Below are 57,010 nucleotides of genomic sequence, written 5' to 3' on the forward strand. Positions count from 1 at the left end.
GTCCGGGTGTTCGCCGACTGCCACGCCCGGAAGCGTATCGAGCCCGGTTCGGGCCTGGTATCGAGCCGTTCGGTCCCTCGCGCCGGGACCGATCGCTCCCGGTACGGGCCGGCGAGAGCGGATTCGCGGACCGGCGGGCACGGGCGGGCCGCTCCGGTGTCGCGTGAGTCAGGTCACTGGGCGACGCCCCGCCTTTGCCCGGGGGCCGGAAATAAGACACACTTGTGTTGTGAAAAAGAACGGGACGGTCGGCGAGGGGCGCGGCGAGCAGCCGCGCGCCGCGGCTGTCGGCGTTCCCGTGCAGGTCAGCGCCGCGAACGTGGCCGAGGGCCGCACCCGGCACGAGGTCGCCCGGCTGCTGCTGGAGCAGGGCCCGATGACCGCAGCGGTGGTCGCCGAGCAGCTCGGCATCAGCCCGACGGCGATCCGCCGGCACCTCGACGCGCTGCAGGCCGACGGCGAGGCCGAGACCCGCGACGCCCCGCGCAAGGGCCCGCGCGGCCGCGGCCGCCCGGCCAAGCTGTTCCTGCTCACCGAGGCGGGCCGGGCCCGGTTCGGGCACGCCTACGACGACCTCGCGGTGTCGGCCATCCGCTTCCTCGCCGAGCACGCCGGCCCGGACGCGGTGCGCGCGTTCGCCGAGCGCCGGGTCGAGGGACTGGTCGGGCCGCACCGGCAGGCGATCACCGGATCGGCTGATCCGGTCGTACGCGCCGAGGCCCTCGCGACCGCGCTGAGCAGGGAGGGCTACGCTGCCTCGACCCGCCAGGTCGGCGCGGGAACCCCGGTCGCCCACGCAGGCGCGCAGCTCTGCCAGCACCACTGCCCGGTCGCGCACGTCGCCGCGGAATTCCCGCAGCTGTGCGAGGCCGAGACGGAAGCGTTCGCGAAGCTGCTGGGCACCCACGTCCAGCGGCTGGCGACCATCGCGCGCGGAGACAACGCGTGCACCACACACGTACCCGCCGGACCGGCGGGTATCCCGGCCCATCCCGAGCCGGACCGCACGACGCCCGGAAAAGCGGCTCCTCCGCCGGAAGGGCACGCACCACGGATCCCGAATGGAGGGAAACCCGCATGACTGCCGCTGCCGAGCAGCGCACTCCCACCACCGAGCCGTTGAGCCAGGAAGAGACCATCGCGTCCCTTGGCAAATACGCCTTCGGCTGGGCGGACTCCGACGAGGCGGGCGCCAGCGCGCGCCGCGGCCTGAACGAGGATGTCGTCCGCGACATCTCCGCCAAGAAGTCCGAGCCCGAGTGGATGCGCGACGCCCGATTGAAGGCGCTCAAGCTGTTCGACCTCAAGCCGATGCCGAACTGGGGCGCCGACCTGTCGGGGATCGACTTCGACAACATCAAGTACTTCGTGCGGTCCACCGAGAAGCAGGCGGCCAGCTGGGAAGACCTGCCCGAGGACATCAAGAACACCTACGACAAGCTGGGCATCCCCGAGGCGGAGAAGCAGCGCCTCGTGGCCGGCGTCGCCGCGCAGTACGAGTCCGAGGTCGTCTACCACCAGATCCGCGAGGACCTGGAGGAGCAGGGCGTGCTGTTCCTGGACACCGACACCGCGCTCAAGGAGCACCCGGAGATCTTCCAGGAGTACTTCGGCTCCGTGATCCCGGCCGGCGACAACAAGTTCTCCGCGCTGAACACGGCGGTGTGGTCCGGCGGCTCGTTCATCTACGTGCCGAAGGGCGTGCACGTCGAGATCCCGCTGCAGGCCTACTTCCGGATCAACACCGAGAACATGGGCCAGTTCGAGCGGACGCTGATCATCGTCGACGAGGACGCCTACGTCCACTACGTCGAGGGCTGCACCGCGCCGATCTACCAGTCGGACTCGCTGCACTCCGCGGTCGTCGAGATCATCGTGAAGAAGGGCGCCCGCTGCCGCTACACGACGATCCAGAACTGGTCGAACAACGTCTACAACCTGGTCACCAAGCGCGCCAAGTGCGAAGAGGGCGCGACCATGGAGTGGGTCGACGGCAACATCGGCTCCAAGGTGACCATGAAGTACCCGTCGGTCTTCCTGATGGGCGAGCACGCCAAGGGCGAGGTCCTCTCGGTCGCGTTCGCGGGCGAGGGCCAGCACCAGGACGCCGGGGCGAAGATGGAGCACCTCGCGCCGCACACGTCCTCGACCATCGTGTCGAAGTCGGTCGCGCGCGGCGGCGGCCGCACGTCCTACCGCGGCCTGGTCAAGGTCGCCAAGCGGGCGCACCACTCGCGCTCCAGCGTGGTCTGCGACGCCCTGCTGGTGGACACCATCTCGCGGTCGGACACGTACCCGTACGTGGACATCCGCAACGACGAGGTGTCCATGGGCCACGAGGCCACCGTGTCCAAGGTCAGCGAAGAGCAGCTGTTCTACCTGATGTCCCGCGGCCTGGCCGAGGACGAGGCCATGGCGATGATCGTGCGCGGGTTCGTCGAGCCGATCGCGCGCGAGCTGCCGATGGAGTACGCGCTCGAGCTGAACCGCCTGATCGAGCTGCAGATGGAAGGGTCCGTCGGCTAAATGTCCGTGGCAGAGAACAACGTTTCCGAAGCCATCCGCGAGGGGGCCGTCGTCCCGGCGGCCTCCCGCGCGGAGCGGTTCACTTCTTACGACGTCGAGGCCTTCGAGGTCCCCGGCGGCCGTGAGGAGAACTGGCGCTTCACGCCGATGAAGCGCCTGCGCGGCCTGCACGACGGGTCCGCCGTCGCTTCCGGCGAGATCACGCTGGAGACCGAGGCCGCGCCGGAGCTGAAGATCGAGACCGTCGGCCGCGACGACGCCCGCCTCGGCGAGGCGGGCGTGCCCAGCGACCGCATCGCGGCGCAGGCGTACTCGTCCTTCGCCAAGGCCACGATCGTCACCGTGCCGAAGGAGACCGAGGCGTCGAAGCCGTCGGTGCTGCGGGTGCACGGCCCGGGCGAGGGCAAGGTCGCCTACGGCCACCTGCAGGTGCGCGCCGAGGCGTTCGCCAGCGCGGTGATCGTGCTCGACCACGTCGGCTCCGGCACCTACGCGGACAACGTCGAGTTCGTCATCGGCGACTCGGCCAAGATCACCGTCGTCAGCGTCCAGGACTGGGCCGACGACGCGGTGCACGTGTCCGAGCAGCACCTGCGGCTGGGCCGCGACGCGACGCTCAAGCACACCGTGGTCACCCTCGGCGGCGACCTGGTGCGCGTGTCGCCCACGGCGACCTTCGCCGACCGCGGCGGCGACGTCGAGATGCTCGGCCTGTACTTCGCCGACGCCGGCCAGCACCAGGAACACCGGCTGTTCGTGGACCACGCGGTGCCGAACTGCAAGTCCAACGTGATGTACAAGGGCGCCCTGCAGGGCGACGACGCGCACACGGTGTGGATCGGCGACGTGCTGATCCGGGCGGCCGCCGAGGCCACCGACACCTACGAGCTGAACCGCAACCTCGTGCTCACCCCCGGCGCGCGCGCCGACTCGGTGCCGAACCTCGAGATCGAGACCGGCGAGATCGAGGGCGCGGGCCACGCGAGCGCCACGGGAAGGTTTGACGACGAGCAGTTGTTCTACCTCCAGTCGCGCGGGATCGGCGAGGAGGCCGCGCGGCGGCTGGTCGTGCGCGGGTTCTTCCACGAGATCCTGGCCCGCATCGGCGTGCCGGAGGTGCGCGAGCGCCTCGAGGCCGCGATCGAGGCCGAGCTCGAAGCCGTGGGCGCCTGAGCCCGTCGTCCGTCCACTTCAGACTCTTTAGGAACAGCAGAATGGCTACCCTGGAAATCAAGGACCTGCACGCTTCGGTGACCACCGAAGACGGAGCCAAGGAGATCCTCAAGGGCGTCAACCTGACCATCCGGTCCGGCGAGACGCACGCGATCATGGGCCCGAACGGCTCCGGCAAGTCCACCCTGTCCTACGCGATCGCCGGCCACCCGAAGTACACGGTGACCTCCGGCGAGGTGCTGCTGGACGGCGAGAACGTGCTCGAGATGAGCGTCGACGAGCGCGCCCGCGCCGGCCTCTTCCTCGCCATGCAGTACCCGGTCGAGGTGCCCGGCGTCTCGATGTCGAACTTCCTGCGCACCGCTGCCACCGCGGTCCGGGGCGAGGCTCCCAAGCTGCGCCACTGGGTCAAGGAGGTCAAGGAGGAGATGGGCAAGCTCGGCATCTCCCAGGAATTCGCCGAGCGCTCGGTGAACGAGGGCTTCTCCGGCGGCGAGAAGAAGCGCCACGAGATCCTGCAGCTGGCGCTGCTCAAGCCGAAGTTCGCCATCCTCGACGAGACCGACTCCGGCCTCGACGTCGACGCGCTGCGCGTCGTGTCCGAGGGCGTCAACGAGTACAAGGCGGGCAACGAGGTCGGCGTCATGCTGATCACGCACTACACCCGCATCCTGCGGCACATCACGCCGGACTTCGTGCACGTCTTCGCCGACGGCAAGATCGTCGAGTCCGGCGGCCGCGAGCTGGCCGACGAGCTGGAGGAGAACGGCTACGTCAAGTACGTCGGCTCTCCCGAGCCGGCCAAGGCCTGACGCTTCCCGCGCCCCGTTCCCGACGACACCGCGAGAGAGGAGTTGGCTCGATGACCACCACGGCTTCGAACAGCCCGACCAACTCTGTTCCCCTTGACGTGGCGGCACTGCGTGCCGACTTCCCGATCCTGACGCGCACCGTGCGCGACGGGAAACCCTTGGTGTACCTCGACTCCGGAGCGACTTCGCAACGGCCGGTGCAGGTGCTCGACGCGGAACGGCGGTACGTGTTCACGTCGAACTCGGCCGTGCACCGCGGCGCGCACCAGCTGTCCGAAGAGGCCACCGACGCCTACGAATCCGCGCGCGCCAAGGTCGCGGAGTTCGTCGGCACGGACCCGGAGGAGCTGGTGTTCACCAAGAACGCCACCGAGGGCATCAACCTCGTGGCGTACGCGATGAGCAACGCGGCCACCGCCGGTCCGGAGGCGGAGCGGTTCCGGATCGGCGAGGGCGACGAGATCGTCATCACCGAGATGGAGCACCACGCGAACCTGGTGCCGTGGCAGCAGCTGTGCCAGCGCACCGGGGCGACGCTGAAGTGGTTCAAGGTGACGCCCGAGGGCAGGCTCGACCTGTCCGAGCTGGACGGCGTGATCACGCCGCGCACGAAGGTGGTCGCGTTCGCGCACCAGTCCAACGTGCTCGGCACGGTCAACCCGGTGGCCGAGCTGGTGGCCAAGGCCAAGGAGGTCGGCGCGCTGACCGTGCTGGACGCCTGCCAGTCGGTGCCGCACTTCGCGGTCGATTTCCACGCGCTGGACGTCGACTTCGCGGTGTTCTCCGGGCACAAGATGCTGGGCCCGTCCGGGATCGGCGTGCTGTACGGCCGGACCGAACTGCTGTCGGCGATGCCGCCGTTCCTGACCGGCGGGTCGATGATCGAGCTGGTCACGATGGAGCGCACCACGTTCGCCGCGCCGCCGCAGCGGTTCGAGGCCGGGGTGCCGATGACGTCGCAGGCGATCGGACTCGGCGCGGCGGTGGACTACCTGTCCGCCGTCGGGATGGACCGCGTCGCGGCGCACGAGCACGAGCTGGCCGCGGCGGCGATCGCGGGCATCAGCGAGATCCCGGGCGTGCGCATCGTCGGGCCGACCGGCCTGGAGGACCGCGGCGCGACCGTCGCGTTCGTGATCGACGGCGTGCACCCGCACGACGCCGGCCAGGTGCTCGACAGCCTCGGCATCGCGGTGCGGGTGGGGCACCACTGCGCGTGGCCGCTGCACCGGGCCTGTTCGGTGCCGGCGACCGTGCGGGCGAGCTTCTACCTGTACAACACGCTGTCCGAAGTGGACGCGCTGGTCGCCGGGATCCGCGAGGCGCAGAAGTTCTTCGGGGTGGACCAGTGAACCTGGAGAGCATGTACCAGGAGATCATCCTGGACCACTACAAGAACCCGCACGGCCGCGGTCTGCGCGATCCGTTCGACGCGGAGTCGTTCCAGGTCAACCCGACCTGCGGCGACGAGATCACCTTGCGGGTGAAGGTCAGCGACGGCAAGGTCGAGGACGTGTCGTACGACGGGCAGGGCTGCTCGATCAGCCAGGCGTCCGCGTCGGTGCTGACCGACCTGGTCGTCGGGCACACGGTCGACGAGGCGTTCGCGACCATGGACGCCTTCGTGGAGCTGATGCAGGGCAAGGGCAAGGTCGAACCGGACGAGGACGTACTGGAGGACGGCGTCGCGTTCGCCGGCGTCGCGAAGTACCCGGCGCGCGTGAAGTGCGCCCTGCTCGGCTGGATGGCGTTCAAGGACGCGGTGTCCAGCACCACCACAGGAGCTGAGAAGGCATGAGCGAAGAGACGGCCACCGACCCGCGCGAGGGGCGCACCGCCGCGGACCTGCCCGAGCAGGCCGCCGCCGTCCCCGCGGACATCGCCAAGATCGAGGACGTCGAGGAAGCGATGCGCGACGTCGTCGACCCGGAACTCGGCATCAACGTCGTGGACCTCGGCCTGGTCTACGACATCCGGGTGGAACCCGACAACACCGCGACGCTGGACATGACGCTCACGTCCGCGGCCTGCCCGCTCACCGACGTGATCGAGGACCAGACGTCGGCGGCGCTGACGTCCGGCGGCCTGGTGAACGACTTCCGGATCAACTGGGTCTGGATGCCGCCGTGGGGCCCGGAAAAGATCACCGACGACGGCCGCGAGCAGTTGCGGGCGCTCGGTTTCACGGTCTGAGGTTCGTGGTTCGAGGAGGCCGCTCCCGGTTCGCCGGGGGCGGCCTTCGGCGTATCCGGGATTGGTGCGTTCGGGCGCATGCGGGCGGAACGCCCGGATTCTGTCGGGGCCGGGTGCTATCACTGGTCAATGACCGAATCCGTCTCCGAATCCGTGCTCGAAGCCGAAGAAAGACCCAGCCGCGGCCTGGCGGTGGGAGCGGTGTCGGTGGCCGCGGTGAGTTTCGCGCTCGCGGTGCTGACCTGGCTGGCCTGGCTGCTCGTCCGGCCCCGGCTGCTGGTCAGCGGGGTGTATCCGATCGTGGCTGAGGTGTTCGTCCTGGTGCTCGGCGCGCTGTGGTTCGCCGCGCTGCTGGCCGGAGTGCTGGCGATGGTGCTGGGGCTGCTCGGGGGAGGACGCCGCCGAACCGGCGGCGAGCTGGCCCGCACCGGCGCGCTGCTGGGCGGGCTGACCGTGGTGGTGGCGCTGGCCGGGACGGTCGCGTTCACGGTGAGCCCCGGCCCCTCTCCGATGTATCCCGCCGGGCGGCCGCTCAATTCGATCATCCGCGAGTGAGGTCTGTATAACGACCTATACAGACTCCACGTCGGCGGCGTGCTCGGCGAGCCCGGCCTCGAAGGCGGGCCGGTAGTGCTCGTCGGAAATGCGGTCGAACGGCGGCAGCTCGTAAGGCAGGTCGCTGGGGACGGCGAACGGGTTGTCCGGGGACTCGGCGGAGGCGCCGCGCGAGTCGGCGGGCGTTCCGGTGCGGTTACGCGAGGTTTCGCAGGTCCATAGTGGACAGAACGGCACAATCGCCCCGGGCGATCGCGGACCGCGTAACGGATCCGCGCTTCCCGCCGATCCTCGCGAGGTGATCGACGGTTTCCCGGCTCCGCCGCCGGTTTCCCGCGAGCCGCGCCGGTTTTCGGTGGTGCTGGCGCTGTTCGTCGTGGTCGCGCTGACTGGCGTGGCCGCATGCGGGTACGGGCTGCTCACGGTGTTCGGCTACCGCTGGGTGAAGGTGCCGGACAATGTGATGGCTCCCGCCGTGCCCGCCGGGACGACGATCGTCTTCGGCAAGCGGGACGGGCAGGTCTACCACCGCGGCGATGTCGTGCTGGCGCGCATGCCCGCACACCAGGGGGACCGAGCTTTCATCCTGCTGGGCCGGGTGATCGGCGTCGGCGGCGACGACGTGCGCTGCTGCGACGAGAAGCGCCGGATCGTCGTGGACGGCAAGTCCGTCGACGAGCCCTACGAGAGCGGTGACGGACCCCAGTTCCGCGCGGTCGTCCCGAAGGACGCGGTCTTCCTGGCCGGTGATCGGCGCGACCTCGGCTGGGATTCCCGGAACGTGGAGGCGAGCGGGCTGGACGGCTCGGTGCCGGTGTCCCAGGTGTACGGGGTGGTCGCCGCCTCCGGGCCGAACCGGTGGTGGGTGCGCACGCTGCCTCCGACGACGGCGTTCACCGCCGCGGGACTGCCGGGTGCGCCGGAGGTGGATCAGGGACCGTTCCTGGGCCGGGTGCTGGCCGGAGCCGGGGCGGGAGTGTTCCTCGTCGGGTTCCTGGGCGCAGTCGGGACGGGAGTTCGCCGGGGCCGGAAGCGACGCCGGGCTGCCGGAGACCCATGGCTGTCCGCCGGGTAACGAGTGTCCGGTCCGTCCCGATGATCGCTGAGTGACGGAAGGCTTCCCTGCCGCGCCACCGCGGGCCGTGCGTGCGCCGCGTCGGTTTTCCTGGGTGCTCGCCGTTTTCGTCGTGGTCGCGCTCGCGGGCTCGGCCGTGACGGTGACCGGTCTCTTCAAGGTGTTCAACGGACGGCGCGGGGTGTTCCTGCAACGGGTGATCGCGGTCGGCGGCGACGAGGTCGAGTGCTGCGACCTGCGGCACCGGATCAAGCTGAACGGCAAGCCGGTCGACGAGCCGTACGCGGCCGGCGAGCAGACGCCGTTCTACGCGAAAGTGCCGCCAGGCAAGGTTTTCCTGGCCGGGGACCAGCGCGACCTGGCCGACGACTCGCGGTGGCGCGTCAACGAATCCGGCGGGGGAGCGGTGCCGTTGTCCGCGGTGCGCGGAGTGGTCGTGGCGACCGGGGACCTGTTCTGGGTCAAGCAGATCCCGGTGACCACCGCGTTCACTGCCGCCGGTTTTCGGGACGACAGAGCCGGATTCCGGACCCGTCACCGGCCGGATCACCGCCGGGACCGGCGCGGGAGTGTTCTTCATCGGGTTCGCCGGGCTGCTCGTGACCGCCGTCCGGATCGCCGGAAGACGACGAAAAGCAGCCGCAGCCCCGCCAGCGCGCTGATCATCAGCAGGTTGTAGCCGAAAACGTGGTTCAGCGTCAGCCCGGGCACCAGCCGCGGGCCGCTCGAACTGGCCAGCAGCAGCACGGCCATCAGCCCGGTGGCGATGCCGACCAGGGCCAGCAGCACCTCGTGCACCAGGCCGGTCACCAGGTCGCGGTCGCGTTCGTCGGAGAACAGCCGCAGGTTCACTGACAGCCGGCCTTCTTCCAGCGCCGCGCCGATCCGGTCGACCCGACGGGGCAGCCGCCGCAGCACTGGCAGCAGGGCGGTGAATTCGTCGGCGACGGTGCGGCGCAGGATTTCCGGACGCGGGCCGAGGCGTTCGGTTGCGAACGCGCGGGATTCGGCGACCAGATCGAAGTCCGGGGCCAGCGTCGCGAGGGTGCCTTCCATGGTCGCCAGCGCCCGGAACACCGCGGCGATCGGCGGCGGAACGGCCAGCCGGAAGTCGGCGATCACGCGGAACAGGCCGGTGAACAGGTCGAGGCCGGGCGTCCGGCCAGGGCCGAAGTGCCGGGCGAGCAAGGTGCCCAGTGCGCGTTCCAGGCGTGGTTCGTCGAGGTCGTCGGGGCGGTGGACGATTTCCAGCAGTCCGTCGCGGACGCCGGCCGGGTCGCCGCGGTCGACGGCGGGCAGCAGGGCCTGCAGACCGGCGCGCAAGCCGGTGTCGAGGCGGCCGACGGAGCCGAAGTCGAGCAGGCCGAGCGTGCCGTCTTCGAGCAGCAAGACGTTGCCCGGGTGCGGATCCGCGTGGAACACCCCGCCCAGCAGCACCTGGTCGAGCAGTCCGCGCAGGAAGGTGCGGGCAAGGTCTTCGCGGGAGTGTGCGGAACTGGTGGAGAGCGGTTTTCCCTCGAGCCTGCGCAGCACCAGAACGCGCTCTGTGGACAGTGCTTTGTGGACGGTCGGCAGGGTGATGCCGGGGGTCGGATGCGCGGCGATCGCTTCGATGTTCGCCGCTTCGGTGCGGAAATCGAGTTCGTCCTCCAGGGATTCGGCGAATCCGTCGGCCAGCTCTCGCACGCCGAGCGAGCGGGCCCAGGCCGCGCGTTCGTACAGCACGGCGGCGAGGCGGCGGACGATGTCGATGTCGCGTCGCACCTGCTCGCGGATCCCGGGTCGCTGCACCTTCACGACGACCTCGGCACCGGACCGCAGCCGCACGCCGTAAACCTGCGCGATCGACGCGGCGGCAAGGGGTTCGTCGTCGAGGTGCGCGAACGCGGTGACGTCGATTTCCTCGCGGAGCAACGCGCGCACCTCGTCCTCGGGCGCGGGCGGAACCTGATCGTGCAGGCGGCTGAGTTCGCGGATGTACACCGGCGGCAGGAGATCCGCGCGCGTCGAGAGCACCTGGCCGAGTTTCACGAACGTCACGCCCGCTTCTTCGAGCGCCAGCCGCAGCGACCGGGCGAGCTTCGCCGAACCGTCGGGGTCCGCGGTGCGCCGGCCGGCGAGGAACGACCCGAGACCGTGCCGGATCGCGATGCGCATGATCCGCGAGTAACGGCGGGCGCGCGCCGCGCGGGACCGCAGCGACCGGATCCGGGCGAACAGTCCGGGGCCGCCGGACGGAATCGCGAGTTCGGCGACGAACAGGACCAGCAGCGTCACCGCGAGCGCGCTGCCCGCCAGCGGGATCAGCAGTCCGATCGCGACCCCGGCGTTCGTGAGCACGGCGAGCGGGAACAGCCGGACCACGGTGCCCGCGTCGAGCCAGCCCGCCAGCGCGGCGCCGAGCGCCCGGACGAGCCCGACGCGCACCCCGAGCACCTTGCGGGCGGCGGCGATGAGCGGCCACAGCACGACGACGTAGGCCAGCAGGCCGAGCAGCAGCGTTCGCATAACGACGAGCACACCAGCGCGGCGGCGCGCACGGATCCAGCCGCGGCGGGACGGGCCTCCCTCTCGGGAGGGAGCGTCCTACTTTCGGACGTAGCCGCGCTGGTGGTGAACTTCTAACCTCATCGAGCGGACAACGGGTTGCTTGCTTTCTCGATGAGCTACGGAGGACACGATGCACGCACGAGGGTTCCGGCGGATCGCCGCACTGGCCATGGGCGCCGCCGCTCCGCTCGGCTTGGGCCTGGCGACCGCACCCGCCGCGTCCGCCGCCGCGGCGACCACCGTCTACTACAGCTCGGCCGGCGCGCCGGACTATGTCGCGCAGATCGACCAGGGCGCGGCGAACTGGAACGCCGCGGTCAGCGACGTGCGGCTGGTGAAGGACGAGGGCAAGGCGACGGTCGTGATCCACGAGGTGCACAGCGGCGGCTCGTACACGCAAACCGACGGACACGGCAACGGCGACGTCTATCTGGACACGAGCCAGGTCGCCGAGGGCTACGACCCGACCCGCATCGCCGCGCACGAACTCGGCCACAACCTCGGCCTGCCGGACCACTATTCGGGCCCGTGTTCGGAGCTGATGTCGGGCCACGGGCCGGGCACGTCGTGCACCAACGCGAAGCCGGACGCGCAGGAATCGGCGAAGGTGCAGCAGTTGTGGGCCAACGGATTCCGCGCCGAGGGCACGCGGGTGACCCAGACTGTCTACTGAGGACGGTGCGGGCCGGAGAGGTTCCGGCCCGCGCGTTCACTCCGCCTGGAGCAGGAAGAACAGGAAACTCGGGCTGACGCACAGCATCCGGTAGTCCTCGGGGAACAGCTTTTCCGCCTCCGGAACTGGTTTCGGCTCGCTGAGCACCGAAATCCGGAACCCGGCCGCGGTGAACGCGTCGGTCATCACGTGCAGCGGGCGGTTCCAGAAACGCATCGGTGTGGTGCGGCCGCCGGCTTCCCAGTCTTCGGTCCACTCGTAAGTGGCCGAGTAGTCGGTCTTCTGCCCGGTCTGCCGCTGCAGCAGATGGATCGCGAATGGATGGTCGACCACCACGATCAGGCGTCCGCCCGGCCGGAGGACGCGGTGGAACTCGGCGAGCGTCGGGCCCCAGTCTTCGAGATAGTGCAGCACGAGCGAGGCGACGACGTCGTCGAACGCGTTGTCCGCGTAGGGAAGAGGCTCGGCCACGTCGGCGACGCGCAGGTCCGCGTCCGGGCCAAGCCGCTGACGGGCGATTTCCAGCATGCCGCCGCTGAGGTCGAACCCGGACACGTCCGCACCGCGTTCGCGCAGCGCGGCGGTCAGCGGCCCGGCACCGCAGCCCGCGTCGAGAATCCGCCGCCCGGCTACGTCCCCGGCCAGCGCCAGCACGGCGGGCCGCTCGTAGTAAGCGTTCTGGATTTCGGTGTCCGACCATCGGGTATAGGTGTCGGCCAGCAGGTCGTAGTCGTTGACCACGGTGCTCTCGTCAGCAGGCATGCGGTCCACGGTGCCAGAAAACCGGCGGCCGGGTCCCGCGCTGGAGGGAGGCGTCCGCGCGGACCGCCTGTCAGGATTGGCGGGTGCGTTTCTTCCGTCCGCTGGTCAGCGGGGTCACCTATCGCCGATGGGTGTACTTGATCCTCGGCGCCGCGCTCAGCGTGCCGTACCTGCTGCTCGCCATGGTCGCGATGCCCGCGCTGATGCCGTTCGCCACGACGATGGGCTGGGCGAGCCTCGTCGGAGTCGTCGTGATGTTCGTCGTGCTGGCCGCGACCGCGTTCCTGCCCGCGGTGCGGGTGCTGGAGGCGGCCGCGGTGCGGGAGTTGCTCGCGCAGCCCGCGCCGGGACGCGGCCGGGTGCGGTGCGCGACGATGTTCGTGCTGCACGTCGTGGCCGGTCTGTGCACCGGGCTCGCGACGCTCGCGGTGCCGGCCGGATTCGGGTTCGCGATCAACGCGGTGTTCACCGGTCGGCTTGTCGACACTCCGGATTACCACCTGACGGTGCCGCGCGGCTGGGCTTCGGCCTGGCTGCCCGCGGCGTTCCTGGTGGCGTTCGCCGTGCTGATCTACTTCGTGTGGGGCGTCGGCGGGGTGCTGCGCCGCGCGGCGGCCCGGTTGCTCGGCTGGTCCGCCGCCGAACGCATCGCGCAGCTCGAACGCCGCACCGAGCAGCTCGCCGAACGCACCCGGCTCGCGCGCGAACTCCACGATTCCGTCGGGCACGCGCTTTCCGTGGTCACCCTGCAAGCCGGGGCCGCGCGGCGGACGTTGCACACCGATCCCGGCTTCGCCGAGGAAGCGCTCACCGCGATCGAGGAATCCGCCCGCACCGCGCTCGACGACCTCGACCACGTCCTCGGCCTGCTCCGCGACGAGGCCCGCGACCGGACGCCGCACGCGGGCCTCGCCAATCTGCCCGCGCTGATCACCGTGACGCAGCAGTCCGGGACGGATTGCCGGGTCGAAGTGGAAGGCGACCTCGCGAAAGTGCCCGCGGTGGTGTCGCGCGAGGTGTACCGGATCCTGCAGGAATGCTTGACCAATGCGGTGCGCTACGCGGGCAAAGTGCCGGTCACCGTCGCGTTGGCCGTGTCCGACGGACAGCTTCGGGCCGCAGTTGCGAACCCGCTCGGTTCGGCTCGTCCGTCGCGCGGCCGCGGCGGTCGCGGTCTGCGGGGCATGGCGGAGCGGGCGGAATTGGTGGGTGGCAAGCTGTCCGCGGGACCGGCCGGCGAAAACTGGGAGGTCGTGGTGACGGTGCCGTGGGGGAACCGGTGAGCGTGCGAGTCCTGCTGGTGGACGACGAACGGCTGATCCGGGCCGGGCTGCGCGCGATCGTGGACAGCGAACCGGACCTGACCGTGGTCGGCGAGGCGTCCGACGGCGCGGAGGTGCCCGGTCTGGTCGGGCAGCTGCGGCCGGACGTCGTGCTGATGGACGTGCGGATGCCCGCGGTGGACGGGATCCGCGCGACCCAGCACCTGCTGTCCACCATGGACGAACCGCCGAAGGTGATCGTGGTGACCACCTTCGAAAACGACGACTACGTCTACGACGCGCTGCTCGCCGGGGCAAGCGGATTCCTGCTGAAACGCGCGCGGCCGGAGGAGATCGTCGCCGGGATCCGCACGGTGCTGGCGGGGGATTCGCTGCTGTTCCCGGCGGCGATCCGGGGCATGGCCGCGCGCCGTCCGCCCGCGCCTTCCGCGGCGCCGCTGGACTTCCTGACCGAACGGGAACGCGACGTGCTGCGGCTGATGGCGGCCGGACTGTCCAACGGGGAGATCGCCGCGGAGCTGTTCCTGGGGCTGCAGACGGTGAAAACGCACGTCGGGAACGTGCTGGCGAAGCTGGGCGCGCGGGACCGGACGCAGGCGGTGATCCGGGCTTACGAATCGGGGTTCGTCAGGCCGAGCGGCTGACGGCGACGTCCCGGCCGATGCCGCGCAGCACCTCGACGCGGTCGCTGCCGGGCCGGCTGAGGACCCAGCTGGAACCGGGAACCGCCTTGGCGCGCTTCTTCAACGGCGCGAGCAGCCGGGAAGCGTCCCGATAGGACGGAATGCTGCCGCTGGCGCACACGAGCGTCGCCAGGGAGACCGTGACCGGCATTCCTTCGGCGGACCAGCGCGTGTCCAGCAAAGCCGCGGCGACCGTGCCGATTTCGTCCACGTCGCACACGATCAGGAAATCGTCGCCGCCGACGTGGCTCACGCGCATCCTCGGCAGCCGCCGGGAGAGGTCGGTGAGGGTTTCGCCCAGTGCGCGGATCAGGTCGTCGCCCGCGGCGAAACCGGCGTTGTCGTTGACCGACTTGAACGCGTCGACATCCAGCCACGCGGCGACGAACTGCTCGCCGCTCGCGATCCGGCGTTCGACGTCGCGCGCCGCCGCTTCGCTGCCCGGCAACCGGGTGAGCGGGCTGAGCGTGACCGCCTCTTCGACCTTCGCCTCGGCGACCCCGCGCACGACCTCGGTCACCAAAACCACGCCGAGGCAACGCCCGGCCGCGTCGACCACCACGACGTCGTCGCCGGTGCGGCCCCAGTCGGCGTCGGTGACCAGTTCGAGGAATTCCAGCGCGCTCGCGCCCGCCTCGATCAGGTGCGGTTTGTCGGCCAGTCGCGCGGCGGGCCGCTTCGCGTGCAGGGCGTGCCCGTACGGACCGGTGATGGTGACGAGAAAACGCGTCCGGTCGACCGACCATTGTGGACGGTTGTCCGCGTCGACGCCGACCACGCCGCTCGGCGCGTCCGCGGCGGCGAGCACCTCGCGGACGTCGTCGCAGGTGGCGTCGACCGGCAACGTCGTGGCCGGGCGCAGGAAATCGCCGACCCGCGGGGCCTGCGGCGGCGCGGGCGTGCGGCGGTCCTCCGGCAGGACCGCGCCGGAGGCGGGCGCGGACCGGTGCGGCGCGGGCGGCGCGAGCAGATTGCCCTGGGCGATCCGGACGCCGAGGCTCTGCGCCGCGTCGAGCTGCGCCTCGGTCTCGATCCCGGTCGCGACCAGCCGGATGTTCGTGCGCGAGGTGTAGTGCAGCAGCGCCTCGACCACCGCGGTCGACGCCGGGTCGCCGGGCAGGCCGCGCAGCACGCTGCGGTCGAGTTTCACCAGGTCCACCGGCGACTGCGCGAGCAGCGCCAGCGGCAGGTCGCCGCGGCCGAGCCCGTCGAGCGCGAGCCGGAAGCCCTGTTCGGTGAGTGCGCGCATGCCCTCGAGCAGGCGGCCGATGGGCAGGTGCGTGAACGGGGGCCCGACCTCAAGCACCACGTCGCGGGTGCGCCGTCCGGCCGCCCCGAGTTCGGCGATCAGCTCGGCGAAGGCCTCCAGCGGCGACGCGAGCGTGCGCGCGGAGAGGTTGAGGTGCAGCGGGAGCGCGCTGGGCCGCTCGGCCTCCTGGCGCACCGCGGCGGCGGCCAGCCCCAGGTCGACCTCGGTGAGCCGGCCCGCGCGGCGGGCCTCGGCGAGCAGCTCGTGCGCCGTGCCCCGGCCCGGCCGGGCCAGTGCTTCGTACGCGACGACTCCGCCGGTGTGCAAGCTGTACATCGGCTGGAAGGCGAATCGGACCGCACGCAGCGTCGTCACGGAGGCGATAGTCGCACCGCCGCGGCCGGCTGCGAAACCGTTGTCAGCTGATGTTCACCAGCGCGGCACTTTGGCCACCGGATCGGAGTAACAGAATGCTTTTCCCGTTCCCTCGATCGGGAGCGGGAAAATTCCCGGCGCCGCGTCAGCCGAGCAGTCGCCTGCGCAGGCCCGCGGGAGCGGTCCGGAACAAGTTTGCCATGGTCGCGGCGGTGCCGGGCAGGTCAGCGCGGCCCGAGGTGAACGCGCGCTGCGCCGGTGCCGGAAGTTCGAAGAACAGGTCGAAGAATTGCGCTGACTGGGCGGGTGACATTCGGCACAATGCACGGAGACCGTGGCGGCGCAAGGCATGCACCGCACGGGCTTCGGGCGGCCACAATGCCTTCCGGGCCGCACTGGCGGCGGCCGCTGGACCCGCGTCGAACGCGTCCGCGAGCGCCTCCGCGACGCGCGGCGCGAGCTGCAACGCGGTCGCGAGGCTGTAGCCGGTCGCCGGATGCACGAGCGCGCCCGCGACGCCGAACGGCACCGCCTGGCCGCGTTTCGGCAACGGGACGTCGAGCACGATCCGCACCTGTTCGACCCGGCCCGCCGGACGGATGCCCGCCGCTTTGAGGTGTGCGTGCAGCCGCCGGGCCAGTTCGGACACCGATAACCCGGGCCGCCGGGCCAGGGACGTCTCCTCGACCAGGACCGAGCCGTCGCCGAGGGGCAGCAGGTAGCGGAAGCTGTCGGTCCCGTCGCGCCAGTCCATGAACACCGCGGTGTCGGCCGGGAGCAGTCGCTCGGCCTGGTCCGCCGGCAGCACGAGCCCGTACGCGGTCTGTTCGGCGCGCGGGGCCCTTAGCTTGGGCGCGCCGGTCGCGTCGACGAACACTGCCGTCGCGATCTGTCGGCCGTCGGCGAGCAGGACCGTCGAACCGTGCGGGCCGTGTTCCGCGCCGGCCGCCTTGCCCGTGATGACCTCGACCTTCGGCTCGGTGAGCCACTCGCGCAGCCCGGCGTTGTCGAGCACCCGGTACTCCCGGCCGACGCGGTGCTCGCGGGTCCCGAAGGCCAGCGTCGTCGCCGGAGCCGCGGCGATCGCTTGGCCCGGCAGCTCCGGCACTTCGTCCGCCCACAATCCGTAAGTGTTCGGCCACTTCCGGTGCGGCTCCGGGTCGAGCACGGCCGTGTCCAGTCCTCGCCGGGCGCACGCGGCCGCCAGCGCCCTTCCGGCCGGGCCGCCGCCCGCCACCAGCACGTCGGTCATCCCGCAATCCTGCCGGACGGCCGGATACGGTGGGACGCATGGACGAGACCGATCCGAGGGCAGCGCGCCGGGACCCGGCGAACGGGACGGGCGGGTTCACCGATCTGGCGACCAGCCCGTTCCGCGTCGACCGCGACCGGATCACCGCGTCGCCGTTCTTCGCGCGGCTCGGCGGGGTCACCCAGGTGGTCAGCGCCGGCGGCGCCGGCCTGCTGCACAACCGGCTGACGCACAGCCTGAAGGTCGCCCAGGTCGCGCGCGGGATCGCGGAGCGGATCACCGGATCGAGCGAGTCGGCCGAACTGGCCGCGAAACTCGGCGGCTGCGACCCGGACGCGTGCGAGGCCGCCGCGCTGGCGCACGACCTCGGGCACCCGCCGTTCGGGCACCTGGGCGAGCAGACGCTGGACCGGATCGCACGGCACCGGTTCGGCCTCGCCGACGGGTTCGAGGGCAACGCGCAGTCGTTCCGCATCATCACCACGACGGACGTGCGCGGCCCGTCCGCCATCGGACTGGACCTGACGACCGCGGTCCGCGCGGCGGTCCTGAAGTACCCGTGGGCCCGCTTGCACTACCCGCAGCCGCATCCGACCGGGATGCCGGTGCCTCCTCGCGGCGCCGCCGAACCGGAGGACGCTCCCGGCACCGGCGCGAGCAAGTTTTCCGCCTATGTCACGGAATTGGACGACTTCGCACAGGCCCGCGCTCCCTTCCTCGGCCGGATCGAGCAGTGGCAGCAGACGGTGGAAGCGTCCGTGATGGACACTGCCGACGACATCGCGTACGCGATCCACGACCTGCAGGACTTCCACCGCATCGGCGTCCTGCAGCACGCCCCGGTCGCCGCCGAGCTGGGGGAGTGGCTGGCACACGCCGTCGAGCTGGCCTCGTTGGACGACGCGCGGCTGACCGCCGAAATCCGCCGTCCCGGCCGTTCCCTGGAGCGGATGCGGCGCCGGATGCACCTGAAAGACAGCTGGATCGTGGACGACGACGCCTTCGCCGCGGCCGTCGCGCGGGTGCAGCGAGAACTGGTCGACGGCCTGCTCGCGGACGGTTTCGACGGCTCGACCGAAGCGGAACAAGCGACCGCCGCCTTCTCGGCCAGCTGGATGGCGCGGCTGGTGGACGGGGTTTTCGTGCTGTCTTCGCCGCCGATCCGGTCCGGGCACGTCTCGCTGCGGCCCGCGCAGTGGCACGAGGTGCAGGTCCTGAAGTTCGTGCACCGGCGGTTCGTGTTGCTGCGCCCCGATCTCGCCCTGCACCAGCGCGGCCAGGCCAGCCTGGTCACGACGCTGGTCGACGCGCTGGACGCGTGGCTCCTGGACCGCGACGAGGCGTCCCGGCTGCCGCGCCGGCTGCACGACCTGATGGAACTGGCGCACAGCGAGTACTCGGCGCTCGCCCGCAGCGCGCCCGAGCTGCTGGTGGGTGCGACCGGCGAACGGATCGAGGGCGCGGACGCGGTGCGCGGGCTGGCCCGGGGACGCGCGGTCGTGGACTTCGTGGCTTCGCTGACGGACAAGCAGGCGGTGACGCTTCTGGACGCGTTGTCCGGGCGGTCGAGCCAGCCTTGGTCGGATTCCTTTGTGCTGTAAATAAGTTGCGCTGCCCGGTCTTGCTGAGCACGGTGGGCGGATGCCGTCGACGATCCGGGAAGCCGGCGCCGGCGATTGGCCGCGGATCTGGCCGATCGTCCAGGACGTGGTGACCGAGCAGCAGACGTTTCCCTACGACCCGGCCATGACCGAATCCGAAGCCCGGCAACAGTGGCTGGTCCCCGCTCCGGCGCGGGTGGCGGTCGCGGTCGACGGGGACCGCGTGCTGGGCACGGCGAACAGGTATCCCAACCGGCCGGGTCCGGGCAGTCATGTCGCGTCGGGGAGCTTGATGGTGGCCCGCGACGCGCGCGGATCGGGCGTGGGGCGGGCGTTCGAGGTCGACCTGGTCGGCTGGGCTCGCCGGACCGGATTCGCGGCGATTCAGTTCAACGCGGTGGTCGAGACCAATGCGCCCGCGATCCGGTTGTACGAGAGCCTCGGGTTCGTGACGCTGGGGGTCGCGCCGGAGGCGTTCCGGCATCCGGTCGAGGGGCGGGTCGGGTTGCGGATCATGTGGCTGGAGCTGTGACTGGGCGGCTTGCCCCGCAGGCCCCGCCCGGGACCGTCCCAGAGCAGAGCTGCTCGGCTGAACGGCCGACGACGTCCAGTGGGCAACGGATATTTCCCGACCACTGTCACCCCAACGGCCGTTTTTCCCCGGGCGGCAGTGGTACTTGGCTGGATCCAGCCGGTGATCACCGGCGTTGGCCGGCGTGAGTCGGGGCACGCGGTGCGAGATCGGAGGCGCACGTGCGTCGTACCCGTTCAGCAGGAGCCTCGACAAGAAGACGGACGGGCGTGGTCGCCGCGGCGGTGCTTGCCGCCGGGCTGGCGACACCGCCACTGGCCGGAGCGCAGGAGTCCACAGTGGACTCGATCGCGAACAGGCAGATCGCCGCGTTGCAGGCGGTCAAGGCCGGGCAGACCGCGACGGAGTCCAAAATAGACAGCAAACTGCTCGTCGGTTCTCGCCGCGACCCACGTGCGAGTCAGAGCCGAAACGGCACCACGGCCACCGTGACTGTCCCGTTCGGACCGTTGCGAACTGAAGGCGAATATCCCGGACTGGCCGTCGAACCCTTGCTCGACCACGTGCGGACACCGAGGCTGATCGCGCTGCTGCTGGTGCGGAAAGGCGGGCATTCGCTCGGACTCGCTTACGACGGACGGGTGGTCCTCTCCCGAACCGACCGCCATCACGGGCAAGGCCGGACCGCAGCGGGCGGATGGTCGCAGCAACGCTTCGCGCGCCGCCGCGAAGGCCAAACGCGGGCCGCGCTGCGGTCGGCCGCTCAGGACGCGTTCGAGGTTCTGCTGCCGCGACTGTCCGAAGTGGACGCTGTGGTGCTCGGCGGAGACCGCCGGGCGCTCGGCGAGCTGCGCGCTGACCGCCGGCTCGCGACGCTGTTCGACCGGGCCGAGCCGCGCGTGCTCGAGATCCCCGAACCCCGCCGCGAGGTGCTGGCCGAGGCGGCGCGGCGGGCACGCGCGGCGGAGCTGGTGGTGAGGGAGCCGACAGCAGGGCGCGAGTGAATCCGGACACGGCCGCGAAAACCGTTCGACCCCGACCCGTACACTGGATGCGTGGTCAACAGGGCATTGGTGCGGATTCAGAGAGAATAGCCGCCCGCCCCGCATCGCACGCGGTGCCGGGGCGCTCCAGCACGTCCATCAGACCGCCCCCGTATCCGGGAGTTCTCTTGATCACGGCCACTGGCCTTGAGCTGCGCGCCGGCTCGCGCATCCTGCTCAACGGCGCCACCCTCCGCATCCAGTCCGGCGACCGCATCGGCCTCGTCGGCCGCAACGGCGCGGGCAAGACCACCTCGCTGAAAGTCCTCGCGGGCGAGGGCGAGCCGCACGCCGGCGACGTCCGGCGCAGCGGCGAACTCGGCTATCTGCCGCAGGACCCGCGCGAGGGCGACCTGTCGGTCACCGCGAAGGACCGCGTGCTGTCCGCGCGCGGCCTCGACACCCTGCTGCGCGACATGGAAAAGGCGCAGACCGCGATGTCCGAGCTGGTCGACGACAAGCAGCGGGACAAGGCGATCAACCGCTACGCGCGGCTCGAGGAGCGGTTCTCCGCGCTCGGCGGGTACGCCGCGGAGAGCGAGGCCGCGCGGATCTGCTCGAACCTCGGCCTCGCCGACCGCATCCTGTCGCAGACGCTCAGCACGCTGTCCGGCGGGCAGCGCCGCCGCGTCGAGCTGGCGCGCATCCTGTTCGCCGCCGCCGAGGCGGGCGCGGGCGGCAAATCCGAGACGATCCTGCTGCTGGACGAGCCGACCAACCACCTCGACGCCGACTCGATCAACTGGCTGCGCGGCTTCCTCAAGCAGCACGACGGCGGGCTCGTGGTGATCAGCCACGACGTCGAACTGCTCGGCGACGTCGTGAACAAGGTGTGGTTCCTCGACGCCACGCGCGGCGAGATCGACATCTACAACATGAGCTGGCAGCGCTACCTCGACGCGCGCGCCACCGACGAGAAGCGCCGCCGCCGCGAGCGCGCGAACGCCGAGAAGAAGGCGTCCGCGCTGCAGGCGCAGGCGGCGAAGCTCGGCGCGAAGGCGACCAAGGCCGTCGCGGCCAAGAACATGGCCCGGCGCGCGGAGCAGATGCTGTCCTCGCTCGACGAGACGCGCCAGGCGGACAAGGTCGCCCGGATCAAGTTCCCGGACCCGGCCCCGTGCGGGCGCACGCCGCTGACCGCGGACGGATTGTCCAAGTCGTACGGTTCGCTCGAGATCTTCACCGGAGTCGATCTGGCGATCGACCGCGGCTCCAAGGTCGTGGTCCTCGGATTGAACGGCGCCGGAAAGACGACTTTGCTCCGGCTGCTCGGCGGAATGGAAACGCCGGACACCGGATCGGTCGAATCGGGTCACGGATTGCGTTTGGGCTATTACGCACAGGAACACGAAACGCTCGATCACGAAGCGTCGGTGTGGGAAAACATCCGCCACCTCGCCCCGGACACCGGCGCGCAGGAGCTGCGGAACCTGCTCGGCTCGTTCCTGTTCACCGGCGAACAGCTCGACCAGCCCGCCGGAACGCTGTCCGGCGGCGAGAAGACCCGGCTCGCGCTCGCTGGACTCGTGTCCAGCCAAGCCAATGTGCTGCTGCTGGACGAACCGACGAACAACCTGGACCCGGCCAGCCGCGCGCAGGTGCTCGACGCGCTGCGCAGCTTCGCCGGCGCGGTCGTGCTGGTGACGCACGACCCGGGCGCGGTCGAGGCGCTCGAGCCCGAGCGCGTGATCCTGCTTCCGGACGGCACCGAGGACCACTGGTCCGAGGACTATCTGGAACTTGTCCAGCTTGCCTGACCGAGTGCGTCCGTTCGGGTGCTGACCGTGTCGGGCAAAGCACTGGAATGGCCCAATGTGATCGCGGTTTCGATCGTTTTACGGCTGTCGTCTGGCAATCCGGCGCGTAGTGTTCGATCATTGCCCCGGCAGGGGCCGCTAATGGCCCGGAACCACCACTCGGCGGGAAGGCGATCGACGTGGCTGATCTCAAGAAAGGCGCGCGGATCACCGGCAACACGCGCGACAAGCTGGCCGCTGACCTGAAGAAGAAATACGAGAAGGGCTCGAGCATCCGGGCGCTGGCCGAATCCACCGGACGGTCCTACGGGTTCGTCCACCGGGTGCTGTCGGAGTCCGGGGTCCAGCTGCGGGGGCGCGGCGGGGCCACGCGAGTCAAGAAGAAGTAGCGTCAGCGCGGCCGCTGCGCGGGGGGCGCACGGTCGGTCCGGTCGTCCGGAAGGTCAGCGCGGCGCCGAGGAGTACCAGCGGGTACACGAGGTAGCCGTACCGGGTGGCCGGGGTAAGCAGGATCAACGCGCCGAGTCCGACGGCGGTTCGCGTCAGTGCAGCGGATCCCGTCGCGGGGGGCCGGCGCGCCAGCCAGAGCAGCATCGCCGCCGCCGCAACACCCACCAGCACCAGGGAAATCACGGTGCCGGCCGGTCCGGTCTGCGCGATCAGGTGCCCGGGCAGCGGGCTCGCCGCGGGGGAGCGGACCGCGCCCATGCCGAGCGGGAAGCGGATCACGTGCTCGGTGAACGCCGCCGGGTTCACCAGATACACCGGCAGATGCAGGGCGATCGTCGCCGCGGTCAGCGCGGCCGCGAAGCGACCCGTTGCCGCCCAAGGATTTTCGCCGCGAGCGCGCTGGTGAACGTAGACCGCGAGCACCGCGGCGGCCGGCGCGACGATCAGTTTCGCGCTGATCACCAGCGCCAGCACGAACCCGGTCCATCCTGGACGGCCGGTCGCGGCGAGCGCGAAAGTCAGCACCAGCAGGCCCACGATCGCGAGGTCCGGCCCGGCCACCGCCCAGGTCAGCGCGGTCAGCGGACAGGCGATCGCCAGCTGTGCGGCGAAAACCGGGATCCGGGGCCGGTTCAGCAGCCGCCAGGACGCGTACGCGCAGAGCACCGCGGCCAGCGCGAACATCCAGCGCGCGTCGGTCAGTGCATTGAGGACCGGGTTGCCGCCCAGCAACGCGCGCGGCAGCCCGAAGACGGTCATCACCGGGCCGTACGGCGTGTAGTCGTTCACCTCCGGTGCGCGGTCGAGCGCGGCGAGGTCGACGTACGGCGTTCCGTGGCGCAGCAACAGATCCGCGCTGCGTTCGATCACCCAGACCTCGGGCTGCGCGGCCCAGGAAAACGGAGTGATCAGCCAGTCCGTTCCGGTCAGCCGCCGGAGCACGAGCACCAGCAGCGGCGCGCACATCGCGAGCACGACAATCGCGCCGATTCCGATCCAGCGCGAACCGAATTTGCCGTTAGTTTGCATTCCGCGGCGCGTGGAAATCATCAGCCACGCACTGTGCGCCGCGGCCAATCCGTATCCGGCGACGGCGAAATTTCCCCAGATCCGGTAGCCGTAGAACTCGGAAGCGAGCGCGGTGCCGAGTGCGAAGGCGAAGCAGCCGAGATAAAAGACGAGATCCCACGCGGCGACCCGCACCGGATGGGCCGCTTCGGCGCGCGCAGGGGCCATCAGCAGTTGCACCCGCGTTTCCTCCCCGGCTCGCCGACCCCGAAACGCCAGGCTACCGAGCCGGGCCGCGCCGCTCGCGCCCCGGCCCGGTCCCGAGGTCCGGGCGGGTCCCGCCGGGGAGGGTCGGCATCCGGCGCGGGCGTCGGGAAGAATGCCGGACGTCCCGGTGTTGTGCAGGGCATCTCCGGAAAAAAGTTCAACTAAACTAGAGGTTTTTGACAAACTGGGGGACACTCCAATGGACAACACCTGGGCGCTGCTGAGCTCCGCGATGCGGGCGGGCGACGCGCCGAAAGCGCTGACCCGGGGCACGGTCCGCCGGGTCGCGCGGTTCGCCCGGCCGCACTGGGCGCGGCTGCTGGCCTTCCTGGTGCTCACCGTGATCTCGGCGGTGCTCGCCGTGACGACCCCGGTGCTCGCGGGCAAGGTGGTCGACGCGATCGTCGGCAGGCACGAGCTGACCGTGGTCGTCTGGCTGTCGGTGGTGATCGCGGTGCTGGCGATCCTTGACGCCGGGTTCGGCCTCGCCGAGCGCTGGCAGTCGGCCCGGATCGGCGAGGGCATCATCTACGACCTGCGCGTGGCGGTGTTCGAGCACGTGCAGAAGCTGCCCATCGCGTTCTTCACCCGCACCCGCACCGGCGCGCTGGTCAGCAGGCTCAACAACGACGTGATCGGCGCGCAGCGCACGTTCACCGCGACTTTGTCCGGTTTGGTCACCAATGTGATCCAGCTGGCGCTGTCGCTGGTGGTGATGATGTCGCTCTCCTGGCAGGTCACGCTCGTCGCCCTGGTGCTGTTGCCGATTTTCGTGCTGCCCGCCCGGCGGCTCGGCCGGCGCATGGCCGGGCTGCAGCGCGAGGCCGCGCAGCTCAACGCCGGGATGACCACCCAGATGACCGAACGGTTCTCCGCGCCGGGCGCGACGCTGGTGAAGCTCTTCGGCCGGCCGCGGCAGGAGGTGGCCGACTTCGGCCTCCGCGCCGGGCGGGTGCGCGACATCGGGGTCCGCACCGCGATGCTGACGCGCTGGTTCATGACGAGCCTGACCCTCGTGTCCGCGCTCGCGCAGGCGCTGGTCTACGGTCTCGGCGGCTACCTGGCGCTCACCGGCAAGCTCGAGCCCGGCACCGTCGTGGCGCTGGCGCTGCTGCTGACCCGGCTGTACACGCCGCTGACCGCGCTCGCGAACGTGCGCGTGGACGTGATGACCGCGCTGGTGTCGTTCGAGCGGGTCTTCGAGGTGCTGGACCTGGAGCCGATGATCAAGGAGCCGGCCGAGCCGAAGAAACTGCCCGAGGGCGGGGTTTCGGTGGAGTTCTCCGACGTGAAGTTCGGGTACCCGGCGGCGGACAAGTTCTCGCTCGCGTCGCTGGAGGACGTGGCCACTTTGGACACCCGAGGCGGCGAAGAAGTGCTGCACGGCATCAGCTTCCGCGCCGAAGCCGGGCAGATGGTCGCGCTGGTCGGTTCGTCCGGCGCCGGCAAGTCGACGATCGCTTCGCTGCTGCCGCGGCTGTACGACGTGGACGCCGGTTCGGTCCGGCTGTCCGATGTGGACGTCAAGGACCTGGGCTTCGCTTCGCTGCGGGAAACCGTCGGAGTGGTGACCCAGGACGGGCACCTCTTCCACGACACGATCCGGGCCAACCTGAGCTACGCGCGCCCGGGCGTCACGGACGACGAGATCTGGGCCGCGCTGGAGAAGGCCCGGCTGGGCGAGCTGGTGCGCTCCCTGCCGGACGGACTGGACACGACCGTCGGCGAACGCGGCTACCGGCTCTCCGGCGGCGAACGGCAGCGGCTCACCATCGCGCGCTTGCTGCTGGCGCAGCCGAAGGTCGTCGTGCTGGACGAGGCGACCGCGCACCTGGATTCGGAATCCGAGGCCGCGGTGGGCGAAGCGCTCACCGGCGCGCTGGAAGGCCGGACGTCGCTGGTGATCGCGCACCGGCTGTCGACCGTGCGGGCGGCGGATCTGATTCTGGTGGTGGAAAACGGGGACATCGTGGAGCGCGGCACGCACGACGAGCTGCTGACGCTGGAAGGTCGGTACGCGGAGCTGTACCACACGCAGTTCTCGGAGGAGCCTGCTGCGGCGTAAGGACTCGTGAGTGGCGGCGCCGGTTCTAACCGGCGCCGCCACTCACGACGCGATCAGCGCAGGGCGGGCACCCGAGGTTCGTACTTCGCCAGCAGCGCCGCGTTCGCCGCGTCGCCACCCTCCACATTGGAGCTGCGCCACAGCGGAACGTCGAGCCCTTCCGCGGCGCCCCGGTCGTACACCTCGGCCAGAATCAGGTTCCACAGGAACGCGTTGACCACAGTGGACAGTGGCCCGGTCCGCGGCGCGGACGCCGGGTAGCTCGCGTCGCCGGGAATCACCAGCGAATCCAGCACCACGGTGCCTTCCTCGACCAACGTCGTGGCGGACCGTCGCGGCGCGGCGGCCACGCAAGCCCGCGACGTCACCGCGATCACCGCGGCGCCCCGGCGGCGGGCGCCGGCGGCCAGTTCGACCGGGTACGGATTCACCCCGGACGTGGAAAACACGACCAGCACGTCGTCCGGTCCCGGCGCGCGTTCGTTCAGCACCTCTTCGGCGAGCCCGGAACGGCGCTCGGTGCGCGTGCTCTGCTGCGCGCCGTGCAGCGGCAGCAGTTCCGGGTGGTACAGCGGATACACGCAGGCGAGCCCGCCCGCGCGGTAGAACGTCTCGGCGACCGCCGCGAGCGAGTGCCCGGCGCCGGCGGTGAAGACCAGCGCGTCGGCCCGGATCACCCCCAGCAGCAGGTCGGCGGCGGCGGACACCTGCGCGGCGTTGGCCTTCGCGGCCGCCGCGAGCTGGTCCGAAGTGCTCTTCCCGAGATCCGTGGCGCTCACCACACCTGCCCTTCCTCGCGGGTCCGGGCACCGAATCTATCGGGTGGACACGCTTCGTGGTGGATTACCGTGGAGTTGATCGAACGGGGGTGCCGGTGAACGGGAAACGGCAAGGCGGCCAGGCGGATCCGGCCGTGCGGGTGTGGCGCGCCCCCGGGCAGACCCGCGCGGTGGCGCTCGTGCTGCACGGCGGGGCCGAACGCAGCACGGCGGTCGTGCGGCCGTGGCGGCTGGCGTATCAGCGGATGGTGCCGCTGGCCCGTTCGCTGCACCGCGCCGGACGGCGGCACGGGCTGGAAGTCCGGCTGATGCGGAACCGGGTGTACGGCTGGAACGGGCGGACCGAAAGCCCGGTGCCGGACGCCCGCTGGGCGCTGGAGCGCATCCGCGCCGACCATCCCGGTCTTCCCGTCGTCCTCGTCGGCCATTCGATGGGCGGCCGCGTCGCGCTGCGCGTCGCCGACGACCCGGCGGTGACCGGGGTGTGCGCGCTGGCCCCGTGGACGCCGCGGGACGAGCCGGTGGACGCGGTGGCGGGCCGCGCGGTGCTGATCGCGCACGGCACCCGCGACCGGATGACCTCGCCCGCCGAGTCCTACTCCTTCGCCGCGCGCGCCCGCGAGGTCACCGACCTGGTGGCGCGGTTCGAGATCGCCGGCGAGGGCCATTCGATGCTCCGCCGTCCCGCGGTCTGGACCCGGCTGATGTGTGCTTTCACACTGGACCGGATCGGAGTGGGCGAGACGGACGAGACTCTCCGGCAGGCCTGGTCCCGCCCTTCCGGCGACCGGCTGCGCATCCCGGGGTGACCGGAGGGCGCGGCCCGGTCGCGAGGGCAGCGGGGACGAAGCGGGAATATCATGGGGAAGGGCTCGAAAGCCCGTTCGGAGGGAGTGTCTTGTCCACGTCACGAGTCGATCCGGCGGCGGTCTCGCAGCCGGTGCCCGACGAATCCCGATGGCCCGGCCTCGCCACGCCGCCGCGTTCGCCGCTGCGGGCCCGCGCGGCCGAGGCGCTGTTCCGGCACGCGGTGAAAACGCTGGCCGTGCGGGTCACGTTCCCGGACGGCACGGTGCTCGGCGCGGGCGGCCCGGACGCACCGGAAATGCGCATCCACCGGCCCGCGGCGTTCTTCCACCGGCTCGGAGCCGACGCGAAGATCGGCTTCGGCGAGGCGTACCTGGTCGGCGACTGGACCGCGGAAGACCTGGCCGGCGTGCTGACGCCCTTCGCCGAGCGGCTCGCCACGCTCGTGCCGCCTTTCCTGCAGCGGTTCCGCCGGTTCGCCGAGCGGATGCAGCCGTCCGAGGAAGAGAACACGATCGAGGGCGCGCGGGCGAACATCCACCGGCACTACGACCTGTCGAACGACCTGTTCAGCGCCTTCCTGGACGAGTCGATGATGTACTCCTCGGCGCTGTTCGGCCCCGGGGACACGCTCACGCAGGCGCAGCACCGCAAGCTCGACAGCGTGCTCGACTACGCCGGCGTCCGCGAAGGCAGCGAGGTGCTGGAAATCGGCACCGGGTGGGGCGAATTGTCCATTCGCGCGGCCTCGCGCGGCGCGAAGGTGACGTCGCTGACGATCTCGCAGGAGCAGAAGGTGCTGGCCGACGCGCGGATCGCCGAGGCGGGCTTCTCCGACCGCGTCGACGTGCGGCTGTGCGACTACCGCGAGGCCACCGGCGAGTACGACTCGGTGGTCAGCGTGGAGATGATCGAGGCGGTCGGCGCGTCCTACTGGCCCACGTTCTTCTCCACGATCGGCAAGCGCCTGCGCCCCGGCGGGCGGTTCGGCCTGCAGGCGATCACCATGGACCACGACCGGATGCTGGCCTCGGCCAAGTCCTACACGTGGATCCACAAGTACATCTTCCCCGGCGGCATCATCCCGTCGGTGCAGGCGATCGAGGACGGGATGCGCGAGAACACCCGGCTGAAGCTGGCCGGGATGCGCGAGTTCGGCCAGGACTACGCCCGCACGCTCAAGCTGTGGCGGGAGCGGTTCCAGCAGCGCTGGGACGACATCCGCGGCTTCGGGTTCGACGACGTGTTCCGGCGGATGTGGGAGTTCTACCTGGCCTACTCCGAGGCAGGGTTCCGGTCCGGGCACCTGAAGGTCCACCAGTTCGGGTTCGCCGACCCGCGCTGAGGCCGTCTCACCCCGCCGGGACAACCCGCGTAGGGTCCCGCACGTCCACCGCAGGAGGACCGTGCAGGGACTCTGCGCGGCCACACACCGGATCGGGGAGACAGGCCCATGACGTACGGAGGCGACGACGGCAGGCGGCGGATGCCGCCCCGGCCACCGCAGCCCCCCGCACGCCCGCGCCAGCAGCAGCGGGCGCAGATGCTGCCGCTGCCGGGGAGAGGGCAGAGCCCGTATGACGGCCGCACCCGGCCGATGGGCGCCCGCGGCGAGGCTCCGCCGCCGCCCGCGCCGCCGAGGCAAGACCCGCCGGACTACGGGGGCCGTCCGCCGCGGCCGCGCCGTCGCCGCCGGTGGAGCGTCGGCAAGATCCTGATGACGCTGCTGATCGTGTTCGTGCTGTTCCTCGGCGCGGTCTGGGCGTACCTGGAGTTCTCCATCAACCGGGTGGACGCGATCGGCGACTACTCCGGGCGCCCGGCCGCGGCGTCGGGCACGAACTGGCTGATCGTCGGCTCGGACAGCCGTCAGGGCCTGTCCGCGGCCGACGAGGAGCGGCTGGCCACCGGCGACACCGGCGAGGCGGGCGGTTCGCGCACCGACACGATCATGATCGCGCACATCCCGGACAATTCGACCAAGCCGACGCTGCTGAGCCTGCCGCGCGACTCGCAGGTGAAAATCCCCGGCCACGGCACGAGCAAGATCAACGCCGCGTTCGCGCTCGGCGGGCCGAAACTCCTGGTCCAGACGGTCGAACAGGCCACCGGCCTGCACATGGACCACTACGCGGAGATCGGCTTCGGCGGTTTCGCGAACATCGTCGACGCGATCGGCGGGGTCGACATGTGCATCGACAAGGACATGAACGACCCGATGACCGGCATCGACATCAAGGCGGGCTGCCAGAAGCTCGACGGACGCTCGGCGCTCGGCTTCGTCCGGATGCGGCACGCCGACGCGACGCCGCGCTCGGACCTCGACCGCGTGGCGAACCAGCGGAAGTTCATCGGCGCGCTGGTGAGCCAGGTGGCGAGCCCGGGGACGCTGCTGAACCCGTTCGACTTCTTCCCGCTGCTCGGCTCCGCGCCGGACGCGCTGACCATGGACACCGGCGACCACGTGCACAACCTGGTCGGCCTGGCGATCGCGATGCGCGGCATTTCCTCCGACGGGGTCACGACCACCACGATGCCGATCACCGACGCGTCGGCGCAGCACTGGGACAAGAAGAAGTCCGCGCAGCTGTTCGACGCGCTGAAGAACGACACCGAGGTGCCGCAGGACATCCTGGTGAAGTAACGCGTGCCGGGGACGGCGGCGGGCCGCGGGGAAATTCGCGAGCCTGCCGCCGTTTCCGCTGTCAGGATGGCGGCATGGAAGACAGGCTTGCCGATGGCGTGGTCACCCTCGTCCGCTGGCGCCCGGAGCATCGGGACCGGCTCGTGGACGCGGTCGTGGGATCTCTGGACCACCTGGCCGCGTGGATGCCCTGGGCGATCGACGGCTACGACCAGGCCAAGGGGGACGAGTTCCTCGCCCGTGTGGCCGCGGACTGGGAGCGCGGCGAGGAGTACAACTACGCGATCTGCTCGCCGGACGACGAACTGGCCGGCAGCTGCGGCCTGATGCGGCGCGGGGACGGGTGGGAGATCGGGTACTGGCTCGCGAAGTCCCAGACTGGCAAGGGATATGTGACGCGGGCGAGTGCTTTGCTGGTCGAGTTGGCTTGGCGGCTGGGCGCTTCGCACGTGGTGATCAGGCATGACGCGCACAACGCCCGCAGCCGTGCCGTTCCGGAGCGGCTGGGATTTTCCCGGGCGGGGGAGGAGAATGCGGAGCCGCCGCTGCCGTCGGCGTGCAGCGGGGTGCACGTGATCTGGCGGCTTGAGCGGCCCGCGTAGGCCTTCGGCCGTGTCCCGCCGCGGGAGCGCTCGTCGCCGGGGAGGTCAGGCGTCCGCGCGCTCCCGCAGCACCTTCAACGCGCGATCCGCGTGCGCGGTGAAGTTGAGCTCGCTCTTGATCACGTCCAGCACCCGCCGGTCGGTCCCGATCACGAACGTCTGCCGTTTCGTGTGCAGGGGCAGGATTTTGCGCCAGACGCCGAACTGCTTCGCCACCACACCGTCCACATCGGACAGCAGCGGATAGTCGAACCCGTGCTTCGCGGAGAACTCGCGCTGCTTGCCGACGGCGTCCGGGCTGATGCCGACGCGCTGCGCGCCCGCCTCGGCGAATTCCGCGGCGAGGTCCCGGAAGTGGCAGCTTTCCGCGGTGCAGCCGGACGTCATCGCGGCCGGATAGAAGAACAGCACGACCGGACCGTCGGCGAGCAGGGCGGACAGGGTGCGTTCGACGCCCTGGTCGTCGGGGAGGGTGAAATCGGGGGCGAGGTCGCCAGGCTGCATCGCGGAGGGGTCCTTCCCGTCGGATCGATGGCTCTTATCTTGCCCGGGCGTTGGTTCCGCCGCGCGGCGGCCCGAGCCGTGGGGCCAGGAGGCCGCGGCAGGCGGCAGGCGACGGAGGTCGTAACGTGCGGCACGACCTACGCACGATGAAAGGCGTCTTCGATATCCCCGCAAGCGGCGGCGAAAAGCTGACGTAGGGAACGGCCTGCAAGTGCACCGGTACCTACTCGGACGCGGAAGCTGGAGCACCGGTGCGCGTCTACGACGGCGACGGCGAGGTGATCGCTCAAGGCACATTGCCGAACGGGACCTTCCAAATCACTCCCATTGGCAGCGCGTGCGTCTTCTCGGTCGCGGTGTACGAGGTCCCGGGCGGGCTGCTGCAATACGGAGTCCAGATCGGCCAGCACGGCGTGCGCCCGGTGAATTCGGACGAGATGCACGCGTGGGTGTTCCGCTACGCCAGCTAGCAAAACCGGGTCCGAACCCGCCCCGGGCCAGCCTCGACGGACTGCGGAGATCGTGGGCTTTCGGCCGTCAGCTGGCGTGCCGGGCGATCATTTCGTCCACCTCGTCGCCCGTCGCGGACTCCGCCACGAACGAACCGCGCGCCGCGAGCACGCCCTGTTCCCGCAGGCGGGCCGCGTGCCTGTCGTCGCGCACGCCCTCCGCGCCGATGCGCAGTCCCAGTTCCTTCGCGCGCGTGACCAGTTGCGACAGGTGCCGCACGTCGGTCTCGGCCGGGTCCGGGACGGCCAGTGCGTCGACGACCGGGCCGCTCAGGATGACGTGCTTGACCGGGAGCTGGTAGCGCGGGATGAGTTCCAGGTCGGACGATCCGGTGATGGTGAGCACGAGCTGCGCGCCGAGGTCGGCGAGGACGCTGAACGAGTCCAGCAGTTCTCCCTCGCCGTCGAACATCGACGCGCGGTCGGTGCACAGCCGCAGCGCTCGCGCGGGCAGGTGGTGCCGGTCCAGCTGGTTCTTCACCAGCAGCACCAGATCCGGGTCGATGGCCAGCTGGTTCGGCAGCTTGATGCAGACGTCCGGCGCGGCCGGGCCGTACCGTTCTCGCCAGCGCGCGGTCGCGCCGAGCGATTCCTGCAGCAGCCATTTGCCGAGCGGGATGGTCATGCCGGTGGTCTGCGCGAGCGGGTAGAACTCCTCCGGCCCGAGTTCGCCGCGTTCCGGGTGGCTCCAGAGCAGGCCGGCGTTCACCGCGGCGATCTCGTCCGGTTTCGCGAGCTTGACCGTCGGCTGGTAGACCAGCGAGAACTCGCCGTTCTCCAGCGCGCCGGCGATCACCGCGCCGAGCTGGTAGCGGTCGCGGTCTCGCTCGTCGAGCTGCGGGTCGAACAGCATCCACTGCGCCTTGCCCGCCTCTTTGGCGCGGTGCAGCGCGAGTTCAGCCGCGCGCAGCAGGTCTCCGTGGGTGCCTTCGTTCGCCGGGCGCACGACGATCCCGATGCTCGCGCTGACGCCGATGCCGTGCCCGTCGACGTACACCGGCTCGCTCAGTTCCTCCAGCACCCGGTCGGCCAGCACGACGGTCTCCTGCGCGGTCAGCTCCGGGCCGCGCAGCAGCACCGCGAAGCCGTCGCCGGACAGCCGCGCGACGTAGCCCTCGTGCTGACCGGCGAACACCGCCTTCAGCTTCCGCGAGATCGCCTTCAGCACCAGGTCGCCCATTCCGGCGCCGAGCCCGTCGTTGATCACCTTGAAGCCGTCGATGTCCAGGTACAGCAAGGCGATCTCGTCGGAGCCGCCCGAGCCGAGCGCGACTTCCAGCTGGGCGTTGAACGCGGCGCTGTTCGGCAGGCCGGTCAGCGAATCGTGCAGGTTCTGGTGCCGCAGCCGCTCGCCGAGCAGGTGCAGGTCGTCGTCATCGGCCGCCATGAACACCGGGAAGTACGTGCCCGGGCGGTCGCCGGGCAGCGACGCGAGCGTGACGTTCGTGGTCAGTTCGCCGTCGCGGCTGTGGCCGAGCTGCACGCTCTGGACGGTCCGGCGGGCGTCGGCGGCGAGCGGCAGGCCGTCGAGCGCGGCGCGCAGCCGTTCGGCGTCCTGCGGACCGGCCGCGAGATCCGCGATGTGCTTGTCCCGCAGCTCGATCGGGGACGCGCCGAGCAGCCGGGCCAGCGCCGGGTTCGCCTCGACGACGGTCCCGTCGGAATCGGTGAGCGCGATGCCGAGCGGCGCGGAGGAGAAGAGCGCGGTGAACCGGCGCGTGGCGCCGGCGTCCTCGGGACGCGCGGCGACCTCGCCGGCGAAGTCGAGCAGGATGCGCTCCACCTCGGCGGGAGGGAGCGTTACTCCGTTGGTGTCAGTCAGCGCCGCCGCGTACTTGCGCGCGACGTCGACCAACCCTGGCATGGCACCAGGCTCCGGCACACTCCACCTCTTCATACGCGGACAAAGACCAGCTCAGACCCGGTGCGGAGGATCCGAAGACCCACACTGGGTACGAGTTGGCCGCAAGTGATGCCACGGCATCACGGACCAAACAGGGTGTCTACCGGCTGAACGAGTGATGGGCACTACACAACTGGTGACGTCAAGTCACCTTGAGTACACGAAGGTGGCCTGTACTGCGGCTTCGTCTCCAGCTGTCGACCTTTCCGTCCCGCTCGGCGGCCGTCAACGATAGGCCAACCGTGCGGGGAGGCCGTCGGCGGGCACCGGAAGCGAGACGTAATCCCACTTGGCGACGTAGGCCTCGGGCACCGACCAGCGGTGCGCCCGCAGCAGCTCGTGCAGGAGCGCTTTCACCTCCAGCCCGCCGAACTGCAGCCCGATGCACTTGTGCGCGCCGCCGCCGAAGGGCATCCACGCGAACCGGTGCGACTTGTCCTCGCGGCGGTCCGGGCCGAACCGCTCGGGGTCGAACCGCAGCGGATCGGTCCAGTGGTCGGGGGAGTAGTGGTTCAGCGTCGGCGAAACCGCGACCATCGTGCCTTCCGGCAGGTAGCGGCCGAGGACGGCAGTGTCCTTTGTGGTCTTCCGCGCCAGCGACGGCACCGGCGCGCGCAGCCGCAGCGCCTCCTTCATGACCAGGTCGAGCGTTTCGAGGCTTTCCAGCGCTTCGAGATCCGGCAGGTCGTCTCCCAGGCGCAGCGACTCTTCGCGGGCGCGCTCCTGCCATTCCGGGTGTTTCGCGAGGTAGTAGGCCATCGCGCTGGCGGTGATGGTGGTCGTGTCGTGCGCGGCCATCATCAGGAAGATCATGTGGTTGACGATGTCCGCGTCGCTGAACCGGTCGCCGCCCTCGGAAACCGCGTGGCAGAGGGCGGAGAACAGGTCGTCGCCGTCCGCTTCGCGCTTCGCCGCCAGGTTCTCGCCGAAATAGCGCTCGAGCGTCCGCCTGCCGCGCAAACCCGCGGCCCAGCGACCGCCAGGCACCGGATACCGCACCACGGCAGTACCGGCGCGCACAGCCGCCACGAACGCGCGGTTGATGCGTTCGGCGTCGGCGGCGGAGCGCATGCCCATGAACACCTGCGTCGCGACGTCCAGCGTCAGCTGTTTGAACGCCCAGTACAGCCGGGGACGTCCGGACGGCAGCGCCGCGACGCCTTCGCGCAGCGCCGGACCCATCTGCGCGACATAGCCGCGGAGCCGGTCGCGGGTGAACGCCTCCTGCATGATCCGCCGGTGCAGGTGGTGCTCGCCGAAATCGAGCAGCATCAGCCCGCGCTCGAAGAACCGCTCGATGAAGAACTTCCAGCCCTCCTGGGAAAAGGCCTTGTCCTTGTTCACGAGCGCGGTCTGGGTGGCCTCCGGCCCGGACAGCGTCACGATCCGCTGGCCGAACACGCCCATCCACGACACCGGGCCGAACTGCTCGAAGCGGCGCAGGCTGAAGTCGAGGCCGAACCGCATCCCGTCGAGCGTGTGCCCGATCAGCGGCGGCCCGTCGTCGCCGAGGACCGGTTTCAGGCCGCTGCCCGCCGGCGGCGCGGCGAGTTCGCGGACCGGCCAGCGCGCGCCGAGCCAACGTTCGTCCACCTTGCGCGGCAACGGGATCGCGGTCAGCGGCGGCATCCGGCCGCGCAGGTTTTCCGACAGCTTCGTGACGCCGTCGCTGCCGGCGTGGGCGAGGCTGCCGAGCGCGCCGCCCGCCGTCGGGGTTCCGGTTTTCGAGGTCGCGTCCGCCATGGAGGCCCTCCCGGTCCGGGATATCGGTCGCCCTCCACGGTCCACCGTTATTGACGTCTTGACAATACTCGTGGGTGCGCCGTTCGGGTGGTCCTCCGGCGCGATGCGGCTGCGCCGTCCGGTGCCGGTGGGGTTCGGAGGGCGGATTCCGGGTCGTGCTGGCCAGATGCGGCCGTGCTGGTTCGGCGACTGCGGGTCTTGGGTCCTGCTCGTCGCCTGGCGGCGACATTGCAGTTGGGGTGGCGTGGGGCACCCCGAAGCCCGATTGTGCTGACGGTCTGGGGGTGCTTGTCAAGGCGGGAAAGATGCCTTGACAAGCACCCCCAGACCGCAGGGAGGCTTCGTATCGGGGTGCAGGGTGGGGGCTGGCTGCACGGGGCGGTGGGCGGGTTCGGTTCCTGGGGTATAGCAATGCGGCCACACCCCGGATGGGGCCGGGGCGTGGCCGCTTTCAGCGTGGGATCAGTCCCAGTCCAGCGCGCCGCCGGACTGGTATTCGATGACGCGGGTCTCGAAGAAGTTCTTCTCCTTCTTAAGGTCCATTGCCTCCGACATCCACGGGAACGGGTTCTCGTTTTCGCCGTAGATCGGGGGCAGGCCGATCTGCTGCGCGCGCCGGTCGGTGATGAAGTGCATGTACTGCTCGCACAGGTCGGCCGACAGCCCGAGCATGCCGCGCGGCATGGTGTCGCGGGCGTAGGCGACTTCCAGCTCGCACGCTTCCTGCAGCATCCCGCGCACCTCGGCCTGGAACTCCTCGGTCCACAGGTGCGGGTTCTCGATCTTGATCTGGTTGATGCAGTCGATGCCGAAGTTCAGGTGGATCGACTCGTCGCGCAGGATGTACTGGTACTGCTCGGCGATGCCGACCATCTTGTTCCGCCGGCCCAGCGAGAGGATCTGCGCGAAACCGGTGTAGAACCACATGCCCTCGAAGATCACGTAGAACGCTACGAGGTCGCGCAGGAACGCCTGGTCGGCCTCCGGCGTGCCGGTCTCGAAGTCCGGGTTCTCCAGGTTCTGCGTGTACTTCAGCGCCCACGCGTCCTTGTCCGAAATGGACGGCACCTCGCGGTACATGTTGAACAGCTCGCCCTCGACCAGGCCGAGGCTTTCGCAGATGTACTGGAAGGTGTGCGTGTGCACGGCCTCCTCGAAGGCCTGGCGCAGCAGGTACTGGCGGCACTCCGGGTTGGTGATCTGCCGGTACACCGCGAGCACGATGTTGTTGGCCACCAAGGACTCCGCCGTGGCGAAGAAGCCGAGGTTGCGCTTGAGCATCTGCCGCTCGTCCTCGGTGAGGCCGTCCGGCGACTTCCACAGCGCGATGTCGGCCTGCATCGCGACCTCGGTCGGCATCCAGTGGTTGTTGCACGCCGCGAGGTACTTGTCCCAGGCCCACCGGTACTTCATCGGCAGCAGCTGGTTGACGTCGGCGCGCGCGTTGATCATCCGCTTGTCGTCGACGTTGATCCGGGCCGCGCCGACCTCGATCTCGCCGAGGCCGGTCGCGTCCGTCGTTTCCACGTTGGTCATTCAGGGTCACCTTGGGAGTCGGGGGTCGTGAGTGGCTATGCCGGTTCTAACCGGCATAGCCGCTCACGAGGCGTTACTGGCAGGCTTCGCAGTCGGGGTCGTCGATCCGGCAGGCCGCGCCCTCGGCGGCGACGAAGTCGACGTCGGTCTTCGGCATCTCCTTCGGCTCCGCCGGGACGGCCGCGGCGGGCGACGGCGACGGCGCGGGGGAGACGGCCGGAACCGCGGCGGACGGCGACGGCGACGGCGCCGGGGAAGGCGCGGCAGCCGGAACCGCGGCGGCCGGAGCAGCCGGGGCCGGGGTGGCGGAGACGGCGTTCAGCTTGCCGTCGGTGCCGCGCAGGGTGCTCTTCTCCACGTGCGTCGCGGACTGCGCCCGCAGGTAGTACGTGGTCTTGAGGCCCTTGTGCCAGGCGTAGCGGTACAGCTCGTCGAGCTTGCGGCCGCTCGGCGCCGCGATGTAGAGGTTCAGCGACTGCGCCTGGTCGATCCACTTCTGCCGCACCGAACCGGCGTCCACGATCCACTTCGACTCGATCTCGAAGGCCGTCGCGTACAGCGCCTTGAGGTCGTCCGGGACGCGGTCGATCTGGCCGAGGCTGCCGTCGAAGTACTTCAGGTCGCTGACCATGACCTCGTCCCACAGGCCGCGCGCCTTGAGGCTCTTGACCAGGTGCGGGTTCACGACGGTGAAGTCGCCGGACATGTTCGACTTGACGTACAGGTTCTGGAACAGCGGCTCGATCGACTGGCCGACGCCGGAGATGTTGGAGATCGTCGCGGTCGGCGCGATCGCCATCACGTTCGAGTTGCGCATGCCGACGGTCTTGACGCGCTCGCGCAGCGGGGCCCAGTCCAGCGTCGTGGAGGTGTCGACGTCGAGGCCGTCGCCCTGGCGGGCGTCGATGAGCAGCTGCATCGAGTCGATCGGCAGGATTCCCTTGCTCCACAAGGAACCCTCGAACGTCTGGTACTGCCCGCGCTCCTCGGCGAGGTCGGTCGAGGCCGAGATCGCGTAGTAGGAGAGGTGCTCCATCGAGACGTCGGCGAACTTCACCGCTTCTTCCGACGCGAACGGCACGCCCAGCTCGAACAGCGCGTCCTGGAAGCCCATGATGCCCAGGCCGACCGGACGGTGGCGCAGGTTGGAACGGCGCGCCTCCGGGATCGTGTAGAAGTTGATGTCGATCACGTTGTCGAGCATGCGGACCGCGGTGCGTACGGTCTTCTCGAGCCGCTTCGTGTCGAGGCCTTCAGGGGTGACGTGCTTGAGCAGGTTCACCGAGCCGAGGTTGCAGACCGCGACCTCGTCGGTGGTCGTGTTCAGCGTGATCTCGGTGCACAGGTTGGACGAGTGCACGACGCCGACGTGCTGCTGCGGCGAGCGCAGGTTGCACGGGTCCTTGAAGGTGATCCACGGGTGCCCGGTCTCGAACAGCATGGTCAGCATCCGCCGCCACAGCTCGACCGCGCGGACCTTGCGGAACACCTTGATCTCGCCGCGCGCGGCGGCCGCCTCGTACTCGCGGTAGCGCTGCGCGAACGCGTTGCCGTAGAGGTCGTGCAGATCCGGCGTCTCGTTCGGCGAGAACAGCGTCCACTCGGCGTTCGCCTCGACGCGGCGCAGGAACTCGTCCGGGACCCAGTTGGCGGTGTTCATGTCGTGCGTGCGCCGCCGGTCGTCGCCGGTGTTCTTGCGCAGGTCGAGGAATTCCTCGATGTCGACGTGCCAGGTCTCCAGGTACGCGCACGCCGCGCCCTTGCGCTTGCCGCCCTGGTTGACCGCGACCGCGGTGTCGTTGGCGATCTTCAGGAACGGCACGACGCCCTGGGACTGGCCGTTGGTGCCCTTGATGTGCGCGCCGAGGCCGCGGACCGGGGTCCAGTCGTTGCCGAGGCCGCCGGAGTACTTGGCCAGCAGCGCGTTGTTCTTGTACGCCTGGAAGATCGAGTCCAGGTCGTCGTCCACGGTGGTCAGGAAGCAGGACGACAGCTGGGCGCGGTTGGTGCCGCTGTTGAACAGCGTCGGGGTGGACGCCATGAAGTGGAACGTCGACAGCAGTTCGTAGAACTCGATCGCGCGGGCTTCGCGGTTGTCCTCGCGGATCGCCAGGCCCATCGCGACGCGCATGAAGAACGCCTGCGGCAGCTCGAACCGCACGCCGTCGTGGTGCTGGAAGTACCGGTCGTAGAGGGTCTGCAGGCCGAGGAAGCCGAAGTCGAGGTCGCGCTCGGGGCGGATCGCGGCGGTGATCTTGTCCAGGTCGAACGTGGTCAGCTCGGCGTCGACGAGTTCGAGTTCGACGGCGCGGCGCAGGTAGGCGCGGAAGTACGGCGCGTACTCGCTCGCCATCTCGTCCTGGCTGGCCTGGCGCGGGGCGCCGGCGAGGTAGCTCAGCGCTTCGCCGCGCAGCTTGTCCAGCAGCAGCCGGGCGGACACGAACGAGTAGTTCGGCTCCTGCTCGACGAGCACGCGCGCGGCCATGATCTGCGCGAGCGCAAGTTCGTCGGCGGTGATGCCGTCGTAGAGGTTGCGCTTGGCCTCGGCCAGCACCGGCTCGGCGGACACGTCCTCGAGCCCGGCGACGGCCTCGCCGACGACGTGCGAGACGCGCGCCCAGTCGAGCGGGCGCAGCGATCCGTCGGCGGCCTTGACGTTCAGCGCGACCTCGGCCGACGCCGGCGCGGCGGCCTCGCGGGCCTTCGCGCGCTCTTCGCGGTACAGCACGTAGGCGCGGGCGACCTTGTGGTGCTCGCCGCGCATCAGGGCGAGTTCGACCTGGTCCTGGATCTGCTCGATGTGCAGCGCGGTCTCCGGGCCGGTGTGGCGCAGCAGAGCCGCCTCGACCTGTCCGGTCAGCTCCGCGACCACGTGGTGCACGCGGGAGGACGCGGCGGCGTCGCCGCCCTCGACCGCGAGGAAGGCCTTGGTCAGCGCCACCGAGATCTTGGCCGCGTCGAAGGGCGAGACGCTTCCGTCCCGCCGGATGACGCGGACCGCGCTCGGGGCCCCCTCCGCCGCCGACGGCGGCCGCTGACCGGTTTCCACTGACATGCGTGTCTCCAACAGTTCCTCGAAATGGGCGCGTTGCAGCGGCACACGGCCGGTCAAGGCCATGCGCTGCGGTTTCGTCGAAACAGTCCGGCCGCCCTCCTCAAGCGGTCTCCCCGTCGCTGGGGGCTGCCGGTTCCCAGAGACTACATGTTGGGGTGGAGGCTCGCACGGGCCCCAAGGTATGGCGTGTCGGTCTCACCCTGGCGGGTTATCCGATCACCGAGGGCAAGATCCGAAACGGAGCTTCGTCGCGGTCAGTGCGGCGCTGGCCACGGGCCGTTTCCCGGCAAGGAAGCCCAGCGGCCCGGCGGGGTTGACCGACCAGTCCGCGGCCGCCGCGCGGGGCTTCGAACGCCACTCGACCGGGGTGCGCAGCGGACTGCCGCCGCGGTCTTGGGCGATCTCGAAGCGTACCGGGAGAGTGATCGGAAGCCCGCCGCGCGGGGTGAAGGCGGCGGTGGCGATCCAGTCGTCGGAGGTCGCCGCGGTGAAGGTGCGTCCGCCGGTGAAGGTGAAGGCCGCCAGTTCCTTCGGAATGCCCCAGAGTTCGCGCCCGCCCGCGCGCGAGATCTCGCTGTCCACCCAGATGTCGGTGATCGACGCGGCGAGCCCGCGGCCGCGCACCGCGACGCAGGACAGGAGTTCGTGGTAGCTCAGCTGGCCCGACGGCAGGTAGTCGATCCAGGCGGTGAAGACGGCCGCCTGCTTGGCGAGGACCAGGGGTTCCGCGGGCAACGCGGGCAGCTCGTCGACGGGGACGCGCCACATCGAGACGCACGCGTCGGCGACGAGGTGCCACGGTTCGGGCGGATACTCGGTCATCCGCTGATCCAGGGCAGGTACGGCGGCAGGTCGCGGTCCACGCGCAACGGGAACTCGGGCGGGCGTTTCTGGAAGAAGGAAGCGATGCCTTCGACCGCGTCGGGGTTCGAGCCGAGCTGGGAGATCAGCTTCGAGTCCACTTGGTGGACGTCGAAGGGGGACGGGGCCGAGGCCATCCGGTAGAGCAGCTGCCGGGTGACCGCCACGGCGACCGGAGCGGTGGTCTCAGCGATCTCCTTCGCTTTGGCTTGCGCTTGCGCGAGGACGTCGTCGGGGTCGTGGATCTGGTGGACGAGCCCGGCCTGGTGCGCTTCGCCGGGGCCGAAGAGCCGCCCGCTGACCATCCAGTCGACGGCCGTGCCCATCCCGACGAGGCGGGGGAGGAACCACGCGGACGCGCCCTCGGGGTAGATCCCGCGGCGCGTGAAGACGAAGCCGAACTTGGAATCGGTGGAGGCGAACCGGTAGTCGCAGGACAGCGTGATGGTGATGCCCGCGCCGACGGACGCCCCGCGCAACGCGGCGAGCACGGGTTTGTTCATGGTGAAGATCCGCTTCGACACGCGGCCCGCGGGTTCCTGCCAGCCGTCCGGCGGGCGGTCGCCGAAGTCGAAGCCGCCGGAGGAGAGATCGGCCCCGACGGAGAAGTCCTTGCCGGTGGTCCCGAGCACGACCGCGCGGACGTCCTCGTCGCGGTCGGCCCGGTCGAGCGCGTCGGCGAGTTCGTCGGCCATCCGGATCGTGTAGCCGTTGCGGGCTTCGGGCCGGTCGAGCAGGACGGTCGCGACCTTGGCGGCGACCTCGTAGGCGATCTCCGCGTAGGAGTCCATGGGAGGACGGTAGAGCCTTGTTTTCGGGGCGTCAATAACGCTTGGACTGCTCTCGCGCGGGCATGCTCGGAGCATGCTGACGGTGGGCACGGTGGTGCTGGGAGTCGAGGACATGGAGCGCGCGGTCTCGTTTTGGGGCACGGCGCTGGGATACGTGCGGCGAGACGACGCAACGGACTTCGTCGTGCTGCAGCCTTCCGGCGGTCCGGGACCGCGGATCGCGTTCCAGCGGAGTTCGGTGCCGGTGCAGGAGGTGCCGCGGGTGCATCTGGACCTGTACGCCGGGGACGCCGCGGACCAGGCCGCGGAGGTCGAGCGGCTGGTCGGGCTTGGCGCGCGGCGGGTCGACTGGCCGCATTACCCGAAGGATCCGGACTTCGTGGTGCTGGCGGATCCGGAAGGCAACCGGTTCTGCGTGATCGACACCTCGCGCTGACCCGCGGTCCGTGAAGGGCTCCTTGAGGGAATCAGATTCCCCCAAGGAGTCCTTCACGGCACGTTGTTCGCACCAAAACAATCAGGCGCGCTTGATTTTTCTCTCGCCAGGGGTCACCCTGGGTCCGCACGAGGTGGTGCGGCGGACGCAGGGAGGCGCAGGAATGGCTGATCTCGCGGGGATCCTCCGGGATCTCGCGGCCGAATCGCAGGCGGTCGACGACCTGGTCGCCGGGCTGCCCGCCGAGGAGTGGGCCCGGCCCACCCCGGCGAAGGGGTGGACGATCGCGCATCAGATCGCGCATCTGGCGTGGACCGACGGCAAATCGCTGATCTCCGCGAGCCGGCCGGAGGACTGGCAGGCCGAGGTCGAAAACCTGTTGAGCATCGGCGAAAACTACGTCGACGAGGGTGCCGAAGAAGGCGCTCAGCTGCCTCCGGGCGAGCTGCTGGCGCAGTGGCGGGCCGGACGGACTGCGCTGGCCGAGGCGCTCGCCGCGGTGCCGGAGGGGCAGAAGCTGCCGTGGTACGGCCCGCCGAGGAGTGCGGCGTCGATGGCGACCGCGCGGATGATGGAGACCTGGGCGCACGGCCAGGACATCGCCGACGCGCTCGGCGTCACGCGCGAGCCCACCGAACGGCTGTGGCACATCGCCCGGTTCGGCACACGCACGCGCGATTTCGCGTACAAACTCCACTCGCTCGCGCCGCCGGCCGAAGAGTTCCGGGTCGAGCTGGCCGCGCCGGACGGCAGCACGTGGGCGTTCGGGCCGGAGGACGCGGAGCAGCGGCTCACCGGCGGCGCGCTGGACTTCTGCCTCGTCGTGACGCAGCGGCGGCATCCGGCGGACACCGATCTCGTCGCGACCGGCGCGGAGGTCGAGGAATGGCTGGGCATCGCGCAGGCGTTCGCGGGGCCGCCCGGGGCGGGGCGCGAGCCGGGGCAGTTCGCGTGAGCGCGCCATTGCGGGTCGGGAACGCGTCCGGGTTCTACGGCGACCGGTTCTCCGCCGTGCGGGAAATGCTCACCGGCGGCCCGCTTGACGTCCTGACCGGCGACTACCTCGCCGAGCTGACCATGCTCATCCTCGGCCGCGACCGGATGAAGGACCCGGCCCGCGGCTACGCCAAGACGTTCCTCCGGCAAATGGAGGAGAACCTCGGGCTGGCGAAGGACAAGGGCGTCCGGATCGTCGCGAACGCGGGCGGGCTCAACCCGGCCGGGCTGGCCGACGCGCTGCGCGAGCTGGCCGCCAAGCTCGGGGTGGACGTGAAAGTCGCGCACGTCGAGGGCGACGACCTGATCGCGCGTGCGGACGAGTTCGGTTTCGAGAACCCGTTGACCGCCAACGCTTATCTCGGCGCGTGGGGCATCGCGGAATGCCTCAAGGCCGGAGCCGACGTGGTCGTGACCGGGCGGGTCACGGACGCGTCGGTGATCGTCGGACCGGCGGCGGCGCACTTCGGTTGGGCGCGCGACGACTACGACGCGCTCGCCGGCGCGGTCGCGGCGGGCCACGTCATCGAATGCGGCGCGCAGGCGACCGGCGGCAACTACTCGTTCTTCCGCGAACAGCCGATCGGCGTGCCGGGTTTCCCGATCGCGGAGATCCACGCGGATGGATCCAGCGTGATCACGAAGCATCCGGACACCGGCGGCGTGGTCAACAAGGGAACCGTCACGGCGCAGCTGCTGTACGAGATCACCGGTGCGCGGTACGCGAATCCGGATGTGACGGCACGGTTCGACACGCTGTCGCTGTCGGACGACGGTCCGGACCGGGTGCGGATCAGCGGGGTGCGCGGGGAAGCGCCGCCGCCGACGGTGAAGGTGTGCCTCAACCGGCTCGGCGGCTTCCGGAACGAGACCACGTTCGTCCTTACTGGACTGGACATCGAGGAAAAAGCCGCGCTGGTACGGGAACAACTGGAAGGCGCGCTGGCGAAGCGTCCGCCGGCCGAGGTTCGATGGACGCTCGCCCGCACCGATCACGCGGACGCCGACACCGAGGAGCGGGCCAGTGCCCTGCTGCACGTCGCGGTGAAGGACAACGATCCGAAGGTCGCCGGGCGCGCGTTCAGCGGAGCGGCGATCGAGCTGGCGCTCGCGAGCTACCCGGGATTCCACGTCACCGCACCGCCTTCGGACGCGTCCCCGTTCGGCGTCTATTCGGCGGCCTATGTGGACGCTGCCGCGGTGCCGCACGTCGCGGTGCTGCCGGACGGGTCCAAGGTGGACATCGCGCCCGCTGTCGAGACGCTTGAGCTGTCCGAAGTGGACGAACCAGCGCTGCCGGAACCCTTGCAGACGGACCGGGTGCGGCGGGCCCCGCTCGGGCTCGTGGCCGGGGCGCGCAGCGGCGACAAGGGCGGCAACGCGAACCTCGGCGTGTGGGTGCGGTCCGAGGAAGCGTGGCGCTGGCTCGTGCATCGGCTCACGGTCGGGGAGTTCCGCCGGCTGCTGCCGGAAACCGAAGACCTGCCGGTCACCCGGCATCTGCTGCCGAACCTGTGGGCGATGAACTTCGTGGTCGAGGGCATTCTCGGTGACGGCGTCGCGTCGCAGGCCAGGTTCGATCCGCAGGCGAAGGCGCTCGGCGAATGGCTGCGAGCGCGCGAACTCGACGTTCCGGAGGCTCTGCTGTGACCGTGGATCCGTTCCGCACGCCGGAACGCACCGAACTGCGCGCGACCGTGCGCCGGTTCGTGGAGAACGACGTGCTGCCGCACCTGGACGACTGGGAGCGGGCCGGAGAACTGCCGCGCGACCTGCATCGCAAGGCCGGCAAGCTGGGCCTGCTCGGGGTCGCGTTCCCCGAATCCGCGGGCGGCGGCGACGGCAATTACCTCGACGCGCTCGTGGTCGCCGAGGAAATGCACTACGCGGGCGGGTCCGGCGGGCTCTTCGCTTCTCTGTTCACCTGCGGGATCGCGGTGCCGCACATCGTCGAGGCCGGCGATCCGGTGCAGATCGAACGCTGGGTGCGGCCGACGCTCGAAGGCGAGAAGATCGGTTCGCTGGCCGTCACCGAACCGGACGGCGGCTCGGACGTCGCCGGGATCCGCACCACCGCGGTGCGCGAGGGCGACGAGTATGTGCTCAACGGGGCCAAGACGTTCATCACCTCCGGATGCCGCGCGGACTTCGTGACCACTGTGGTCCGAACCGGCGAGCCAGGCGCGCACGGGCTTTCGCTGATCGTGGTCGAGCGTGGGACGCCTGGATTCACGGTGTCGCGCAAGCTGGAGAAGATGGGCTGGGCCGCGTCGGACACCGCGGAGCTGTCTTATGCGGACGTTCGAGTGCCGGCGGAGAACTTGGTCGGCGCGGAGAACAGCGGATTCGCACAGGTAGCCACGCAGTTCGTCACCGAACGGCTTTCGCTGGCGGTGCAAGCATATGCGCACGCACAGCGAGCACTCGATCTGACGCTGGACTGGTGCCGGATGCGCGAGACGTTCGGGCGTCCGCTGATCTCGCGGCAGCTGGTGCAGCACAAGCTCACCGAGATGGCCTGCAAGGTCGATGTCGCCCGGACCTACACCCGGCAGATCGCGCTCCGGCACGTTTCCGGCGAAGAAGTGATCGCCGAGGCGTGCTTCGCGAAGAATACCGCGGTGCAGACCGCCGAATGGGTCGTGAACGAGGCGGTGCAGCTGCACGGCGGGCTCGGCTACATGCGCGAGTCCGAAGTGGAACGGCACTACCGCGACGTCCGCATTCTCGGCATCGGCGGCGGCACCACCGAAATCCTGACCGGACTGGCCGCGAAGCGATTGGGATACACCGCATGACCACTATCAGGTCCACAGTGGACACCCGGGCCGACGAGTTCGCCGCGAACCGCGAGGCGATGCTGGAGAAGCTCGCGGAGATCGACGCCGAACACGCCAAGGCGGTCGCCGGCGGCGGGGAGAAGTACGTCGAACGCCACCGCAAGCGCGGCAAACTGCTGGCGCGCGAGCGGATCGAACTGCTCCTGGACGAGGATTCCCCGTTCCTGGAGCTGTCGCCGCTGGCCGCGTGGGGCTCGGACTACCGGGTCGGCGCGAGCGTGATCACCGGGATCGGCGTGGTGGAAGGCGTCGAATGCCTGATCTCGGCCAGCGACCCGACGGTCAAGGGCGGCGCGAGCAACCCGTGGACGACCAAGAAGTCGTTCCGGGCGGCGGACATCGCGGCGCAGAACCGGCTGCCGGTGATCAACCTGGTGGAATCCGGCGGTGCCGATCTTCCGACGCAGAAGGAGATCTTCATCCCCGGCGGCCGGATCTTCCGGGATCTGACGCGGTCCTCGGCGGCGAAGGTTCCGACCGTCGCGCTGGTGTTCGGCAACTCGACCGCGGGCGGGGCGTACCTGCCGGGCATGTCCGATTACGTCGTGATGGTCAAGGAACGCGCCAAGGTTTTCCTCGGCGGGCCGCCGCTGGTCAAAATGGCGACCGGCGAGGAATCCGACGACGAATCCCTCGGCGGCGCGGAAATGCACGCCCGCACCTCCGGGCTCGCCGACTACCTCGCGGTCGACGAGGAGGACGCGATCCGGCTAGGCCGCGGCATCATCAAGCGGCTCAACTGGACCAAGCAGGGCCCGGCCCCCGAACCGGACTACGCCGAGCCGTTGTTCGACGCCGAAGACCTGCTCGGCATCGTGCCGACCGACCTGAAGATCCCGTTCGACCCGCGCGAGGTGATCGCGCGCGTCGTGGACGGTTCGGACTTCGACGAGTTCAAGCCGCTGTACGGGCCGAGCCTGGTCACCGGCTGGGCGAGCATCCACGGCTATCCGGTGGGGATCCTGGCCAACGCGCAGGGCGTGCTGTTCGGCGAGGAATCGCAGAAGGCCGCGCAGTTCATCCAGCTGGCCAACCAGATCGACACCCCGCTGGTGTTCCTGCACAACACGACCGGCTACATGGTCGGCAAGGAATACGAACAGAGCGGCATCATCAAACACGGCGCGCTGATGATCAACGCGGTGTCGAATTCGAAGGTGCCGCACCTGTCCGTCCTCATGGGAGCGTCCTACGGGGCCGGGCACTACGGGATGTGCGGCCGGGCCTACGATCCGCGGTTCCTGTTCGCCTGGCCGAGCGCGAAGTCCGCGGTGATGGGGCCGGCCCAGCTGGCCGGTGTGCTGTCCATTGTGGCCCGCGCCGCGGCGGCGAGCCGAGGCCAGGAATACAGCGAGGAAAATGACGCCGCGATGCGCGCCATGGTGGAAAACCAGATCGAGGCGGAATCGATGCCGATGTTCCTCTCCGGCATGCTTTACGACGACGGCATCATCGACCCGCGCGACACCCGCACGGTGCTCGGGCTGAGCCTGTCGGCGATCCACAACGGACCAGTCAACGGCGTCGAAGGCGGCTTCGGCGTCTTCCGGATGTGAGGGCCATGATCCAGAATCTGCTGGTCGCCAACCGGGGCGAAATCGCCCGCCGGGTGTTCCGCAGCTGCCGGGACGCCGGAATCGGCACGGTCGCGGTGTTCTCCGACGCGGACGCCGACGCCCCGCACGCGCGGGAAGCCGACGTCGCCGTCCGGCTGCCGGGCAACGCGCCGGGCGAGACGTACCTGCGGGCCGAACTGATCGTCAAAGCCGCGGCGGACGCAGGGGCCGACGCGATCCACCCCGGATACGGCTTCCTGTCCGAAAACGCCGGGTTTGCCCGCGCGGTGCTCGACGCCGGGCTGACCTGGGTCGGCCCGCCCCCGGCGGCGATCGAAACGATGGGCTCCAAAGTGGAGTCGAAACGGCTGATGGCCGCGGCCGGAGTTCCAGTGCTGTCCGAATTGGACCCGGCGTCGGTGACCGAAGCCGATCTTCCGTTGCTGGTCAAGGCCTCCGCTGGCGGCGGCGGGCGCGGAATGCGCGTCGTCCGGTCGCTCGACGAGTTGTCGGAAGCCGTCGAGAGCGCTCGGGCGGAAGCTGGCTCGGCGTTCGGCGACCCGACGGTGTTCTGCGAGCGGTACCTCGAAACCGGACGGCACATCGAGGTCCAGGTGCTCGCCGACTCGCACGGCACGGTCTGGGCGGTGGGGGAGCGGGAGTGCTCCATCCAGCGTCGGCACCAGAAGGTGGTCGAGGAAGCGCCATCGCCCTTTGTGGACGAAGCGATGCGCACCGAGCTGTTCGACGCGGCGCGCAAGGCCGCGCAGGCGATCGACTACGTCGGCGCGGGAACCGTCGAGTTCCTGGCCGGTCCGGACGGCCGGTTCTACTTCCTCGAGATGAACACGCGGCTGCAGGTCGAGCATCCGGTGACGGAGAACGTCACCGGGCTGGATCTGGTGGCGTTGCAGCTTTCGGTGGCCGAAGGCGCTCGATTGCCTGCCGAACCGCCTGCGGCCAAGGGACATTCGATCGAGGTCCGCCTGTATGCGGAAGATCCGTCGGCCGGCTGGCAACCGCAGAGCGGGACGCTGCATGCCTTCGAAGTGTCCGGAGTGGACCGAGAATTCACTCCTGGATCCGGACTGCGGCTGGACTCCGGGGTCGAGTCCGGTTCGGTGATCGGCGTGCATTACGACCCGATGCTGGCGAAGGTCATCACGTGGGCGCCCACGCGGGCGGAAGCCGCGCGCCGGCTCGCCAGCGCCTTGGCGGGCGCGAAGATCCACGGTGTGGTGACCAACCGCGACCTGCTGGTCCGGATCCTGCGCCACGACGCTTTCCTCGCCGGGGAAACGGATACCGCGTTCTTCGACCGGCACGGACTGGACGCTTTGGCCGCGCCGCTGGCCACTGTGGACACCGAACGCTGGTCCGCCCTGGCCGCGGCACTGGCCGACGCCGCGGCGAACCGGGCCAATGCCACCACTCTGGGGCGGCTGCCCAGCGGCTGGCGCAACGTCCGCTCCGCCGGTCAACGCAAGGTGTTCGCCAAGGGCGACAATCGGTACGAGGTCGTCTACTCGCTGACCCGCGACGGGCTGCGCGCCGAGGGCTACGATGATGTCAGCCTGGTCTCCGCCGCGGCGGACCAGGTGGTCCTCGACATCGCCGGAGTGCGCCGGACCTTCGCGGTCGCGCGGCACGACTCGATGTCCTATGTGGATTCGCCGCTGGGTTCGGTGGCGCTGACCGCCGAACCGCGGTTCGCCGATCCTGATGCGGCACTGGCTGCGGGGTCGCTGCTCGCGCCGATGCCGGGCACGGTCGTGCGGCTCGCGGTGTCCGCTGGGGACACAGTGCAGGCGGGCGATCCGTTGCTGTGGCTGGAAGCGATGAAGATGGAACACCGGATCTCGGCCCCGGCGGACGGCGTGGTCGCCGAACTGCCGGTCGAGGTCGGGCAACAGGTCGAGGTAGGCGCGGTGCTGGCTGTGGTGGGAGAGACCGAATGAACGCGATGAACTTCGTCGAGCCCGAGGAACGGGTGGCGCTGCGCAAGGCCGCGGCAGATCTGGCGGGCAAGTACGGGCACGAGTACTACGCGAAGAAGGCCCGCTCGGGCGAGAAGACCGTCGAACTGTGGAACGAGGCCGGACGGCTCGGCTATCTGGGCGTGAACCTGCCGGAGGAGTACGGCGGCGGGGGAGCGGGGATCGCCGATCTCGCCGCGGTGCTCGAAGAATTCGCGGCCGCGGGTTCGCCGCTGCTGCTGATGGTGGTGTCGCCGGCGATCGTCGGGACGGTGTTGTCGCGCTTCGGCACGTCGGACCAGAAAAAGCAGTGGCTGCCCGGAATGGCGGACGGCAGCAAGAAAATCGTCTTCGCGATCACCGAACCGGACGCGGGTTCCAACTCGCACAAGATCACGACGACCGCCCGCCGGGACGGCGGCGACTGGATTGTGTCCGGACGCAAGGTGTTCATTTCGGGAGTCGACGAGGCGGACGCGGTGCTCGTCGTCGGCCGCACCGAGGACGCGAAGACCGGGCGCTTGAAGCCGGCGCTGTTCGTGGTGCCGACGGACACGCCCGGGTTCGAGTTCACGAAGATCGACATGGACATCGTCGCGCCGGAGAACCAGTTCTCGCTGTTCCTGGACGACGTCCGGCTGCCCGCGGAAGCCCTGGTCGGCGAGGAGGACGCGGCGATCGCGCAGCTGTTCGCGGGCCTGAACCCGGAACGCATCATGGGCGCGGCGTTCTCGCTGGGCACCGCTCGGTACGCCCTGGACAAGGCGGTCGGGTACGCGAACGAACGGCAGGTGTGGGGCGCGCCGATCGGGTCGCACCAGGGGCTCGCGCATCCGCTCGCGCAGGTGAAGATCGAGCTCGAGCTGGCGAAGCTGATGACGCAGAAGGCTGCCTCGCTGTACGACGCGGGCGACGATTTCGCGGCTGGCGAGTCCGCGAACATGGCGAAATACGCGGCGGCGGAGGTCGCGATCCGCGCGGTGGACCAGGCGGTGCAGACTCACGGCGGAAACGGCTTGGCGACCGAGTACGGCCTGGGCAGCCTGGTGACGGCCGTGCGGTTGGGCCGGATCGCGCCGGTGAGCCGCGAGATGGTGCTGAATTTCGTGGGGCAGCACAGCCTTGGGCTGCCGAAGTCGTATTGAGCAGTGGTGACGTCATGAGGAGCGTTGGCGCCCGACTCGAGCCGGTCCGGCGGTCCGTGAAGGGCTCCTTGAGGGAATCTAATTCCCTGAAGGAGCCCTTCACGGACTTTTGCCGGAGCGGGATGGCTGGACTCGGCTTCCCGTCCGGGAGTGGGGTCCTGGGCGGCTCGGTGCCGCCACGGACCGGGCGGGCGGCTCGGGCAGGTGGTGCCTGATGCTCCGCGAACCGCAGCAGGAACGCAGCCGCACCACGCGGCGGCGGTTGATCGAAGCCGCGATGGACTGCATCGGGGAGCGCGGGTGGCACGGGGTCACCGTCGCGGTCATCGCGGAGCGCGCCGGGGTTTCCCGAGGCGCCGCGCAGCACCACTTCCCGACGCGCGAGTCGCTGGTCGCCGCGGCTGTCGAACTGCTCGGCGAGGCCCAGTTGGACGAACTGCGCACGCGCGCGGCCGGGTCGCCGAGCGGGGCGTCGCGGATCGAGTGGGTCGTCGAGATGCTGCTGACCCTCTACACCGGGCCGATGTTCCGCGCCGCGTTGCAGTTGTGGGCCGTCGCGTCGACGGACGAACAGTTGCGCGACGTGCTCGTGCCGCTTGAGGCGCGCGTCGGGCGGGAGGCGCACCGGGTCGCGGTCGAGCTGCTCGGAGTCGACGAATCCCGGCCGGGCGTGCGCGAACTGGTCCAGGCCACCCTCGACCTCGGCCGCGGGCTCGGCCTCGCCAACCTCCTCACCGACGACACCCGCCGCCGCGAGCAGATCGTGCGCGAGTGGGCTCGGACGCTGGAGTCTCGCCTGGCGGGAACCGAACAGGTCTAGAGATCGTCACATTCCCGAATTGCTACAGTGTGGCTGTTAACACATTTGGCCCAATGGGCGATAACGTTGAGTAAGTAGCTCACGAGGAAGAAGGCGATCTCGGTGTCCGGTTCAGAAGGGGTGACCGTCGAGCTGACCCATCGCGCGATGGCCATGCTCAGGGCGGTCGCGGAGCAGCGTGCGGAAATGTCCACCAGCTGTGAGCCCGACCTGTTCGTCGACGGTTTCGCTTGCTGCGACCAGATGACCGCACACGCGCTCGCCAAGGGCGGCTACGTCCGCCCGGGCACCGGAGTCACCGCCGCCGGCCGGGTGCCCGCCGAACTGACCGAGGCCGGGGTGGCCGCGCTCTCGGTGACCGCCGCTGCTTGATCTTCACTCGTTCGGCCGCAGCCGGACACGGTGCGTGACGAGCTGCTCGGGGACCTGCCGGGCGGGAAGGCTCCCGGTGCCGAGGTTTGCCGGGTCGCGCGGCTGTGAGTCTCAGGCGATGGTCCAGTCCACTCTGGCTTGACTGACCCTGCTGGGTCGGCTGGAGTGGTGATCGGTCGCTCCGTCGGACTGCGGTCCACATCGATCCGGGTGGACAGCTGAGACGATGGTTTAGTCCACCGCCAGACCCGGCTGAATGCCTGGTTTGGGCCAGTCGAGTCGCTGCATGTCCCAGTTCAGTCGAGTTGTTCACTCCCGGCTGGGTGGTAACGGCTGAGATCGGCCGAGTGATTGCCAGTGTGGCGGAGGTCGGACGGTTATCGGCTTGGGCAGGTTGGGCGAGATGCTCCGGCCCTGACGAGGCGAGTCGACGCCTTGACCCAGGTCGGCTGCCAGCCCGGCTGAGACCAGCCGCGGTCGGCTCGGCCTGGGTCGGCCGGGCCTGATGTCAGCCCAGCCGCCCGGCCGGAGGCCAGTCCGGTTCGCCTGGCCGTGTTCGGTTCAATCGATCGCGGCCGGAGGTCGGCCCAGTCGCCGGGCCAAGCTGAGCCTGGGGGACCCGGCCGGGGGTCAGTCCGGTCCGCCTCGTCGCGCTCGGTCAAGTCGATCGCGGCCGGAGGTCGGCCCAGTCGCCGGGCCAAGCTGAGCCTGGGGGACCCGGCCGGGGGTCGGTCCGGTTCGCCTGGCCGTGTTCGGTCCAGTCGATCCCGGCCAGATGTCAGCCCGGCCCGCCCGGCCAAGCGCAGCCCGGACGACCCCGGCCAAGCTCAGCCCAGCCGCCGGGCCAAGCGCAGCCCAGCCGGCCCGGCCGCAGGTCAGCCGTGGTATCCGGCCACGACCTTCGTGAACGCGTAGTTCTCCTGGTCGATCCCGCTGCATCCGCCGCAGTCGCGGTTCGTCGCCCAGAACGTGACGCGGCCCAGGTGGTGCTCCGCGGCCCAGTCGCGGATCGCGGTGAAGTCGGCGACCGAGACGACCTCGCCCGCGCGGTCGGTCTTGCCGTTCATCGACGACAGGCCGGCGCGGCGGTAGGCGGTGGCGTCATCCCAGCCGAACGTCGACTTCAGTTCGCCGACCAGGCCGTCGACCGCGGATTTCGTCATCGCGACCATGTCGCCGCCGTCGGAGAAGTCGAACGGCATCAGCGACCACACGTCGACGTCCGCGCCCAGCGCCTTCGCCTGCGCGATCAGCCGCTTGCCCCAGTCGTTCGGGCCCTGCGGCGTGGTGCCCATGGTGATCACGACCCGCAGGTTCGGGTTCTTGTCCTTGACGATCTTGACCGCGCCGAGGATCCGGTCCTGCACGGTCGCGTTCTCGAACTCGTCGGTGTTTTCGATGTCGAGGTCGATCGCCTTGAGCGCGTAGGCGTCGATCACCTGCTGGTACGCCCCGGCCAGTTCCTCCGGCGACCCGCAGTTCGGGCCCAGTTTGTTGCCCTGCCAGCCGCCGAAGGACGGGATCACGTCGCCGCCCGCGGCGCGAATTTTCTGGATCATCGCGGAGTCGGCGCCGTCGAGCGGGCGGTTGCCGTCCCAGGCCGGGGCGCAGCCGCCGCCGGAGAGCATGAAGGCGAGGGTGAACGCGCTGACGCCGGTCGCGTCCATCGCGGCGGACGGGTCGGTCTGGCCGCCCCATTGGTACAGGTACGGCGCGGCGAGAACGGGATCGGCCGCGGCCGAGGCGGTGCCGGTCGCGGTGGACAACGCGGTGCCGGCGGCGAGCGCCAGTACGCCGATCCGTCCGGCGAGTTTCCGGCGGGCACTGGTGCGGCGCAAGGATTTCATGGGTCCTCCAACGGGGGAAACGCGCACCCGGCGGCACGCGTCATCGGAGCACCTGGCGAAGCCGGACGTGGCGGCGGCGCCCCGCAGGCACTCGGGGGAGTGTGTGCGCAGTCACAATGGACTAGACCATTGAGAGGTGTCAAGACAGGGGCCGGGGTGGGAAAAAACCTCACCGAGGACGCCGAGGTCGCCGAGAGGTTCGGGGCTCCGGTGAGCGGGACGATCGGGAAGCGGGGCGTGGCCGGGAGGGCAACCCGGACTGTTCAGCGAGCGCGTCCGCGGTGCTGTGCCAGGCTGGAAGGACAGCGCCGACGAACTGGGAGCGTCATGACCGAACCGGTCCGGATCAGCGGTGCCGACGTGCCCCCGGAGCAGCAGGCCGTCCGGTACGAGCTGGCGATTCTGTCGTTTCAGCTGCTCGACGGGCCGAAAGCCGCCGAGGGCGTGCTGCCGTGGGTCGCCGGGCACGGCGAGCTGCTCGGCTGCTGGCAGACGGAGAACGGTCCGCTCGGCAGGCTGGTCGTGTTGCGCGGGTTCGAGAATCAGCAAGCGCTGGACGAGGAGCGGTTGCGGGCCCGCCGCAGCCGCAGACCGTTCGGCGGCGACTATCTGACCGACCTGTCGTTGCGGAGTTTCGCGCCGTTTCCGTTCATTCCGCCGGTGCGGCCGGGGAAGTACGGCTCGGTGTACGAGATCCGCGACTACCACCTCCGGCCGGGCGGGCTGACCGCGACGATCGACGGCTGGCGCGAAGCGTTGCCCGCGCGGCATCTGATCGATCCGCTGACCGTGGTGATGTACGCGCTCGACGGCCCGGACCGGATCATCCAGATCTGGCCGTTCGCCAGCCTCGACGAACGGCTCGCGATCCGGCGCGACCTCTACGCGAAGGGAAAGTGGCCGCCGCCGGGCGCGCCGGAGGAGATCCTCGACGCGGACTCGATCATCGCGTTGCCGACGGAGTTTTCGCCGCTGGCGTGACTCATCGGTCGGCCGGCTCGCCGATGTCCTCGAACCACAGCGCGGGCTCCCGCTCGATGAACTCCGTCATCAGCGCGACGCACTCCGGGTCGTCCAGGAGGTCGACGCGGACGCCGTGTTCGGCCAGCCAGTCGTGGCCGCCGGTGAACGTGCGGGATTCGCCGATCACCACGTGCGGAATGCCGAATTGCCGGACCAGGCCGCTGCAATACCAGCAGGGCGACAGCGTGGTGACCATGATCGTGTCGCGGTAGTGCGGACGGCGGCCGGCGGCGCGGAACGCGGCGGTTTCGGCGTGCAGGGACGGGTCGCCGTCCTGGACGCGGCGGTTGTGGCCGCGGCCGAGCAGCTTCCCGTCGCGGTCGAACAGGGCCGCACCGATCGGCACGCCTCCCTCGGCTTTTCCGGCTTCCGCCTCTTCGCGGGCGACAGCGAGCAGGTCGTCGAGCATGCGTCACTTTCGCACGGCGCGGCGACGTCCGGCCGATCGAGGACGGAAGCTGTCCGCGAAGCGTGGCAGAGTGCTCGGCATGTACGGAACCTCCGAACGCCTGTTGCGCCTGCTCTCGCTGCTGCAGGCGCGTCGTGACTGGCCTGGTCCGGACCTCGCGGGCCGGTTGGGCGTCGATGTCCGGACGATCCGCCGCGACGTCGAGCGGCTGCGGCAGCTCGGCTATCCGGTGCATGCGACACCGGGGGTAGCGGGCGGGTACCGGTTGGGTTCGGGTGCGGCGTTGCCGCCGTTGCTGCTGGACGACGACGAGGCGGTCGCGGTGGCGGTCGGTCTGCGGACCGCGGCGAACGGCACAGTGTCCGGTATCGAAGAGACGTCCGTGCGGGCGTTGGCGAAACTCGAACAGGTGCTGCCCGCGCGGCTGCGGCACCGGGTGCGCGCGATGGACTCGGCGATGGTGCGAATCCCCGGCGGGGCGCCGACGATCGATGCGGAGCTGCTCACCGTGGTCGCGGCCGCCTGCCGGGACCACGAGCGGCTGCGGTTCACCTACGGCACGCACGCGGGCGCCGTGGCCGAGCGCGACGTCGAGCCGTTGCGGCTCGTGCACACCGGCTGGCGCTGGTACCTCGTCGCGTGGGATCTCGGCCGCGGCGACTGGCGCACCTTCCGGCTGGACCGCATCGACGGCCTCCCGACACCCAGTTTCCGTTTCACGCCAAGGGAACCTCCGGCGGAAGACCTCGCCGCGTATGTGTCGAGCCGGATCGCGACCGCGCCGTATCCGCACATCGTGACGCTGCGGGTGTCGGCTCCGGCGGAGGTGCTGGCGGCGCGGGTTTCCCCGACGGCGGCGGTGATCGAGCCGATCGACGACGAAACCTGCCGAATGCGCACTGGTGCGAAAACCTTCGACTACATTCCGTTTTACCTCGCGCAGTGGGAATTCGACTTCGTGGTCGAGGACGCGCCGCCGGAATTGCTGGACCGCCTCGGCCAGATCGCGGATCGGTTCGCGCGGGCAGTGTCAGCGGGGAATTCCCTCGGCGGCGACGGCGAGCAGGTCCGCGGCGGCCGTTGACAGCGCTTCCGGAAAACCGTTGCCGGCACGGTGTTCTTCGGCCATCCAGCGTTCGGTGGCCAGGCGCAGGACGGACAGTCCGAGGTCAGTCGCCAGCCGGGCGGTATCGGCGTCGATGCCGCGGTCTGCCAACGCCTTGGTGAGGGTTTCGGAAATGGTGGCGAGTTTGATCAATTCCCGTTCGCGCAGCGGAGGATTGGCCGCGAGCACCGCCGCTCGCCGCACCAGGAATTCGCGCGGACGGAATACGCGCGGCGCGGCAGCGAAGGCGGCCAGCAGCGTCGGCAGCGCCGGGGTGCCGGGCGGGACGGCGCCGATGGCGGTCACGAACTCGGTTTCCAGTTCCTGGCTGCCGCCGAACAGCACTTCCCGTTTGTCGGCGAACCAGCGGTAGAACGACCGCTCGGTGAGGTTGGCGCGCTGGGCGATCTGCGCGACGGTCGTGCGGTCGTAGCCCTGCTCCTCGAACAGCTCCAGCGCGGCCTGCTCGAGCCGGTTGCGGGTGTTGCCCTCCCATCGCGCCATGCGCCCAGTGTAGCGACAGCAGATGCTGTCATCACTCTGGTAGCGTGAGTGATGTCAGCTTCTGTCATCACTCACGAGGAGCAGGGATGCGCACCCTTCGTTTTCACGAACACGGTCCGGCGGCCGACGTGCTGCGGGTCGAGGACGCGGCGGCTCCGGACCCCGGACCGGGCCAGATCCGAGTCGCGGTGCAAGCGTGCGGCCTGAACCCAGCGGACTGGGCGCTGTGCGAGGGCCTGTTCGCCGGCGACCTGCCGCGCGGGATCGGGCTGGAGGTGTCCGGCACGGTCGACGCGCTCGGCGAGGGCGTCACCAGCGTCGAGGTCGGCGCCCCGGTGTTCGGCACCGCACCGTTCACCGGCC

The 57,010-nt window shown here is 70.1% G+C and carries 53 protein-coding genes and 1 pseudogene (1 of these 54 running past the window's edge); 37 read left to right on the top strand and 17 right to left on the bottom strand.

What is annotated here, in order from left to right:
• Positions 1–229 precede the first annotated feature (229 nt).
• The 8 genes from L942_RS12420 to L942_RS12455 all read left to right on the top strand — a co-directional run bounded on the left by L942_RS12420 (position 230) and on the right by L942_RS12455 (position 7,259).
• Positions 230–1,081 carry a helix-turn-helix transcriptional regulator gene (locus tag L942_RS12420; protein WP_037359208.1) on the top strand — a complete coding sequence of 284 codons (852 nt, stop codon included), beginning with the start codon at positions 230–232 and terminating at the stop codon, positions 1,079–1,081.
• On the top strand, positions 1,078–2,526 hold the full coding sequence (sufB, locus tag L942_RS12425; protein ID WP_037359210.1) for a Fe-S cluster assembly protein SufB: 1,449 nt from the start codon (positions 1,078–1,080) through the stop codon (positions 2,524–2,526). Before L942_RS12420 ends, sufB begins: the two co-directional genes overlap by 4 nt.
• The gene (gene sufD / locus L942_RS12430) at positions 2,527–3,699 is read left to right on the top strand and encodes a Fe-S cluster assembly protein SufD (protein WP_037359213.1); all 1,173 of its coding nucleotides are present in this window, start codon (positions 2,527–2,529) and stop codon (positions 3,697–3,699) included.
• A 41-nt stretch (positions 3,700–3,740) separates the two neighbouring features.
• Positions 3,741–4,511, top strand: a complete 771-nt coding sequence (sufC, locus tag L942_RS12435) for a Fe-S cluster assembly ATPase SufC (protein ID WP_037359215.1) — start codon at positions 3,741–3,743, stop codon at positions 4,509–4,511.
• A gap of 50 nt (positions 4,512–4,561) precedes the next feature.
• On the top strand, positions 4,562–5,863 hold the full coding sequence (locus tag L942_RS12440) for a cysteine desulfurase (protein ID WP_037359218.1): 1,302 nt from the start codon (positions 4,562–4,564) through the stop codon (positions 5,861–5,863).
• Positions 5,860–6,309: a Fe-S cluster assembly sulfur transfer protein SufU gene (gene sufU / locus L942_RS12445; RefSeq protein WP_009075916.1), complete on the top strand. Its 450-nt coding sequence runs from the start codon at positions 5,860–5,862 to the stop codon at positions 6,307–6,309. Before L942_RS12440 ends, sufU begins: the two co-directional genes overlap by 4 nt.
• Positions 6,306–6,704, top strand: coding sequence for a metal-sulfur cluster assembly factor (locus L942_RS12450; RefSeq protein WP_037359221.1), 399 nt, complete (start codon positions 6,306–6,308; stop codon positions 6,702–6,704). Before sufU ends, L942_RS12450 begins: the two co-directional genes overlap by 4 nt.
• Before the next feature lie 129 nt (positions 6,705–6,833).
• Positions 6,834–7,259 (top strand): hypothetical protein, encoded by a 426-nt coding sequence (locus tag L942_RS12455; protein ID WP_037359222.1) that lies wholly within the window; start codon positions 6,834–6,836, stop codon positions 7,257–7,259.
• 15 nt (positions 7,260–7,274) lie between these two features.
• Here the strand turns inward: L942_RS12455 and L942_RS44245 are convergent, their stop codons facing one another.
• The gene (locus L942_RS44245; protein WP_037359225.1) at positions 7,275–7,496 is read right to left on the bottom strand and encodes a hypothetical protein; all 222 of its coding nucleotides are present in this window, start codon (positions 7,494–7,496) and stop codon (positions 7,275–7,277) included.
• A 61-nt stretch (positions 7,497–7,557) separates the two neighbouring features.
• On the opposite strand from L942_RS44245, the gene lepB (L942_RS12465) reads away from it, so the two are divergent.
• Positions 7,558–8,334 carry a signal peptidase I gene (gene lepB, locus L942_RS12465; protein ID WP_051165900.1) on the top strand — a complete coding sequence of 259 codons (777 nt, stop codon included), beginning with the start codon at positions 7,558–7,560 and terminating at the stop codon, positions 8,332–8,334.
• Between the two features lie 31 nt (positions 8,335–8,365).
• Positions 8,366–9,013, top strand: coding sequence for a signal peptidase I (gene lepB, locus L942_RS12470; protein ID WP_106964881.1), 648 nt, complete (start codon positions 8,366–8,368; stop codon positions 9,011–9,013).
• Here lepB (L942_RS12470) and L942_RS12475 read toward each other — a convergent pair.
• Positions 8,911–10,842, bottom strand: coding sequence for an ABC1 kinase family protein (locus tag L942_RS12475; protein WP_037359231.1), 1,932 nt, complete (start codon positions 10,840–10,842; stop codon positions 8,911–8,913). The genes lepB (L942_RS12470) and L942_RS12475 overlap by 103 nt on opposite strands.
• A gap of 172 nt (positions 10,843–11,014) precedes the next feature.
• Here L942_RS12475 and L942_RS12480 point away from each other — a divergent pair, with 172 nt between their 5' ends.
• Complete coding sequence (locus tag L942_RS12480; protein ID WP_037359234.1) at positions 11,015–11,557, top strand: snapalysin family zinc-dependent metalloprotease; 543 nt, start codon at positions 11,015–11,017, stop codon at positions 11,555–11,557.
• Positions 11,558–11,593: 36 nt separating this feature from the next.
• Here L942_RS12480 and L942_RS12485 read toward each other — a convergent pair whose 3' ends face one another.
• Complete coding sequence (locus tag L942_RS12485; protein WP_037359363.1) at positions 11,594–12,319, bottom strand: class I SAM-dependent methyltransferase; 726 nt, start codon at positions 12,317–12,319, stop codon at positions 11,594–11,596.
• An 83-nt stretch (positions 12,320–12,402) separates the two neighbouring features.
• On the opposite strand from L942_RS12485, the gene L942_RS12490 reads away from it, so the two are divergent.
• Positions 12,403–13,602: a sensor histidine kinase gene (locus L942_RS12490; RefSeq protein ID WP_037359236.1), complete on the top strand. Its 1,200-nt coding sequence runs from the start codon at positions 12,403–12,405 to the stop codon at positions 13,600–13,602.
• Positions 13,599–14,246 (top strand): response regulator, encoded by a 648-nt coding sequence (locus L942_RS12495; protein WP_037359365.1) that lies wholly within the window; start codon positions 13,599–13,601, stop codon positions 14,244–14,246. Before L942_RS12490 ends, L942_RS12495 begins: the two co-directional genes overlap by 4 nt.
• Here L942_RS12495 and L942_RS12500 read toward each other — a convergent pair.
• Together L942_RS12500 and L942_RS12505 are read right to left on the bottom strand one after the other, a co-directional pair.
• Positions 14,230–15,909, bottom strand: a complete 1,680-nt coding sequence (locus L942_RS12500) for a GGDEF domain-containing protein (RefSeq protein WP_037359239.1) — start codon at positions 15,907–15,909, stop codon at positions 14,230–14,232. The two genes, L942_RS12495 and L942_RS12500, sit on opposite strands and share 17 nt — an antisense overlap.
• Positions 15,910–16,054: 145 nt before the next feature.
• Entirely contained in the window at positions 16,055–17,161 is a 1,107-nt protein-coding gene (locus tag L942_RS12505; RefSeq protein WP_037359241.1) for a lycopene cyclase family protein, read from the bottom strand.
• Positions 17,162–17,199: 38 nt separating this feature from the next.
• Here L942_RS12505 and L942_RS12510 point away from each other — a divergent pair, with 38 nt between their 5' ends.
• The 6 genes and pseudogenes from L942_RS12510 to L942_RS12530 all read left to right on the top strand — a co-directional run bounded on the left by L942_RS12510 (position 17,200) and on the right by L942_RS12530 (position 22,483).
• Positions 17,200–18,762, top strand: a complete 1,563-nt coding sequence (locus L942_RS12510; RefSeq protein ID WP_037359244.1) for a deoxyguanosinetriphosphate triphosphohydrolase family protein — start codon at positions 17,200–17,202, stop codon at positions 18,760–18,762.
• Positions 18,763–18,802: 40 nt separating this feature from the next.
• Positions 18,803–19,294, top strand: coding sequence for a GNAT family N-acetyltransferase (locus tag L942_RS12515; protein ID WP_037359246.1), 492 nt, complete (start codon positions 18,803–18,805; stop codon positions 19,292–19,294).
• Positions 19,295–19,563: 269 nt separating this feature from the next.
• Positions 19,564–20,298, top strand: coding sequence for an acVLRF1 family peptidyl-tRNA hydrolase (locus L942_RS12520; protein ID WP_440201311.1), 735 nt, complete (start codon positions 19,564–19,566; stop codon positions 20,296–20,298).
• A gap of 158 nt (positions 20,299–20,456) precedes the next feature.
• Positions 20,457–21,044, top strand: a pseudogene (locus L942_RS46305) (ATP-binding cassette domain-containing protein); the annotation flags it as partial.
• 123 nt (positions 21,045–21,167) lie between these two features.
• Positions 21,168–22,094, top strand: coding sequence for an ABC-F family ATP-binding cassette domain-containing protein (locus L942_RS46310; protein ID WP_440201312.1), 927 nt, complete (start codon positions 21,168–21,170; stop codon positions 22,092–22,094).
• Positions 22,095–22,273: 179 nt separating this feature from the next.
• The gene (locus L942_RS12530; RefSeq protein ID WP_003071237.1) at positions 22,274–22,483 is read left to right on the top strand and encodes a helix-turn-helix domain-containing protein; all 210 of its coding nucleotides are present in this window, start codon (positions 22,274–22,276) and stop codon (positions 22,481–22,483) included.
• Here the strand turns inward: L942_RS12530 and L942_RS12535 are convergent.
• Positions 22,470–23,780, bottom strand: a complete 1,311-nt coding sequence (locus tag L942_RS12535; protein WP_200862794.1) for a glycosyltransferase 87 family protein — start codon at positions 23,778–23,780, stop codon at positions 22,470–22,472. The two genes, L942_RS12530 and L942_RS12535, sit on opposite strands and share 14 nt — an antisense overlap.
• A 238-nt stretch (positions 23,781–24,018) precedes the next feature.
• Between L942_RS12535 and L942_RS12540 the strand changes: the two genes are divergently transcribed.
• Positions 24,019–25,884, top strand: coding sequence for an ABC transporter ATP-binding protein (locus tag L942_RS12540; protein WP_037359250.1), 1,866 nt, complete (start codon positions 24,019–24,021; stop codon positions 25,882–25,884).
• A 53-nt stretch (positions 25,885–25,937) separates the two neighbouring features.
• On the opposite strand, the gene L942_RS12545 is transcribed toward L942_RS12540, so the two are convergent.
• Positions 25,938–26,666 carry a sugar isomerase domain-containing protein gene (locus L942_RS12545; RefSeq protein WP_037359252.1) on the bottom strand — a complete coding sequence of 243 codons (729 nt, stop codon included), beginning with the start codon at positions 26,664–26,666 and terminating at the stop codon, positions 25,938–25,940.
• 92 nt (positions 26,667–26,758) lie between these two features.
• Between L942_RS12545 and L942_RS12550 the strand changes: the two genes are divergently transcribed.
• The 4 genes from L942_RS12550 to L942_RS12565 all read left to right on the top strand — a co-directional run bounded on the left by L942_RS12550 (position 26,759) and on the right by L942_RS12565 (position 30,716).
• A complete protein-coding gene (locus L942_RS12550; protein WP_037359371.1) occupies positions 26,759–27,472 on the top strand; it encodes an alpha/beta hydrolase in 714 nt (237 codons plus the stop codon).
• Between the two features lie 89 nt (positions 27,473–27,561).
• Entirely contained in the window at positions 27,562–28,815 is a 1,254-nt protein-coding gene (locus L942_RS12555) for an SAM-dependent methyltransferase (RefSeq protein WP_037359253.1), read from the top strand.
• Between the two features lie 108 nt (positions 28,816–28,923).
• Positions 28,924–30,114 (top strand): LCP family protein, encoded by a 1,191-nt coding sequence (locus L942_RS12560; RefSeq protein ID WP_037359255.1) that lies wholly within the window; start codon positions 28,924–28,926, stop codon positions 30,112–30,114.
• 74 nt (positions 30,115–30,188) lie between these two features.
• A complete protein-coding gene (locus L942_RS12565) occupies positions 30,189–30,716 on the top strand; it encodes a GNAT family N-acetyltransferase (protein WP_037359256.1) in 528 nt (175 codons plus the stop codon).
• Between the two features lie 45 nt (positions 30,717–30,761).
• On the opposite strand, the gene L942_RS12570 is transcribed toward L942_RS12565, so the two are convergent.
• Positions 30,762–31,220, bottom strand: coding sequence for a peroxiredoxin (locus tag L942_RS12570; RefSeq protein WP_037359258.1), 459 nt, complete (start codon positions 31,218–31,220; stop codon positions 30,762–30,764).
• Positions 31,221–31,471: 251 nt separating this feature from the next.
• Here L942_RS12570 and L942_RS12575 point away from each other — a divergent pair, with 251 nt between their 5' ends.
• Positions 31,472–31,690: a hypothetical protein gene (locus L942_RS12575; RefSeq protein WP_037359261.1), complete on the top strand. Its 219-nt coding sequence runs from the start codon at positions 31,472–31,474 to the stop codon at positions 31,688–31,690.
• Positions 31,691–31,757: 67 nt separating this feature from the next.
• Here L942_RS12575 and L942_RS12580 read toward each other — a convergent pair whose 3' ends face one another.
• From L942_RS12580 to L942_RS12605, 6 genes are all read right to left on the bottom strand, one after another.
• On the bottom strand, positions 31,758–33,593 hold the full coding sequence (locus L942_RS12580; RefSeq protein WP_037359264.1) for a diguanylate cyclase domain-containing protein: 1,836 nt from the start codon (positions 33,591–33,593) through the stop codon (positions 31,758–31,760).
• A 264-nt stretch (positions 33,594–33,857) separates the two neighbouring features.
• Positions 33,858–35,261: a cytochrome P450 gene (locus L942_RS12585; protein ID WP_051165908.1), complete on the bottom strand. Its 1,404-nt coding sequence runs from the start codon at positions 35,259–35,261 to the stop codon at positions 33,858–33,860.
• A 576-nt stretch (positions 35,262–35,837) separates the two neighbouring features.
• The gene (locus tag L942_RS12590) at positions 35,838–36,911 is read right to left on the bottom strand and encodes a ribonucleotide-diphosphate reductase subunit beta (RefSeq protein WP_037359267.1); all 1,074 of its coding nucleotides are present in this window, start codon (positions 36,909–36,911) and stop codon (positions 35,838–35,840) included.
• Positions 36,912–36,984: 73 nt separating this feature from the next.
• Positions 36,985–39,966: a ribonucleoside-diphosphate reductase subunit alpha gene (locus L942_RS12595; protein WP_037359377.1), complete on the bottom strand. Its 2,982-nt coding sequence runs from the start codon at positions 39,964–39,966 to the stop codon at positions 36,985–36,987.
• Between the two features lie 216 nt (positions 39,967–40,182).
• Entirely contained in the window at positions 40,183–40,788 is a 606-nt protein-coding gene (locus L942_RS12600) for an acetoacetate decarboxylase family protein (RefSeq protein WP_037359270.1), read from the bottom strand.
• Positions 40,785–41,618 (bottom strand): enoyl-CoA hydratase-related protein, encoded by an 834-nt coding sequence (locus L942_RS12605; RefSeq protein ID WP_037359273.1) that lies wholly within the window; start codon positions 41,616–41,618, stop codon positions 40,785–40,787. The genes L942_RS12600 and L942_RS12605 overlap by 4 nt, the downstream gene beginning before the upstream one ends.
• 73 nt (positions 41,619–41,691) lie before the next feature.
• On the opposite strand from L942_RS12605, the gene L942_RS12610 reads away from it, so the two are divergent.
• The 9 genes from L942_RS12610 (at position 41,692) to L942_RS12650 (ending at position 51,759) form a co-directional block, all read left to right on the top strand.
• Positions 41,692–42,054, top strand: coding sequence for a VOC family protein (locus tag L942_RS12610; protein ID WP_037359275.1), 363 nt, complete (start codon positions 41,692–41,694; stop codon positions 42,052–42,054).
• A 163-nt stretch (positions 42,055–42,217) separates the two neighbouring features.
• Entirely contained in the window at positions 42,218–43,009 is a 792-nt protein-coding gene (locus L942_RS12615) for a TIGR03084 family metal-binding protein (protein ID WP_037359278.1), read from the top strand.
• Positions 43,006–44,700, top strand: coding sequence for an acyclic terpene utilization AtuA family protein (locus tag L942_RS12620; RefSeq protein ID WP_037359280.1), 1,695 nt, complete (start codon positions 43,006–43,008; stop codon positions 44,698–44,700). The genes L942_RS12615 and L942_RS12620 overlap by 4 nt, the downstream gene beginning before the upstream one ends.
• Positions 44,655–45,848 carry an acyl-CoA dehydrogenase family protein gene (locus tag L942_RS12625; RefSeq protein ID WP_051165901.1) on the top strand — a complete coding sequence of 398 codons (1,194 nt, stop codon included), beginning with the start codon at positions 44,655–44,657 and terminating at the stop codon, positions 45,846–45,848. The genes L942_RS12620 and L942_RS12625 overlap by 46 nt, the downstream gene beginning before the upstream one ends.
• A complete protein-coding gene (locus tag L942_RS12630; protein WP_051165902.1) occupies positions 45,845–47,446 on the top strand; it encodes an acyl-CoA carboxylase subunit beta in 1,602 nt (533 codons plus the stop codon). The genes L942_RS12625 and L942_RS12630 overlap by 4 nt, the downstream gene beginning before the upstream one ends.
• A 5-nt stretch (positions 47,447–47,451) precedes the next feature.
• On the top strand, positions 47,452–49,404 hold the full coding sequence (locus tag L942_RS12635) for an acetyl/propionyl/methylcrotonyl-CoA carboxylase subunit alpha (RefSeq protein ID WP_037359289.1): 1,953 nt from the start codon (positions 47,452–47,454) through the stop codon (positions 49,402–49,404).
• Positions 49,401–50,567, top strand: a complete 1,167-nt coding sequence (locus L942_RS12640; RefSeq protein WP_081655040.1) for an acyl-CoA dehydrogenase family protein — start codon at positions 49,401–49,403, stop codon at positions 50,565–50,567. The genes L942_RS12635 and L942_RS12640 overlap by 4 nt, the downstream gene beginning before the upstream one ends.
• Before the next feature lie 214 nt (positions 50,568–50,781).
• The gene (locus L942_RS12645) at positions 50,782–51,387 is read left to right on the top strand and encodes a TetR/AcrR family transcriptional regulator (protein ID WP_037359291.1); all 606 of its coding nucleotides are present in this window, start codon (positions 50,782–50,784) and stop codon (positions 51,385–51,387) included.
• A gap of 102 nt (positions 51,388–51,489) precedes the next feature.
• Positions 51,490–51,759, top strand: a complete 270-nt coding sequence (locus L942_RS12650; RefSeq protein ID WP_037359293.1) for a hypothetical protein — start codon at positions 51,490–51,492, stop codon at positions 51,757–51,759.
• An 875-nt stretch (positions 51,760–52,634) separates the two neighbouring features.
• Here L942_RS12650 and L942_RS12655 read toward each other — a convergent pair.
• Positions 52,635–53,606, bottom strand: coding sequence for a chitinase (locus L942_RS12655; protein ID WP_051165903.1), 972 nt, complete (start codon positions 53,604–53,606; stop codon positions 52,635–52,637).
• Positions 53,607–53,933: 327 nt separating this feature from the next.
• On the opposite strand from L942_RS12655, the gene L942_RS12660 reads away from it, so the two are divergent.
• On the top strand, positions 53,934–54,587 hold the full coding sequence (locus tag L942_RS12660) for an NIPSNAP family protein (RefSeq protein WP_051165904.1): 654 nt from the start codon (positions 53,934–53,936) through the stop codon (positions 54,585–54,587).
• 1 nt (position 54,588) lies between these two features.
• On the opposite strand, the gene L942_RS12665 is transcribed toward L942_RS12660, so the two are convergent.
• Entirely contained in the window at positions 54,589–55,038 is a 450-nt protein-coding gene (locus tag L942_RS12665) for a nucleoside deaminase (protein ID WP_037359295.1), read from the bottom strand.
• 79 nt (positions 55,039–55,117) lie between these two features.
• Here L942_RS12665 and L942_RS12670 point away from each other — a divergent pair, with 79 nt between their 5' ends.
• The gene (locus tag L942_RS12670) at positions 55,118–56,122 is read left to right on the top strand and encodes a helix-turn-helix transcriptional regulator (RefSeq protein WP_037359297.1); all 1,005 of its coding nucleotides are present in this window, start codon (positions 55,118–55,120) and stop codon (positions 56,120–56,122) included.
• On the opposite strand, the gene L942_RS12675 is transcribed toward L942_RS12670, so the two are convergent.
• Positions 56,069–56,647: a TetR/AcrR family transcriptional regulator gene (locus tag L942_RS12675; RefSeq protein ID WP_037359299.1), complete on the bottom strand. Its 579-nt coding sequence runs from the start codon at positions 56,645–56,647 to the stop codon at positions 56,069–56,071. The two genes, L942_RS12670 and L942_RS12675, sit on opposite strands and share 54 nt — an antisense overlap.
• A gap of 86 nt (positions 56,648–56,733) precedes the next feature.
• Between L942_RS12675 and L942_RS12680 the strand changes: the two genes are divergently transcribed.
• Positions 56,734–57,010, top strand: the beginning of a protein-coding gene (locus L942_RS12680; RefSeq protein WP_037359302.1) for an NADP-dependent oxidoreductase. It continues 626 nt past the right edge of the window; the window shows 277 of its 903 coding nt (coding positions 1–277); the start codon lies at positions 56,734–56,736; its stop codon lies off the right edge, out of view.

The organism is Amycolatopsis orientalis DSM 43388 (genome assembly GCF_000411975.1).
GTDB lineage: Bacteria > Actinomycetota > Actinomycetes > Mycobacteriales > Pseudonocardiaceae > Amycolatopsis > Amycolatopsis orientalis_D.

Coding starts and splice junctions, on each gene's coding strand:
- L942_RS12600 (WP_037359270.1), bottom strand. CDS start 40,788: ATGACCGAGTATCCGCCCGAACCGTGGCACCTCGTCGCCGACGCGTGC.
- L942_RS12610 (WP_037359275.1), top strand. CDS start 41,692: ATGCTGACGGTGGGCACGGTGGTGCTGGGAGTCGAGGACATGGAGCGC.
- L942_RS12645 (WP_037359291.1), top strand. CDS start 50,782: ATGCTCCGCGAACCGCAGCAGGAACGCAGCCGCACCACGCGGCGGCGG.
- sufB (WP_037359210.1), top strand. CDS start 1,078: ATGACTGCCGCTGCCGAGCAGCGCACTCCCACCACCGAGCCGTTGAGC.
- L942_RS12670 (WP_037359297.1), top strand. CDS start 55,118: ATGTACGGAACCTCCGAACGCCTGTTGCGCCTGCTCTCGCTGCTGCAG.
- L942_RS12615 (WP_037359278.1), top strand. CDS start 42,218: ATGGCTGATCTCGCGGGGATCCTCCGGGATCTCGCGGCCGAATCGCAG.
- L942_RS12605 (WP_037359273.1), bottom strand. CDS start 41,618: ATGGACTCCTACGCGGAGATCGCCTACGAGGTCGCCGCCAAGGTCGCG.
- sufC (WP_037359215.1), top strand. CDS start 3,741: ATGGCTACCCTGGAAATCAAGGACCTGCACGCTTCGGTGACCACCGAA.
- L942_RS12625 (WP_051165901.1), top strand. CDS start 44,655: ATGGCTGCGAGCGCGCGAACTCGACGTTCCGGAGGCTCTGCTGTGACC.
- L942_RS12580 (WP_037359264.1), bottom strand. CDS start 33,593: ATGCCAGGGTTGGTCGACGTCGCGCGCAAGTACGCGGCGGCGCTGACT.
- L942_RS12640 (WP_081655040.1), top strand. CDS start 49,401: ATGAACGCGATGAACTTCGTCGAGCCCGAGGAACGGGTGGCGCTGCGC.
- L942_RS12585 (WP_051165908.1), bottom strand. CDS start 35,261: ATGCCGCCGCTGACCGCGATCCCGTTGCCGCGCAAGGTGGACGAACGT.
- L942_RS12655 (WP_051165903.1), bottom strand. CDS start 53,606: ATGAAATCCTTGCGCCGCACCAGTGCCCGCCGGAAACTCGCCGGACGG.
- L942_RS12475 (WP_037359231.1), bottom strand. CDS start 10,842: ATGCGAACGCTGCTGCTCGGCCTGCTGGCCTACGTCGTCGTGCTGTGG.
- L942_RS12560 (WP_037359255.1), top strand. CDS start 28,924: ATGACGTACGGAGGCGACGACGGCAGGCGGCGGATGCCGCCCCGGCCA.
- L942_RS12505 (WP_037359241.1), bottom strand. CDS start 17,161: ATGACCGACGTGCTGGTGGCGGGCGGCGGCCCGGCCGGAAGGGCGCTG.
- L942_RS12440 (WP_037359218.1), top strand. CDS start 4,562: ATGACCACCACGGCTTCGAACAGCCCGACCAACTCTGTTCCCCTTGAC.
- L942_RS12630 (WP_051165902.1), top strand. CDS start 45,845: ATGACCACTATCAGGTCCACAGTGGACACCCGGGCCGACGAGTTCGCC.
- L942_RS12510 (WP_037359244.1), top strand. CDS start 17,200: ATGGACGAGACCGATCCGAGGGCAGCGCGCCGGGACCCGGCGAACGGG.
- L942_RS12570 (WP_037359258.1), bottom strand. CDS start 31,220: ATGCAGCCTGGCGACCTCGCCCCCGATTTCACCCTCCCCGACGACCAG.
- L942_RS12565 (WP_037359256.1), top strand. CDS start 30,189: ATGGAAGACAGGCTTGCCGATGGCGTGGTCACCCTCGTCCGCTGGCGC.
- sufD (WP_037359213.1), top strand. CDS start 2,527: ATGTCCGTGGCAGAGAACAACGTTTCCGAAGCCATCCGCGAGGGGGCC.
- L942_RS12660 (WP_051165904.1), top strand. CDS start 53,934: ATGACCGAACCGGTCCGGATCAGCGGTGCCGACGTGCCCCCGGAGCAG.
- L942_RS12590 (WP_037359267.1), bottom strand. CDS start 36,911: ATGACCAACGTGGAAACGACGGACGCGACCGGCCTCGGCGAGATCGAG.
- L942_RS12635 (WP_037359289.1), top strand. CDS start 47,452: ATGATCCAGAATCTGCTGGTCGCCAACCGGGGCGAAATCGCCCGCCGG.
- L942_RS12540 (WP_037359250.1), top strand. CDS start 24,019: ATGGACAACACCTGGGCGCTGCTGAGCTCCGCGATGCGGGCGGGCGAC.
- L942_RS12665 (WP_037359295.1), bottom strand. CDS start 55,038: ATGCTCGACGACCTGCTCGCTGTCGCCCGCGAAGAGGCGGAAGCCGGA.
- L942_RS12515 (WP_037359246.1), top strand. CDS start 18,803: ATGCCGTCGACGATCCGGGAAGCCGGCGCCGGCGATTGGCCGCGGATC.
- L942_RS12450 (WP_037359221.1), top strand. CDS start 6,306: ATGAGCGAAGAGACGGCCACCGACCCGCGCGAGGGGCGCACCGCCGCG.
- L942_RS12535 (WP_200862794.1), bottom strand. CDS start 23,780: ATGGCCCCTGCGCGCGCCGAAGCGGCCCATCCGGTGCGGGTCGCCGCG.
- L942_RS12455 (WP_037359222.1), top strand. CDS start 6,834: ATGACCGAATCCGTCTCCGAATCCGTGCTCGAAGCCGAAGAAAGACCC.
- L942_RS12480 (WP_037359234.1), top strand. CDS start 11,015: ATGCACGCACGAGGGTTCCGGCGGATCGCCGCACTGGCCATGGGCGCC.
- L942_RS12675 (WP_037359299.1), bottom strand. CDS start 56,647: ATGGCGCGATGGGAGGGCAACACCCGCAACCGGCTCGAGCAGGCCGCG.
- L942_RS12485 (WP_037359363.1), bottom strand. CDS start 12,319: ATGCCTGCTGACGAGAGCACCGTGGTCAACGACTACGACCTGCTGGCC.
- L942_RS12595 (WP_037359377.1), bottom strand. CDS start 39,966: ATGTCAGTGGAAACCGGTCAGCGGCCGCCGTCGGCGGCGGAGGGGGCC.